General features: G+C 36.1%; 39 protein-coding genes and 1 riboswitch. Of the genes, 30 read left to right on the plus strand and 9 right to left on the minus strand.

Annotated elements, in window-relative coordinates:
- Positions 1-190: 190 nt before the first annotated feature.
- The 4 genes from HMPREF3270_RS02000 (at position 191) to HMPREF3270_RS02015 (ending at position 4,358) form a co-directional block, all read left to right on the plus strand.
- Positions 191-1,099: an aldo/keto reductase gene (locus tag HMPREF3270_RS02000; protein ID WP_002481479.1), complete on the plus strand. Its 909-nt coding sequence runs from the start codon at positions 191-193 to the stop codon at positions 1,097-1,099.
- 25 nt (positions 1,100-1,124) lie between these two features.
- Positions 1,125-1,412 (plus strand): hypothetical protein, encoded by a 288-nt coding sequence (locus tag HMPREF3270_RS02005; RefSeq protein WP_002481480.1) that lies wholly within the window; start codon positions 1,125-1,127, stop codon positions 1,410-1,412.
- 190 nt (positions 1,413-1,602) lie between these two features.
- A complete protein-coding gene (gene mdh / locus HMPREF3270_RS02010; protein WP_002481481.1) occupies positions 1,603-2,541 on the plus strand; it encodes a malate dehydrogenase in 939 nt (312 codons plus the stop codon).
- A gap of 281 nt (positions 2,542-2,822) precedes the next feature.
- A complete protein-coding gene (locus tag HMPREF3270_RS02015) occupies positions 2,823-4,358 on the plus strand; it encodes an SLC13 family permease (RefSeq protein WP_002481482.1) in 1,536 nt (511 codons plus the stop codon).
- 70 nt (positions 4,359-4,428) lie between these two features.
- Here the strand turns inward: HMPREF3270_RS02015 and HMPREF3270_RS02020 are convergent, their stop codons facing one another.
- Together HMPREF3270_RS02020 and HMPREF3270_RS02025 are read right to left on the minus strand one after the other, a co-directional pair.
- Positions 4,429-4,710 (minus strand): hypothetical protein, encoded by a 282-nt coding sequence (locus tag HMPREF3270_RS02020; RefSeq protein WP_002481483.1) that lies wholly within the window; start codon positions 4,708-4,710, stop codon positions 4,429-4,431.
- The gene (locus HMPREF3270_RS02025) at positions 4,707-5,324 is read right to left on the minus strand and encodes a DUF1361 domain-containing protein (RefSeq protein WP_002481484.1); all 618 of its coding nucleotides are present in this window, start codon (positions 5,322-5,324) and stop codon (positions 4,707-4,709) included. Before HMPREF3270_RS02025 ends, HMPREF3270_RS02020 begins: the two co-directional genes overlap by 4 nt.
- Before the next feature lie 286 nt (positions 5,325-5,610).
- Here HMPREF3270_RS02025 and norA point away from each other — a divergent pair, with 286 nt between their 5' ends.
- From norA to HMPREF3270_RS02090, 13 genes are all read left to right on the plus strand, one after another.
- On the plus strand, positions 5,611-6,780 hold the full coding sequence (norA, locus tag HMPREF3270_RS02030) for a multidrug efflux MFS transporter NorA (protein WP_023015415.1): 1,170 nt from the start codon (positions 5,611-5,613) through the stop codon (positions 6,778-6,780).
- Positions 6,781-6,913: 133 nt separating this feature from the next.
- A riboswitch (SAM riboswitch) is annotated at positions 6,914-7,019 on the plus strand.
- Between the two features lie 94 nt (positions 7,020-7,113).
- Entirely contained in the window at positions 7,114-7,926 is an 813-nt protein-coding gene (locus HMPREF3270_RS02035) for a MetQ/NlpA family ABC transporter substrate-binding protein (RefSeq protein ID WP_070848294.1), read from the plus strand.
- Positions 7,927-7,941: 15 nt separating this feature from the next.
- Entirely contained in the window at positions 7,942-8,895 is a 954-nt protein-coding gene (locus HMPREF3270_RS02040; RefSeq protein ID WP_070848293.1) for a lactate/malate family dehydrogenase, read from the plus strand.
- A gap of 343 nt (positions 8,896-9,238) precedes the next feature.
- Entirely contained in the window at positions 9,239-9,580 is a 342-nt protein-coding gene (locus HMPREF3270_RS02045) for a hypothetical protein (protein ID WP_002481488.1), read from the plus strand.
- 93 nt (positions 9,581-9,673) lie between these two features.
- Complete coding sequence (gene ybaK / locus HMPREF3270_RS02050; protein ID WP_002481489.1) at positions 9,674-10,162, plus strand: Cys-tRNA(Pro) deacylase; 489 nt, start codon at positions 9,674-9,676, stop codon at positions 10,160-10,162.
- A 130-nt stretch (positions 10,163-10,292) separates the two neighbouring features.
- Positions 10,293-11,051, plus strand: a complete 759-nt coding sequence (locus HMPREF3270_RS02055) for a DeoR/GlpR family DNA-binding transcription regulator (RefSeq protein WP_023015413.1) — start codon at positions 10,293-10,295, stop codon at positions 11,049-11,051.
- 4 nt (positions 11,052-11,055) lie between these two features.
- The gene (gene pfkB / locus HMPREF3270_RS02060) at positions 11,056-11,970 is read left to right on the plus strand and encodes a 1-phosphofructokinase (protein WP_070848292.1); all 915 of its coding nucleotides are present in this window, start codon (positions 11,056-11,058) and stop codon (positions 11,968-11,970) included.
- A 13-nt stretch (positions 11,971-11,983) separates the two neighbouring features.
- Positions 11,984-13,927: a PTS fructose transporter subunit IIABC gene (locus tag HMPREF3270_RS02065; RefSeq protein ID WP_070848291.1), complete on the plus strand. Its 1,944-nt coding sequence runs from the start codon at positions 11,984-11,986 to the stop codon at positions 13,925-13,927.
- Positions 13,928-14,341: 414 nt separating this feature from the next.
- Positions 14,342-15,730 carry a hemolysin family protein gene (locus tag HMPREF3270_RS02070; protein ID WP_002481493.1) on the plus strand — a complete coding sequence of 463 codons (1,389 nt, stop codon included), beginning with the start codon at positions 14,342-14,344 and terminating at the stop codon, positions 15,728-15,730.
- Positions 15,731-15,923: 193 nt separating this feature from the next.
- On the plus strand, positions 15,924-16,352 hold the full coding sequence (locus HMPREF3270_RS02075) for a DM13 domain-containing protein (RefSeq protein ID WP_060804106.1): 429 nt from the start codon (positions 15,924-15,926) through the stop codon (positions 16,350-16,352).
- Between the two features lie 40 nt (positions 16,353-16,392).
- A complete protein-coding gene (locus HMPREF3270_RS02080) occupies positions 16,393-16,866 on the plus strand; it encodes a DoxX family membrane protein (protein ID WP_002481495.1) in 474 nt (157 codons plus the stop codon).
- 13 nt (positions 16,867-16,879) lie between these two features.
- Positions 16,880-17,530, plus strand: a complete 651-nt coding sequence (locus HMPREF3270_RS02085; protein ID WP_070848348.1) for a response regulator transcription factor — start codon at positions 16,880-16,882, stop codon at positions 17,528-17,530.
- Positions 17,531-18,565, plus strand: a complete 1,035-nt coding sequence (locus HMPREF3270_RS02090; RefSeq protein WP_070848290.1) for a HAMP domain-containing sensor histidine kinase — start codon at positions 17,531-17,533, stop codon at positions 18,563-18,565. It abuts the gene before it with no gap.
- A gap of 171 nt (positions 18,566-18,736) precedes the next feature.
- Here the strand turns inward: HMPREF3270_RS02090 and scdA are convergent, their stop codons facing one another.
- A complete protein-coding gene (gene scdA, locus HMPREF3270_RS02095) occupies positions 18,737-19,432 on the minus strand; it encodes an iron-sulfur cluster repair di-iron protein ScdA (protein ID WP_060804108.1) in 696 nt (231 codons plus the stop codon).
- A gap of 512 nt (positions 19,433-19,944) precedes the next feature.
- On the opposite strand from scdA, the gene HMPREF3270_RS02100 reads away from it, so the two are divergent.
- Entirely contained in the window at positions 19,945-22,248 is a 2,304-nt protein-coding gene (locus HMPREF3270_RS02100) for a nitric-oxide reductase large subunit (RefSeq protein WP_176746707.1), read from the plus strand.
- 103 nt (positions 22,249-22,351) lie between these two features.
- Here the strand turns inward: HMPREF3270_RS02100 and HMPREF3270_RS02105 are convergent, their stop codons facing one another.
- The 6 genes from HMPREF3270_RS02105 to queC form a co-directional block, all read right to left on the minus strand.
- Positions 22,352-23,191 (minus strand): aldo/keto reductase, encoded by an 840-nt coding sequence (locus tag HMPREF3270_RS02105; protein WP_057510228.1) that lies wholly within the window; start codon positions 23,189-23,191, stop codon positions 22,352-22,354.
- A gap of 179 nt (positions 23,192-23,370) precedes the next feature.
- Positions 23,371-23,634, minus strand: a complete 264-nt coding sequence (locus HMPREF3270_RS02110; protein ID WP_103363965.1) for a GlsB/YeaQ/YmgE family stress response membrane protein — start codon at positions 23,632-23,634, stop codon at positions 23,371-23,373.
- Positions 23,635-23,730: 96 nt separating this feature from the next.
- The gene (locus HMPREF3270_RS02115; protein WP_070848287.1) at positions 23,731-24,318 is read right to left on the minus strand and encodes a hypothetical protein; all 588 of its coding nucleotides are present in this window, start codon (positions 24,316-24,318) and stop codon (positions 23,731-23,733) included.
- Positions 24,319-24,433: 115 nt separating this feature from the next.
- On the minus strand, positions 24,434-25,147 hold the full coding sequence (gene queE, locus HMPREF3270_RS02120; protein ID WP_070848286.1) for a 7-carboxy-7-deazaguanine synthase QueE: 714 nt from the start codon (positions 25,145-25,147) through the stop codon (positions 24,434-24,436).
- Entirely contained in the window at positions 25,140-25,565 is a 426-nt protein-coding gene (gene queD, locus HMPREF3270_RS02125) for a 6-carboxytetrahydropterin synthase QueD (protein ID WP_023015404.1), read from the minus strand. The genes queE and queD overlap by 8 nt, the downstream gene beginning before the upstream one ends.
- Before the next feature lie 2 nt (positions 25,566-25,567).
- Positions 25,568-26,239 (minus strand): 7-cyano-7-deazaguanine synthase QueC, encoded by a 672-nt coding sequence (gene queC / locus HMPREF3270_RS02130; protein WP_002481505.1) that lies wholly within the window; start codon positions 26,237-26,239, stop codon positions 25,568-25,570.
- 364 nt (positions 26,240-26,603) lie between these two features.
- Here queC and HMPREF3270_RS02135 point away from each other — a divergent pair, with 364 nt between their 5' ends.
- The 12 genes from HMPREF3270_RS02135 (at position 26,604) to HMPREF3270_RS02195 (ending at position 41,777) form a co-directional block, all read left to right on the plus strand.
- Positions 26,604-27,197: an anthranilate synthase component II gene (locus tag HMPREF3270_RS02135; protein WP_023015402.1), complete on the plus strand. Its 594-nt coding sequence runs from the start codon at positions 26,604-26,606 to the stop codon at positions 27,195-27,197.
- Positions 27,181-28,317 carry a chorismate-binding protein gene (locus HMPREF3270_RS02140; RefSeq protein ID WP_070848285.1) on the plus strand — a complete coding sequence of 379 codons (1,137 nt, stop codon included), beginning with the start codon at positions 27,181-27,183 and terminating at the stop codon, positions 28,315-28,317. The genes HMPREF3270_RS02135 and HMPREF3270_RS02140 overlap by 17 nt, the downstream gene beginning before the upstream one ends.
- A 5-nt stretch (positions 28,318-28,322) precedes the next feature.
- Positions 28,323-28,931: an aminotransferase class IV gene (locus tag HMPREF3270_RS02145; RefSeq protein WP_023015400.1), complete on the plus strand. Its 609-nt coding sequence runs from the start codon at positions 28,323-28,325 to the stop codon at positions 28,929-28,931.
- A gap of 276 nt (positions 28,932-29,207) precedes the next feature.
- Entirely contained in the window at positions 29,208-29,915 is a 708-nt protein-coding gene (gene pxpB / locus HMPREF3270_RS02155; RefSeq protein ID WP_002481509.1) for a 5-oxoprolinase subunit PxpB, read from the plus strand.
- The gene (locus tag HMPREF3270_RS02160; protein WP_002481510.1) at positions 29,903-30,907 is read left to right on the plus strand and encodes a 5-oxoprolinase subunit C family protein; all 1,005 of its coding nucleotides are present in this window, start codon (positions 29,903-29,905) and stop codon (positions 30,905-30,907) included. The genes pxpB and HMPREF3270_RS02160 overlap by 13 nt, the downstream gene beginning before the upstream one ends.
- A 566-nt stretch (positions 30,908-31,473) precedes the next feature.
- On the plus strand, positions 31,474-33,420 hold the full coding sequence (gene ltaS / locus HMPREF3270_RS02165; protein ID WP_002481511.1) for a polyglycerol-phosphate lipoteichoic acid synthase LtaS: 1,947 nt from the start codon (positions 31,474-31,476) through the stop codon (positions 33,418-33,420).
- A 224-nt stretch (positions 33,421-33,644) separates the two neighbouring features.
- On the plus strand, positions 33,645-35,516 hold the full coding sequence (locus HMPREF3270_RS02170) for an ABC-F family ATP-binding cassette domain-containing protein (RefSeq protein ID WP_070848284.1): 1,872 nt from the start codon (positions 33,645-33,647) through the stop codon (positions 35,514-35,516).
- 12 nt (positions 35,517-35,528) lie between these two features.
- The gene (gene recQ / locus HMPREF3270_RS02175) at positions 35,529-37,307 is read left to right on the plus strand and encodes a DNA helicase RecQ (protein WP_070848283.1); all 1,779 of its coding nucleotides are present in this window, start codon (positions 35,529-35,531) and stop codon (positions 37,305-37,307) included.
- A 97-nt stretch (positions 37,308-37,404) separates the two neighbouring features.
- Positions 37,405-38,361: an ABC transporter ATP-binding protein gene (locus HMPREF3270_RS02180; protein WP_070848282.1), complete on the plus strand. Its 957-nt coding sequence runs from the start codon at positions 37,405-37,407 to the stop codon at positions 38,359-38,361.
- The gene (locus HMPREF3270_RS02185; RefSeq protein ID WP_070848281.1) at positions 38,358-39,872 is read left to right on the plus strand and encodes an ABC transporter permease/substrate-binding protein; all 1,515 of its coding nucleotides are present in this window, start codon (positions 38,358-38,360) and stop codon (positions 39,870-39,872) included. Before HMPREF3270_RS02180 ends, HMPREF3270_RS02185 begins: the two co-directional genes overlap by 4 nt.
- A 162-nt stretch (positions 39,873-40,034) precedes the next feature.
- Positions 40,035-41,099: a histidinol-phosphate transaminase gene (gene hisC, locus HMPREF3270_RS02190; protein WP_057510200.1), complete on the plus strand. Its 1,065-nt coding sequence runs from the start codon at positions 40,035-40,037 to the stop codon at positions 41,097-41,099.
- Positions 41,100-41,240: 141 nt separating this feature from the next.
- Entirely contained in the window at positions 41,241-41,777 is a 537-nt protein-coding gene (locus HMPREF3270_RS02195) for a 5' nucleotidase, NT5C type (RefSeq protein ID WP_002481517.1), read from the plus strand.
- Positions 41,778-41,840: the final 63 nt, after the last annotated feature.

The raw sequence follows: 41,840 nt of genomic DNA on the forward strand, positions 1-41,840 counted from the left end.
ACGTGCATATCAAGGTAACACTATAATGAATACAACGTTTAATAGTACAAGGAATTTGTAGGGAATACAATACTAAAATATTTTAATCCATTATGCATCCCTACTACACTATAGTGAACCTCATTTTTAAATTTAGCAAGCGCTAACATAAGTTGTAATAAAAATGAAATGAGTGAGAGGGGTAAACGCAATGGATCGTGTTAAAATCAATCGTAACGTAACTTATTCAAAAATGATTCAAGGTTTTTGGAGATTAAATGATTGGCAGATGACAACCCAAGACTTAAACCGTTATTTGCACCAGTTAGTCGAATTAGGTGTAACGACAATGGACCATGCAGATATTTATGGTGATTATCGTTGTGAACAGTTATTCGGAGAAGCATTGGCTTTGTCACCTGAACTCAGAGACCAAATTGAATTAGTTTCGAAATGCGGTATTATCTTGCCGACCGATCAATTCGCACAATTTGATGGCCATCGTTACGATTTAAGCAAACAACATATTGTAGAAGCGGTGAACCGTTCATTGCAGAATCTACAAACAGACACACTTGATACGTTGTTGATTCATCGTCCATCTCCGCTCATGGATCCAAATGAAGTCAGAGATGCACTTGATGTTTTAGTAGAAGCAGGTAAAATTAAATCATTCGGTGTTTCTAACTTTAATAACACACAGTATGATTTGCTGAACCAAGGTATTAAATCACATAAACTGCATATCGCAGTGAATCAACTAGAAGTTTCACCGTATCATGCAGCACCTATTTATGATGGAACAATTGATCATATGTATCGAGATGACGTTAAGATTATGGCATGGAGTCCGCTTGCAGGCGGTAAATTACTGAATGTAGAAGATGCTAAATCTAAACGTGTCATGTCTATCATCAGCCCACTTGCTTATAAATATAATGTGGCTCCAGCCAGTATTGTCACAGCGTGGTTGGTGAAACATCCAGCTACGATAATGCCAATCATGGGTACAAGTCAAATTGAACGTATGCACGATGCGGTAAAAGGGTTAGAACTGACTTTAACAGATCAAGAATGGTTTGATATTTATGTTGCAGTCTTAGGTCAAGACATCCCTTGATAAGTGAAATAAAGGAGAATAAGAAATGAATTCAGAAGAACAATCACGTGCGCGCATGCGCTTTGAACGTAACCTTATCGTCTTTCCATATATTATTTTTGCGATTATCGTCTTTTTCTTTACAACGATTTTTTCAGCACCAACTGTTGTACTGACATTATTCGGTATTTTCTTTATCTATAACGCAGTGTTATTATTCGTTGCGTTTATTAAGCATTACACACGTACGATGATTTTATTATTAGTGTTAACAATCTTCGTCGGTCTCATGTTTACCATCTCAGCAACTGCGCAATTTGCGGGCAGATACTAAGCAATTAAATAAGTAAAATAACTCCCTCTATAAGTGTTTTTCAACACTCTATATAGAGGGAGTTTTATATTGTCATAAAGAATTCAAAAGAAATGAAAACGTTTTCTTTATTAATAGGACTAGCTTTGATATTCTTAAAGTAAATAAGAATGTATAAAGAAAAATAAATTCGTATTGAGGGGGATTCAAGATGGGGAAAAGAAAAGTCGCAATTATTGGTGCAGGTCATACAGGTGCAACCTTAGCATTTATGTTAGCTGAAAAAACTTTAGCAGATGTGGTGTTATTAGATAAACCTGAAAATGAAAAGCCAGCACGCGGCAAAGCGTTGGATATTTCGGAAAGCGGACCGATTTTCAATTTCAACAACAAAATTAAAGGGACATCTGATTATCAAGATATTACTGGTTCAGATATTGTGGTGATCACTGCAGGTGTCGCACGTAAACCTGGGATGAGTCGTGATGATTTGATTCAAATTAATGAATCGGTAATGGCACAAGTGACAGAGGGTATTAAAACTTATGCGCCGGACAGCACGATTATCGTGTTGACGAATCCTGTGGATGCGATGACATATGCAGTATATAAATTGTCAGGTTTCCCTAAAAATCGTGTGTTAGGGCAATCAGGTATTTTAGATACAGCACGTTATCGTACATTTATCGCAGAAGCATTAGATGTTGCGCGTACGGACGTTTCAGGATTAGTACTAGGTGGCCACGGAGATACAATGGTACCGTTATTAAGTACGACTACAGTAGGTGGTGTGCCAATCACTGAACTATTGGAACAAGATAAAATCGATGCGATTGTGGACCGTACGCGTAAAGGCGGAGCTGAAATTGTCGGCTTGCTTGGCAACGGTTCAGCTTATTATGCGCCAGCCGCTGCGATTTTTGAAATGGCTGCAGCGATACTTAAAGACGAAAGACGTGTATTACCTGCAATTACGTATTTAGAAGGCGAATATGGCTTTAATGATATTTGTTTAGGTGTTCCGACATTAATCGGTGAAAATGGTGTCGAACAAGTCATTGAAACAAAACTTTCTGATGATGAAAAAGCACAGTTAAAAGCTTCAGCAGATGCGGTAGAAGAAGTAAAAAGTGCTTTAAAATATTCATAAACTATGTGGTAAAGTAAATTATTATATATTGGAACAGGAGACGGACGATTCTAAAGCGTTCGTCTCTTTTTTGTACTTTCTCGTTTTATTGTGAAAAAATCTACAAATTTTCGAATAACCCTCTTTTTGTAACCGCATTCTTGTTATAATGGACTTGAAAATGATTAAATATTTCGAAAAATGGTGAACGCATGTATGGGACTGGATAAGCGTACCGTCTTTTCAAATATTTAAAATACGTACTTCTTGAGTACACTAAGCAAATAAGGGAGGAAATCAATATGGCAAGAAAGGAAGCATCAGTGAAATCTGACAAGAAGCAAAAGGGTGTGAAGCCGCTATGGATTATCATCAGTTTTATCGTATTGATAGCGATTGTGTTGATACCAGTGAGCGGTATTCCGGTAATGGCTAAAATGTCACTTGCGATTTTAGCCTTTGCGGTCATTATGTGGGTGACGGAAGCGGTCTCTTATCCAGTATCCTCAACGATGATTGTAGCTTTGATCATACTATTATTAGGATTTAGTCCTGTACAAGATTTAGCAGAAAAACTAGGGAACCCTAAAGCAAATGGTGCCGCTTTACATGGTGCGGATTTATTCGGAACAGGCAATGCTTTGAAGTTAGCATTCAGTGGTTTCTCAACTTCAGCAGTTGCTTTAGTAGCAGCAGCACTATTCTTAGCAGCTGCCATGCAGATTACTAATTTGCATAAACGTTTAGCATTATTGGTCTTATCGATTGTGGGTAATAAGACCAACCGCATTGTGGCGGGTGCAATTATAGTATCTATTATTTTAGCGTTCTTCGTACCATCTGCGACAGCGCGTGCCGGTGCAGTTGTTCCTATTTTGTTAGGGATGATTGCGGCGTTTAAAGCTTCTAAAGAAAGTAAGCTTGCAGGTTTATTAATTATCACTGCAGTACAAGCAGTATCTATTTGGAATATCGGTATTAAGACAGCAGCTGCTCAAAATATCGTTGCAGTCAATTTTATCAACCAAAGTTTTGGTCATGATATTTCATGGGGACAATGGTTCTTATATGCAGCACCTTGGTCTATTTTAATGTCGATTGCACTTTACTTCATTATGTTGAAAGTTATGCCGCCAGAACAAAAAGAAGTGAAGGGCGGTAAAGAATTAATTCAGAAAGAATTAAATAAATTAGGCCCAGTGTCACCACGTGAGTGGCGTTTGATTGTGATTTCTGTTTTATTATTATTATTCTGGTCAACTGAGAAAATATTACATCCGATTGATTCATCTTCAATCACTTTAGTTGCGATGGCAATTATGTTAACACCTAAAATTGGTGTGATGAGTTGGAAAGAAGCGGAGAAACATATTCCATGGGGAACAATTATTGTCTTTGGTATTGGTATCTCACTCGGAAACGTATTATTAAATACTGGCGGTGCGCAGTGGTTAAGTGATAAGACGTTCGGTTTAATGGGCTTACAACATTTACCATTGATTGCGACAATCGCATTGATTACTTTATTTAATATCTTAATTCATTTAGGTTTCGCAAGTGCAACAAGTTTATCTTCTGCTTTGATTCCAGTCTTTATTTCTTTAACGGCAACATTACATTTAGGCGATCAAAGCATCGGCTTTGTGTTGATCCAACAATTTGTAATTAGTTTCGGTTTCTTATTACCAGTAAGTGCACCACAAAACATGTTAGCTTATGGTTCAGGTACATTTACAGTTAAAGACTTCTTGAAAGCAGGTATTCCATTAACAGTAGTAGGTTATATCTTGATTCTGATCTTCAGTTTCACATACTGGAAATGGTTAGGTTTAATATAAAATCATAATGAATTCAAAAAGACGATGGCATCAAGTCCATCGTCTTTTCTTTAGAAATAACATGTAGGTTTTAGTATTGCCATACAAAGAAACACACATAAAGTGCTATATATTCTACGAACGTTAAAAGATACATATATTTCAAACGTAGCTTTACATTGAATGGTACTTCCCAATTCGGATACTTTTGTTCAAAATAAGCAATTTGAAGCAAGTAGATACCGATACCTAATGGCAGTAGCATTAAACCGATACTGACAAGAAATGAAAAACCAATTTCATGGATAAAGTGTCCGATAATCAATTGGATAACTATCAGTACCGCAATAAATACAAGAAGTTGCATTGTCATTTTGCCATGCGCACTCCTTTCACCATGATCAATATCATTGCTTGTAGCAAGGTCATAACGAATAAGAAGAAAAGACCTTTCGCGTCTAAGAATTGAACAACATCTCTGATAATAGAAAGTGGTTGAGTGACTAAGTAGACACTATGGAATCTCAAGAATCGTCCCATCGCAATTCCTAAACTATTCGCAAACATTAAGCCAATGACGATAATGTAATTGAATAAAGGTTTATTGGTTAAATGGAATAACTCAATGTTAATCAAAATATAACAATAAACTGCAAAACAGACGCCACCGACTAAGAAGGTAAAGTACAACCATTCTATAGGTCTGACCCCTTCCATAATCGTAAATGCAAATTGGTTAAGATGGATAAGGTCTGTCACCATATAAAAGGTATTCGGGAAGATTAAGACAAAGATTGCTGCGAAAACAATAAATAGCGGCCATTCGAAACGTCGCTTCGGTATAAATAGCTTAAGTAACCAAACGAGTTCGAAAGGAATATATGCTAAGAATAAGTTTAATGCCATGAATTGGTAAAATTGATTTAAAGGCAATGTCAGCAGCATTAATATCACAAATAATATGCGTGCAATATAACGTGATTGCATTTCAAAGTCCTCTCTTTAAACATCCCTGTTAACGGATTGATTATCTGAAAACAACAATACTCGTGTTTCAGACGTATTTAGATGAATATATTACAGGTTTTCAACCTAGATATCAATTAAAAGTATAGCATTTAAAAGACACGTTAAGCATAGAAAAAAGAAATGAGGGAAGAATTAGACTAAAATAATTCAATATTATTTGATTGAGCCGCAGAATAACTATGGTGTATAATAGGTAGTCACGAAAAATTTAACTGAATCAAACAACGCAATAAAGGAGGAAATCATGAGTAAGCAATTAATCACCTTATATTTTAATATTTTTCTAGTCTTCTTAGGTATCGGATTAGTTGTACCGGTGTTACCCGTCTATTTAAAGGACTTAGGTTTAAATGGAAGTGATTTAGGTATTCTTGTTGCGGCCTTTGCGTTAGCGCAAATGGTAATTTCGCCATTCGGAGGCAACTTAGCTGATAAATTAGGGAAGAAATTAATTATTTGTATCGGTTTAGTATTATTCGCTGTTTCTGAGTTCATCTTTGCGATGAGCAGCAACTATCCACTTTTGATTGTTTCAAGAATTATCGGTGGTTTCAGTGCAGGTATGGTAATGCCTGGGGTTACAGGTATGATCGCAGATATCTCACGTCCTGAAGATAAAGCGAAAAACTTCGGCTATATGTCAGCAATTATTAACTCCGGCTTCATTTTAGGACCTGGCTTTGGCGGCTTTATGGCAGAGTTCTCTCACCGTTTGCCATTCTACTTCGCTGGGAGCCTAGGTGTCGTAGCATTCTTTTGTTCTTTATTCTTTATCCAAGGTGCAAAACGCGAAACGACAGATGGTTTCCATACAGTTATCGAACCGCAAGATTTAGCTAAAATTAATATCAAAGCTTTTATTACCCCGGTAATCATTACGTTCGTTTTAGCATTCGGACTTGCAGCATTTGAAACACTTTATCCATTATATACTGCAGATAAAGCACATTACGCGCCAAAAGATATTTCTATCGCGATCACAGGCGGTGGCTTAGCAGGTGCGATCTTCCAAATCTTCTTGTTCGATAAATTTATGAAGTACTTTAAAGAATTAACATTTATACAATTATCACTGCTTTATTCAGCAATTATGTTGTTTTTATTGATTGTTGCACATCATTACTGGTCAATTATGATTATCAGTTTTATAGTATTTATCGGTTTTGATATGATACGTCCAGCTATAACGAATTACTTCTCGAATATTGCGGGTAATCGTCAAGGGTTAGCAGGAGGCTTGAACTCTACCTTCACAAGTATGGGGAACTTCGCAGGCCCGCTCGTTGCAGGTACATTATATGATGTGAACTTAGAATTTCCATTGTATATGTCCGTGACAGTCATGTTATTAGGGATTGTGATTATTATGGTTGAGAAGACCATTAGAAAAAGCAGAAAGTTGAAACAAAGTTAGAGTATGATATAGAAAGTGTGCTGTTGTGTTTGCAACAGCATGCTTTTAATATTTATTTATCTGAAAAATTTGAAAATGACATTGACGAAATGTGTCACTGGTGGTAACCTTAATACAATTCAATCAAATAGAACTCTTATCAAGAGAGGCGGAGGGATGTGCCCGACGAAGCCCAGCAACCATCGTGTAAACGAAGTGGTGCTAATTCACAAAAAGTCATAGACTTTTGAAGATGAGAGAAAGAATGAAAGCTTTCTCTTATTTTAATGAGAAGGCTTTTTTCTTTTGGTAAAGGTGATTTGATAAATATTACATAGGGATGGTGCAGTGGAAATGAAGAAAGTAAGTAGTTTAATCGGGTTATTGGTATTACTGGTCGTACTCGCAGCGTGCGGCAAAGGTGGAGACAAGGAGAAAATCACAGTAGCAGCTTCTCCAGCTCCGCATGGTGAGGTATTAGAACATGCGAAAAAAGCTATGAAAGATAAAGGGTATGATTTAGAAGTTAAAGTCGTTAATGATTATAAAGTACCTAATAAATTATTAGATAAAGGAGACGTGGATGCGAATCTTTTCCAACACATTCCTTATTTAAAGGCTGAAAGAAAGTCACATGGTTATAAAATTGAAGAAGTCGGTAAAGTCTTCACAACACCAATGGGTGTTTACAGTAAAAAATATAAAAACATCAAAGATATTCCAAAAGGTTCAACAATCTATGTTTCAAACAACCCCGCTGAAGAAGGACGTTTCTTATCTTTCTTCGTTAATGAAGGCTTAGTTAAAATCAAAGATGGCGTGAAAATTGAAGATGCGAAATTCGATGACATTGTTGAAAATAAAAAAGATTTAAAATTCAATAATCAACAAGGTGCAGAATTCTTACCAAAAACATATAAAAGCGGTGAAGGTGCTGCTGTTATTATGAACTCAAACTATGCGATTGATAATGGTTTAACACCTTCGAAAGATGCGATTGTGATGGAAAATGAATCATCACCATTTGCGAATATTTTAGCAGTTAAAGAAGGTCATAAAGACGATAAAAAATTCCAAGAACTCATCAAAGTATTACAGTCTAAAGACATGAAAGAATTCATTAAGAAAGAATACGGTAAAGACGTAATACCATATGAAGCGAAGTAAAGGAGTCGAATGAATATGGCTAAATTAGGAATTATTGGTGTAGGACGTGTAGGCAGCCAAGTCTTAACAGATGCACAATATTTAGGACATTTTTCAGAAATTGTCGTGATTGATACGAATGAAAACTTAGCACAAGGTGAAGTGTTGGATCATCATCATATACAAGGTTTGAATCATACACATCGCACAAAAATTCATGTAGGTAGTTATCAAGATATAGTGGATGCGGATGTGGTGATTGTGTCAGCGAGTGCGGCTTCGACACCAGACATGAAAGATCGTACCTTACTCACTAAAGCGAATAGCGTTATTGTGAATGATGTGTTTAGACAATTATCAGCTGTGACGAAAGAAGCTATCGTCATTTTAATTTCAAATCCAGTGGATGCGATAACGTATCTTGCACATCAAGCAGGCTACCCATCTGATAAAGTGATCGGTACAGGTACCATTTTAGAGTCAGCACGTTTTCGTACTTTAATTGCTGATCACTACAATGTGGATCCTAAAGATGTAGATGGTTTTGTATTAGGAGAACACGGTTCACATTGTGTACCAATCTGGAGTCGCGTGCGTATTCATGGGATTGAATTACCAGAATTTGAACAATTGACAGGCCATGCGCCAATTGATCGTGGAGCGATTTCTACGGCAATTGACGAAGTCGCGTTTGATGTCTTTAAGAAAAAAGGTTGGACAAACTCAGCGATTTCAAGAGCGGCTGTTCAACTTGCACAATCAATTTTATTTGATGAACATAGTATTGAACCCGTCAGCGGATTAGTTCAAGGTGCTTATGGATTGGTCGATGGTGCATTAAGTTTATTGACACTGGTTGATAGAAACGGTGTGAAACAGCGTTTGCCGATTGAGTTGTCTAATGAAGAACAAAAACAATTGGAAGCGGCACATAACTTCATTCAAACTGCGATTGAACAGGGCGAAGCGGCAATTCAAGCACAAGTATAACCGTCATATAAACGAGCAATCTAACATCAGGTTGCTCGTTTTATTTTTGTAATAATTCTTTGATAATCATACTCAATCGTAATATATTGTCATACAAGACGCTGCTTTGTCATTTTATGAGTATGATAAAAAGAGAATATAATTTAATTTAACTTCTGAAAGACAGTTAAAACACTATTGAAAGCTCTTACACAACTCAACTTTATCTCACTACATTTCGTGTCGGTTCTGTTACATATGTTACGTATATTACATTTGTTTTAAATAGCTTACTACCTACCAAAATGTCATGTTTTTTATGTTAATATTGAAATCACGAAATAGAGGTTAAGAGGTATTAGGAATGAGAGCGTTTATTTTATGGGTGTCCGCTGCCATTCTTTCATGTTGTTTGATTTTCTTATTAGTATTAGTCACAAATGAAAATGAACTCGCGAAATTCCAAAATGGAGTATCTACATTTATGCAAAGTGACAAACAGGTCTCATCTGATCATTCAGCCTCAGACGCACCGCCAACATATCGTAAAGCGGCAGGGGGACCATCAACACAACATGCAGACGCAGCGCATAAGAGTGAAGCTGAATCTAGTTCATTATTTGTGATTTCATTAACGTCCATCACAAATGAATTAAGCCATCAATGGCTTCAGCATTTTCCAAAACAAGGCAGTTATGACAACTGAACTCACTTATAGAGTTGAAGTTATGTCAGAACGCCTTGTTTTTTTATGTCATGATTTGTGTTCGCATGCTATATTAAGAGTGAGGTGAACGCAATGAAACAGAAGAAAACAAATGCGATGCGTATTTTAGATCGCGAAGGCATCGATTATGAAATGCGTACATTTAAAATGGGTAAAGATCATATTGAAGGACAAGAAGTCGCAAAACTAATTGATGCTAATCCGGATCAAGTGTTTAAAACACTCTTATTTATTAACAATAATCACGACCCGTATGTGTTTGTGATTCCAGTAGAACATCATTTAGATATGAAACATGCGGCACAAGCAGTAGATGAAAAGAAACTGCATTTGCTTCCGCTAGATGAGTTGACGAAAGTAACAGGTTATATTCGTGGCGGTTGTTCCCCAATTGGTATGAAACATCTATTTCCAACAGTGATTGACCAATCTGCGCAACAACATGAGAAAATATTTGTAAGCGGAGGTCTGCCTGGTGTCCAAATGGGTGTGAATGTTTCAGAATTAATTCAAGCAACGAAAGCAAAAGTAGCGGATGTTGCGACACATGAAGCAAATTAAGATGAGCAGTGTTGATGAGCATTTGCTCATCTTTTTTAATAGTTTATGATTGTTTTTGAATGATTTTGAAAGTTTTTGATTGAAAACGATTAAGAAAGCGCTTATAATAAAGAAGAAATGAGGTGGCGATATGATAACGCAGAAACGGTTTGAACTAATCATACAACTATTAAAAGAAAAAGAATTTTTAACACTACAAGAAATAATTGATTTAACAGGATGCAGCGCTTCGACAATTCGCCGAGATTTATCTAAGTTACAAAAAATGGGTAAATTACAACGCGTTCATGGCGGTGCCACGCTCAAAACAACAGCCTTGAGTGAACCGAAAATGTCAGAGAAGAAAGAACGTAATTTACAAGAAAAACGTGAAATCGCAAAAATCGCAGCTGCACAAATTGAAGACCGTGATTGTATTTATATTGATGCAGGGACATCGACTTATGAAATGATAGAACACATTACAGCACAAGAAATTGTCGCAGTTACTAACGGATTAACCCATGTCGAAGCATTATTACAGCGTGGAATTAAAACGTTGATTATTGGCGGAGATGTAAAAGCAAGCACATTAGCTTCTGTCGGACCGCGAGCGATTGAAACTTTGAAACATTATCATTTTGATAAAGTTTTCATCGGCATGAATGGGATGAATACAGAAGGTAAATTGACAACACCAGATGAACAAGAAGCTTATGTGAAAGAAACTGCAATGAAAGTGGGACATCATATTTTCGTCTTGCTTGATAGTTCTAAATTCGGACCTACGTATTTTGCATGTGTCAATGTACCGAAAGATGTACCGTTTGAAATTTTGACTTCAACAAAAGCGCTAAAACGTTCAGATATGAAAGCATATCGCAACCATTATTCGATAAGAGGAGTGTAATAAAGTGATCTATACAGTAACTTTCAATCCATCGATTGATTACATTATGAAAGTAGACACGTTTCAAGAAGGCGGACTTAACCGTGCGAAAGAAACGTATAAATTTGCAGGAGGCAAAGGGATTAACGTTTCGCGTGTGCTGAACACTTTAGAAACACCTTCGACTGCATTGGGATTTGTTGGTGGATTTCCTGGGAAATTTATCCAAGATGCTTTACAACAAGCTGGTATTAAAAATGATTTTATTGAAGTAGAAGAAGATACACGTATCAATGTGAAATTAAAATCAGGTCAAGAAACAGAAATCAATGCAGGTGGACCTACTATTTCAAATCAAGCGTTTGAAGCGTTATTAACACAAATTAAAAACACGAATGCTGATGACACTGTTGTTGTGGCAGGAAGTGTACCGAAAAGTATTCCTGATAATGCCTATGAACAAATTGCGAAAATCACACAAAAAACTGGCGCAAAATTAGTTGTAGATGCAGAAAAAGACTTAGTTGAGACTGTATTGCCATATAACCCGTTCTTTATTAAACCGAATAAAGATGAATTAGAAGTCATGTTTGATACAAAAATCACTTCTGATAATGATGTAGTGACACACGGAAAAGCTATTCTTGATAAAGGCGCACAAGCAGTGATTGTTTCACTTGGCGGTGAGGGTGCAATTTATATTGATGCTGAACATTGTATTAAAGCTTCTGTACCAAAAGGCAATGTATTAAATACAGTGGGTTCTGGAGATAGTACTGTTGCAGGTATGTTAGCAGGTTTAGCACAAGGTTTTGATGTACATGAAGCATTTCGTAATGCTGTAGCCTCTGGAACAGCAACAGCATTCAGTCAAGATTTAGCAAACAAAGAAATGATAGAAAAAGTACGTTCTGAAATTGAATTAACGGACTTGAAATAGGAGTGAGAAAAATATGAGAATCACTGAATTATTAACGCGAGAGACAATCGCGATGGATTTAGATGCGACATCAAAAGAAGGTGTCATTGATGCTTTAGTGGATCAATTAGACCATGCAGGTATTTTAAGCGATGTCAAAGCGTTCAAAGAAGCGATTATGGCACGTGAAGGGCAAAGTACAACAGGTATCGGTGAAGGGATTGCGATTCCCCATGCGAAAGTTGATGCAGTGAAAAAGCCGGCTATTGCCTTCGGTAAATCAAAAGCCGGCGTAGATTATCAAAGTTTAGACGGACAACCTGCACACTTATTCTTTATGATTGCAGCACCTGAAGGCGGTGCACAAACACATTTAGACGCGTTAGCTAAATTATCTGGTGTCTTAATGGATGACGAGGTCAGAAAATCATTATTAAACGCAGAAACACCAGATGAAGTTTTGGCAATTATTGATCGTGCAGACGATGAAGCACCAGATGAAGAAGAGGAAACAGCGCCAGTTGAAGCGAATAAAGACGCTGAATCTGAAGAGCCATATGTTATCGGTGTGACAGCTTGCCCGACGGGTATTGCACATACGTATATGGCAAAAGATGCTTTATTGAAACAAGCGAAAAAAATGGGCGTCAAAATGAAAGTTGAAACAAACGGGTCAAGTGGTATTAAAAACCGTTTAACTACTGAAGATATTGATAAAGCACAAGGTGTTATTGTTGCAGCGGACGTGCATGTAGAAACAGATCGTTTCGATGGCAAAAACGTCGTAGAAGTTCCTGTTGCTGATGGCATCAAACGTCCAGAAGAATTAATCGACCTTGCTTTAGCAACTGACCGTACACCATTTAAAGCAAGAGAAGGCAGAGGTAAAGGTCAAGCAAGCGGTAAACAAGAAAAACAAAGTGTCGGCAAAACAATTTATAAGCACTTAATGAACGGTGTTTCTAACATGTTGCCACTTGTAATTGCCGGTGGTATTTTAATGGCAATTGTATTCTTGTTCGGACCAAACTCATTCGATCCGAAATCTTCAGAGTATAATGCATTTGCTGAACAATTGTGGAACATTGGTAAGAACAGTGCGTTCTACTTAATTATTCCAATTTTATCAGCATTCATCGCACGCAGCATTGCTGAAAAACCAGGTATGGCAGCTGGTTTAGTCGGCGGTATGTTAGCAATGAGCGGTGACTCTGGATTTATCGGCGGTATTATTGCCGGTTTCTTAGCAGGTTATTTAACAGAAGGCATCAAAGTGATGACGCGTCGTATGCCACAATCACTTGAAGGTTTAAAACCAACATTAATTTATCCGATTTTATCTGTCACTATTACAGGTCTGTTAATGGTTTATGTATTTAACCCACCAGCAGCTTGGGTGAACCATTTATTATTAAACGGTTTAAACAGTTTATCAGGAGCAAACATTATGTTACTTGGTTTAGTGATTGGTGCCATGATGGCCATTGATATGGGTGGTCCATTCAACAAAGCAGCTTACGTATTCGCAACAGCGGCATTAACAGAAGGTAACGCTGCACCAATTACAGCAGCTATGGTCGGCGGTATGATTCCACCGATTGCATTAGCACTTTCAATGTTGTTCTTTAAACGTAAGTTTACAAAAACACAACGTGGTTCAATTGTACCTAACTTTGTGATGGGTGCATCATTCATTACAGAAGGTGCTATTCCATTTGCGGCAGCTGACCCAATTCGCGTAATTCCGTCAATGATGATCGGCTCAGGTATCGGCGGTGCCATTGCACTTGGCTTAGGTTCATCTATCGGAGCACCGCATGGTGGTATCTTTGTTATCTTAGGTACTGACTTCTCCCATTCATTACAAACAATTCTAGCGATTTTAGTCGGCGCAGCCATCTCTGCAGTGATTTACGGTTTCATCAAACGTAAACCGACAGCAGACGAAATTGCCGCATCTGAATCAATGGATGAATAATGAGTTGAATTTTACGAGAATTTAGCGCATTATAGTAAAGGCGTGCTATTAGAAATGACACGCATCACGAATCTAATTTACTGTGGTAGGTAAATGTATATTCGAATAAACAGTTAAGAGAGAGACAGCCTGTTTATCGGGCTGACTCGCTTCTTAGCTGTTTATTTTTATTTGTAAAGAGGTATCATAAAATACCAAAAAAATAACTTGAATTCAGTCTGAAAAAATTACTATTTGAATGGTGATTATGATATGATAATCTTGTTAGATTTTACGCTAGTTGGGAGGTGTCGCTGTGGAAATGGGAAGGATGAACTAGGCATTTGTCACTTTGCTCAAAACGATGCGCTAAACATCATTGCCGTACATAGCGGCATATAACTTGGAGGTGAATCCCTAGCAATAGGGAACTAATTGGATAGTACGACCATAATAAACTTGTTAATATTTATATTTTTAATCGCACTGACTACTGTGTTTGTTGGATCAGAATTTGCTTTGGTGAAAGTCAGAGCTACTAAAATTGAAGAAATGGTTGCAGAAGGCAACGGCAGTGCGGCTGTCGTCAAGAAAATGATTTCAAATCTTGACTACTACTTATCAGCATGTCAGCTCGGTATCACTGTTACATCTTTAGGACTAGGTTGGTTAGGTGAACCTGTCTTTTCTAAATTATTACATCCTATTTTTGAACTGATACCGTTACCTGATGCTTTGAATACAACCATTTCAATCGTTATTTCATTCTTAGTTGTGACATATCTGCATGTAGTATTAGGTGAATTGGCACCTAAAACATTTGCGATTCAGCACACTGAGAAAGTTGCGTTACTTTATGCACGTCCGCTTTATTATTTCGGCTTAATCATGAAACCATTAATTTGGTTAATGAATGGTTCTGCACGAATGATTATCCGTCTATTTGGTATTGATCCAGATGAAAACAATGACGCGATGTCAGAAGAAGAAATTAAAATGATTATCAACAACAGCTATAACAGCGGTGAGATTAACCAGACAGAACTTGCTTATATGCAAAACATCTTCTCATTTGATGAGAGACAAGCGAAAGATGTCATGGTCCCAAGAACACAAATGGTCACTTTAAATGAACCTTTTACTGTAGACGAACTATTAGAGACACTTAAAGAATACCAATTCACTCGTTACCCAATTACAGAAGACGGCGACAAAGACCATATCAAAGGTTTTATTAATGTGAAAGAATTCTTGACAGAGTATGCTTCAGGCAAACCTATCAAGATTGCAAATTATATTCATGAATTACCATTGATTTCAGAAACAACACGCATCAGTGATGCATTAATCAGAATGCAACGCGAACGTGTACACATCAGTTTAGTTATTGATGAATACGGCGGAACTGCTGGTATCTTAACAATGGAAGATATTTTAGAAGAAATCGTGGGTGAAATCCGTGATGAATTCGATGATAATGAAGTGAATGATGTGATTAAATTAAATGATGACACATACCAAATCAATGGTCGTGTGTTGTTAGAAGATTTAACAGATCAATTAGGTATCGAGTTTGATGACTCTGAAGATATCGATACAATCGGCGGATGGTTACAAGCACATAATACAAACTTACAGAAAAATGATTACGTCGATACGTATTTTGATCGCTGGATTATTTCAGATATTGAAAATCACCAAATCATCACAGTCATTTTAAAATATGAATATAACGCTGAACGTCAGTCTCTTTCAGAAGAAGATGAAGACGATGACAACAATAATAAAAGAAACAAAAGAGATAAAAAAGATAACGATGAATAATCGTAATACTGTCAAATCCCTTTTAGACCGTACTTAAAGTACTAGGTTTAAAAGGGATTTTTTAATGTTTAGACACAAATCCGACATGAATTGAAGTTATAACTTAGTTAATAAATAGTTAATGGTATGATATAAATCGCTCATTTATAATAAGCTTAATCATTACAAAAATAAAATGAAATGAGGGTTTATGATGAATAGTAAAACATATTTATTAGCTACTACACTTTTAGCAACAAGTATCGCTTTAGCAGGTTGTAATAATGAAAAAGATGAACAGCCAAAAGAAAAAACAGAACAGACATCACATGAACATAAACACGATCACCATAAAGTGCTGACAGGTGAATTTAAATCAGGTGAAGAGGAAGTGTCTGGTCACGTTAAAATCGAAAATCACCAAATTAAGTTAACAGATTTTAAATCTGCGAAAGGTCCAGATTTGTACGTCTATTTGACAAAGGACGGCAATATTAAAGAGGGCAAACAACTAGAAATGGTCGACTACAATAAACCAAAACAAACTTTCGACATCAAAGACGCTGACTTAGATCAATATAATGAAGTGACGATTTATTGTAAGAAAGCGCACGTTATCTTCGGTGCCGCAAAAGTAAAATAGAAGGTTAAAGTAATAATTCAACGAGAAGAGAAGTGATTTCATGAAACATTATCTACGTACGATTGAACTCGTAATTTTATTTTTAATTCGTATTATAGCCGGCGGCTACATTTTAGCTCAAGGTTGGGAGAAGTTAACAGGTGGTTTTAAAATAGAACCGCTGATCCCAGTTGTGATTAAGAATGAAGATTCTCCAGTGTGGTTCAAACTCTTTTTTGAACACATCGTCGCGCACAGTGCTCCCGTCTTTAATGTAATTGTACCTTTAGGGGAAATTGCGATTGGTTTAGGGTTAATATTAGGAATTCTGTCACATATTGCAAGTTTCTTTGGCGCCTTTGTTATGCTAAATTATATTTTATCAGATATGATATTTACGTATCCTGTTCAATTAGCACTCTTTATTATATTGTTAATGAATAAAAACTTATTAAAACAAATTTCATTGAGTGCTGTAATCGCATATATTAAAGAAAAAGGTGATACAAGACGTGAACACAATCTTAATCGTTGATGATGAACAAGACATGGTCGACATCTGCCAAACGTACTTCGAATATGAAGGTTATAAAGTATTAACTGCACATAATGGGGAAGATGCTTTGAACCAACTTGACCCATCAATTGATTTAATTATTTTAGACATCATGATGCCGAATGTAGATGGGTATGAAGTGATTAAGGAAATGAAACAACGACAACTGGACATTCCATTTATTTATATGTCAGCAAAAACAAAAGAACATGACACCATTTATGCTTTGACTCTCGGCGCAGATGACTATTTAAAGAAGCCTTTCAGTCCAAGAGAACTCGTGTTACGTGCGAATAATTTGTTGAACCGCGTTAAGCGCAGTCAGTCAGCACAAACAGCTTTAACTTTTGATACTTTAAAGTTGAATGATCAACAAAAAAGTGTGGAAATTAATGGTGCTGTGGTGAACTTGAGAATTAAAGAATTTGAATTGTTGTGGTATTTAGCAACGCATGAAAATCAAGCGATATCTAAATCGCAATTGTTAGAAGAAGTATGGGGTTATGATTATTACGAAGATGCAAGTACAGTCAATGTACATATTCATCGCATCAGAGAAAAGTTCGAACAATTTCATTTCGACGCTTACACGATTACCACAGTATGGGGTCTTGGTTATAAGTTTGAAAGGAAAGCAGACTAAATGTTTTCAATCAGAACACAAGTGATTATCGGAGTGTTATCTAGTGTATTATTGGCCTCTACCATCCTCGGTATTGCTTATAAACTGATGTTGTTCAATGGTCATACCACAGTGTTATTGACGATTAGCGCTATAGTATCGAGTTGTTTAACCTTATTCATCTGCAGTTTCTTTTTAACACCGCTCGTTCAAAAGATTAAACATTTCAATGTCAGAACGAAACAATTCGCAGATGGTAATTACGAGATGGAACCTACGCAATTTACTTCACCGAGAGAAATTAAAGAACTGAGTCATTCCTTTAATAAAATGGCGCATGAGATTACTAAACAAATGGCACAAATCAAGTCAGAACAACAAGAGAAGTATGAATTGATTCAAAATTTAGCACATGATTTAAAAACACCGCTCGCTTGTATTATTTCGTATTCAGAAGCATTAAAAGACGGTGTCGTTCACTCACAAATAGATCGTCAGGAAGCCTATGACACCTTAATCAAACAATCTAATCGCCTATCCAAAATGTTTGACGAGTTAACGCATGTCGCAACATTAGATGCTCCGAATACTTATGTAGTAGAAACAATTCAAATTGATCAATTGTTATTGAATATACTCAATGGTTATGAACAACGTATGAAAATAGACAACAGACATTTAGAAGTGAAGTTTTGTGATAAGTTGGCACCTTTCAAACAATATCCGCAACCGTTAGAACGTATCATTACGAACTTAATTGATAATGCGATGAACTTTTCGCCATCAGGTAGTCCAATTTATATTTGTCTTGCTGAAAGCGAAAAACATATCCAAATTTACATCAAAGATAAAGGCATCGGAATTGCGAAAGCAGATATTAAACGTATTTTTGAGCGTACTTTCAGAGTAGAAGATTCTAGAAATTACCATACAGGCGGTTCTGGTTTAGGGTTATACATCACACAAGAACTGGTAAAACAAATCGGCGGTACGATTCAAGTTGAAAGTGAAACTGAAGTAGGAACTACAATGATCGTATCTTTGCCAAAATTATAAAGCAGTAGAAAAGAAAAGCGTAGAAAGTAAAAGTAAGTATTACAGATAAAAGATAAGAACTAATCCCTAATGAATTAGAAAAGAAAAAACAGACAAGGTTGAAGATATAATCACATCTTCAACCTTGTCTGTTTAGTTTTATAAGATATTCACGCTAAATATAAAGTTAAATTAGCCTTGTTGTAATTGTTCGCGACATTTTTCGAATAAAACGTGGTTTTCTAAATGTACATGTTGTAATGTCGCATTTTCTAACGCAGCTAAACGAGTGTACACTAAACGCCATGTACCGCAAGCTTCGATAGGTGGTTGGAAATCATTCGTAATTTCATCCATTCTACGTAACAAGTTACCTGTACTGTCATGATCTGCAGTTAAATCTTCGATAATAGCTTCTACGTTATCAACATTCTCACCATTCGCAAATGCGATAAGTTGAGGGAAGTCTTTTTCATCCTCTTTTTGCGTATGTTCTAACATGTTGTTTTTAAATGTTGTATATAAATCTTTTAATTCTAACAAGTACTCATGACTTGGACCGTGAACTTTTGCGAGTTTAGTCACATAAGGTGTTAAGTTTTTGAATTCTTCTTTCATTGGTTCGTGGTATGCATCTTGGATGTATTGAATTAAAGAAGGGATGCTTAAATATTTAGGATTTAAGCCTTGTCCTCCGGCATTTTGTTTACTTGCTTCATCAAGTTCAGCTAATAAATCTTCTAAAACAACTCTTTTTTTATCTTTCGCAGCTTCTTCAATAGAAACTTGGCCGCCACAACAAAAATCTATACCAGAACGTTTGAAGATATCAGCAGTTTTCGGATAATCTGTCACAACGTTCGCTACAATATCAGTTTTAGTAATCATAATATACGCTCCTTTTCGACTCATCTCTATTATAAGAAGAATAGTGATAAATAAAAACAAAAAGTGTTCTAAATTAAAAGTATTATTGTAATCTTCATAAAAACTTCAAGGAAATTTATTATAAATTTACCCAGATAGAAACTAAAGTAACTTACAAAAGGAGTGTTAATATTAAAATAAACGTCATAAAAATTACTTTAAACACCATAAGTGTAAATGAACTTTAAATCAATCGTTTGTGACAAATTTCTGAATAATTGAAAATGATTCCCAATATCAGTAGATTAATGAAAAATATTAAGAAGGAGAGACCATACCGCTTATTAAAATATTTGTAGAACACAAAGTTTGCTTAACAATAAACATATTAAAATAAAACTAAAATCGAAGAAAACAACAATTTATGTATAAATACATTTATGACAAAATTAAGAACTAATTGAGAATGATATTTACTATCAATTACAGTAGGCGTATTCTGAAGTTGAGAGTCGAAGTTACTGAGGAGAGAAATCGGGATGAAAAATCCATACAGTAGATTGTCGAAGGTCTTAGTAACAATTTTAGTCGTCGTATTCGGTATTTTGCTAGCTGGTGGTTGGTTGATATTTAAAAATGAAGCGCCTCGTCCAACAAAAGTGGTGAACGAAAGTGGACAGACGGTCATTTCTAAATCCGAACTAATCAGTGGTCAAGCCATTTATGAAAAATATGGATTGACGGATTATGGTTCATATTTAGGAAACGGATCTTATTTAGGTCCTGATTATACTGCAGAAACATTGCATCATTATTTAAAAGGGATGCATTACTATTATGCTGAACATCTTTATGATAAACCTTTTAAACAATTAAACCAAATGCAAAAAGCAGGCATTGAAGACAAAGTTAAAAAAGAAATACGGGTGAATCGCTATTCAAAAGCTAAAGATGAACTTGTATTAACAGATGCACAAGTTGCAGGCTTGAATTATGTCAGAGATTATTATCATAAAGAGTTTGTGAATAATCCCAAGCAAGCAGGGTTACCACAAAATATGATTGATCAAATCAAGACAGATGATTATATGGTCAAAGGGAATAAAATTGAGCATTTGAGTGATTTCTTCTTCTGGGGTGCATGGTTATCTTCAACAGATCGTCCAGATAGAGATTTCTCATATACAAACAACTGGCCATTTGATGAACAAGCAGGTAATACAATGCCAAGTGAAGCATTGATATGGTCAGCAATTTCCGTTGCGATATTAGTCGCTGGTGTTGCGATTATTATTTACTTCCAAAGACGTTATCAATTCGACATGGAATCAACATATGATAGTGAACGTCGTTTACCTGAAATTAAAATTCAAGATACAATTTCATCAAGTCAGGCCAAAACAGCCAAATACTTTGTGATTGTGATGGTGCTGTTTTTAATTCAAATCTTATTAGGTGAATTAATGGCCCATTATTATGTGGAAAATGAATTCTTTGGTATTCCGCTTCAAAAACTATTCCCATTCAACATCGCGAAGACATGGCACTTGCAGTTGGTGATCTTCTGGGTGGCTACAACATGGCTTGCGACAGGGATCTATATTGTGCCGAGGGTGCTTGGTAAAGAGCCAAAACATCAAGGTAAATTAGTCGATATCTTATTCGTCGCATTATTGATTGTTGCTGGCGGTAGTATGATAGGTGAATGGGGCAATATTCTTGGCTGGATTAACGATAAATGGTGGTTATTCGGTCATTTCGGTTGGGAATATATTGAGCTTGGTAAATTCTGGCAAATTCTATTTATCATCGGTATGGTGCTATGGATGATTATTTTAGCCAGAGGCTTCATCCCAGCGATTAAAGATGGCAGTGAACAACATCGTAAGCGTTTAATCTTACTCTTGTTTATTGGCGCAATCGCAATTCCAATGTTCTACTTAGCATCACTCTTTATTATGCCTAACTCACATGTCACTTTCGCAGATTATTGGCGTTGGTGGATTGTACACTTATGGGTAGAAGGCATCTTTGAAGCTTTTGCGGTTATTTTAATTGGTTTCTTAATGGTAGATATGAAATTAACGACAATACATTCTACAATTCGTGCATTGTACTTCCAAATCATATTATTACTTGGTACAGGTATTGTAGGAATGGGGCACCATTATTACTGGCAAGGCGACCATTCAATTTGGTTAGCATTAGGTTCAAGCTTCTCTGCTTTAGAAGTTGTACCGTTATGTTTATTAATTTGGGAAGCTTACACCCATTATCGTGTTTATAAATTCAGTAAAATTGAATTCCCATACAAAGGTACATTCATCTTCTTAGCTTCTACAGGATTATGGAACGCAATTGGTGCGGGTGCACTAGGATTCTTGATTAATGCGCCAGCCATTAACTACTTTGAACACGGAACACAGTGGACATCTGCGCACGCACATGGCTCAATGGCCGGTGTGTATGGTATGTTCTCAATTGCGATTATGTTATATGTATTAAGAAGTATTACTAAACCTGAATTCTGGACGAAGAAAGTTGAAAAATGGATTTCTATTTCATGTTGGTTATTAAATATTGGTTTAGCTGGCATGGTCTTTGTGACATTGCTTCCAGTAGGTTATATTCAACTTACAGATGCATTGAAACATGGTTACTGGCATGCAAGATTGACGGAGTTCTATCAAAAAGACTCAGTCTTTTGGTTATTATGGGGCAGATTGCCTTGGGACTTAATCTTCACAGCCGGTGTAATTATTTTACTTGTAATCACAGTTCGTGCAGTCATGCATCTTAAAAAAGTTAAAAATAATGAATATCAAAATAAAATCTGATAGACAGTAAATAGCTTTCACATAAGCGGAAAAGTAAAAATAAGGACAGTACAGAGTTTCGCGCTCTGCACTGTCCTTTCGTTATATATGAACTTGAATTAAGTTATTTTAACGTACCGATTTTAACGTCATCAGGGTGCTTACCTTGGCGTAAGTCCTGATTTAACTGATCGATTTTTTTAACGTCTTTATCTCGTAATTCAAAGTCAATTGCTTCAAAGTTTTCGCTGATTCTTGAAGGAGTTTGAGACTTAGGAATCACAATTCTATCATGCATTAAATGCCAATTTAAGATGATTTGCGCAGGTGTTTTTTCATATTTTTCAGCTAGCTTTGCGATAACCGGATCTTCAAATAAACCACGTCCACGCATTAAAGGCATCCAAGCGGTAACTTTTATACCATGTTTATCACAGAAGTCTTGTAAGTCTTGTTGGTTTAAGTATGGGTGGAATTCGATTTGGTTAACCGCCGGCACAATTTCAGTATGTTCCATTAATTTTTCTAAGTGATGTTGTTGGAAGTTGCAGACACCGATTGCTTTAACGCGTCCTTCTTTATAAAGTTCTTCCATTGCTTGATATGTTTCAATGAATAAGCCGTCTGCTTCACATGGCCAGTGAATTAAAAACATATCTAAATAATCTACACCAAGATTCTCTAATGATTTTTCAAAGTAAGCTTTTGTGCTGTCATAACCTTGATAATCATTCCATAGCTTAGTCGTAATAAAGAGATCTTCACGGGGTACTTTACTTTTTTTAATTGCTTCACCTAATTCTTTTTCGTTGAAATAGAAATAAGCGGTATCAAAAGCACGATAGCCTGAATCTTCAGCAGCTTTGACTGCAGATTCCATATGCTTTTCGTCAATTTTGTAGACTCCTAAACCTATACGAGGAATTTTCACATCGTTATTCAACTTTACTTTCTTTTTCAAGATGATTCGCACTCCTTCTACTTTTTCTTCATTATATCAAACCAAAGATATGTAATACTATTAAAGAGAAAATGATGCGCAATTTAATTAAAGGTTATTTAATCAAATGAAATAAAAAAACAGCAACACCATTGAATGATGTTGCTGCAAGTCGTATGTTAATACACATTAAGTATTAAGACTTATTTTCTTTTGTTTTTGTGGATTGCACCCAAGATTAATGAAAGGATTACAATTAATAAAATTGTACCGATTAATGCTGGGAAAATCGCAATGCCGCCTAGTGATGGACCCCAATCACCAAGGATTGCTGAGCCAAGCCAAGCGCCGACAATACCAGCAATAATGTTACCTAAGATTCCTCCTGGAATATCTTTACCTAAAATTGCGCCGGCTAACCAACCGATTAGGCCTCCGACGATAATCATTAATATTAATCCCATAATAGTAGCCTCCTAATTCAATACTGACAATACTTTTTTATTGTGCTTGTTAATGTTTACCACTAATACATGATAAGTAATCATCTTAAATCAATTTTTTTAAAAAGGTTTTGTCCACAAGATAAATAAAATTAATATTAAGTAAATAATTAGGTAAACATACCAGAAAGGAGTTAATAAATTCATTACAAGAAATGAAATAATAATTAATAATGTGCCGATTGTCAGTGATTTAGGCTTATTCTTCATGAAATGACTACGAAAGCTTGTATCTTCAGAGCTTTCAAAAATGGTTAAGAAGATGAAAGATGCTCCGATTAAGAAGAAAACAGGTGCTAAATATGGAACGGACATATAATAAGATTTTTCACTCGTATTGAATACGATGAACAAAGAAAGACTCAATAAAGTAAAGACAATAAAAGCCATGAATTTCTGTGTCGTAAAGACAATGGGCTTAAATTTTCGATCAGTCAACAGTGCGAGTAATGTCCAAATTAATATAAACGCAACCATCGCATGCGAAATAAAATCATACTTTCCGATGACGATAAGATTAATCACACTGTTTATTGAAACTGCAATAAGAATCGTACTTAATTTGACTTGATTGTTAGATTGTAAATACATATCAATCAAAATGGAAGCTGATATAATCGCAATGTTGATAATTATGTAGATGAGCATAGGGTGCGTCTCCTGACTTCTAATATTCACTGGAATATTATACCAATTTCAGTACATTTAAGCATTTGAAAACACTTTAAAATTAAAAAAGCTCGGGCATTCTGCAGCCCGAAACTTATACACCTTTCATATTACTCCAAAGTAATGTATGCAATTGTGGTAAAACATAGACTTGATTCATATCATTGCTTTGCATAACCTTATCTACAAGATTTTCGTAACGTTCAAGCAAACGTGCTGTATGATTTTCTACTTCATCATCTAAGTAAGGATTGCCGACTTGTAAATAAAATGGGAGATCTGGATAACGATGGTGCATTTGTTTAGCGAATTCATAATCTTCATCATCAAAGACAACAACTTTAAGATTTAATGTTTCTTTAACACATTGATCAATTACTTCATCAAGTATTTGTATGTTTGGTTTCATACCTGAACTCGGTGGTTTAGGACTGATTGTTAAATCATTGATTTGGCGCATCCACGGTTGGAAACGACTTCCTTGTGTTTCTAATGCACTTTCAATGTTCTTTTCTTCAAAGAGATCCACTAAATCTTGAATACCTTTAATTAATGCAGGATTACCGCCTGAAATTGTGACATGATTAAAGTAATCGCCGCCGATTTCATAAAGTCGGTCATAAATTTCTTCTGCAGTCATCATTTGAATTTCATCTTTCATACTGCCATCCCAAGTGAAACTGGAATCACACCAGCTGCATCGATAATCACAGCCAGCAGTTCGTACGAACATTGTTTTACGTCCGATGACACGGCCTTCACCTTGAATGGTCGGTCCGAAAATTTCTAATACAGGAATTTTACCCATGACGGAACTCCTTAGGACGATAAACCACATAGCTAGATGGAGTTTCACGTAAATAGACTTGTGCACATTTAGGACGGTTCGGCTGTTTCTCTAAAATTTCTTCTGTAAGTTGGCAAATAGTTTGTGCGACTACTTCAGTAGATGGCATTTTATCTTTGAACTGCGGTAAATCATTTAATAAATAATGATCGAACTGCTCATGAATTTGTTTTTTTAATGCTGCAAAGTTGATTAAGAAACCGCTATGATCAAGTTCGTCACCAACGATAGTTAAATTAACGAAATAAGTGTGACCATGCGTACGTACACATTTACCTGCATCTTCGCAAGGGATGTAGTGTGCAGCTGCAAAATGGAAATCTTTATTTAATTCGAAAGCATAGGGATGGGCAACTGTTGGATAAATTTGTTGTAACAAAATCAGTTCACTCCTTTTTCTGCTAAATAAGCATTTAAACCACGTGCGCGTAATTGACAAGCCGGACATTCACCGCAGCCATCTGCGATAATCCCGTTATAGCAAGTCAATGTGTTATATCTTACATAATCTAAGACACCAAGTTCGTCACTTAATGCCCAAGTTTCTTTTTTGTCTAACCACATTAACGGTGTATGAATGACAAAGTTTTTATCCATAGATAAATTCAATGTGACATTCATGGATTTCACAAAATCATCGCGACAATCCGGATAACCAGAGAAGTCTGTTTCACAGACACCTGTAATAATGTGACGTGCTTTAATCTGATAAGCTAACGCGCCCGCAAACGATAAAAATAATAAGTTACGTGCTGGAACGAAGGTGTTTGGTACACCATCATCAGTATCTTCAATTTGTAAATCATGTTGGGTTAACGCATTCGGTGTGAGTTGAGATAATAAAGACATGTCTAAAATGTGGTGCTTTAATCCTTGTTCTTGTGCGATTTGTTTTGCGACTTCAATTTCAGTATCGTGACGTTGACCGTATTGGAAAGTCACAAGTTCTACTTCTTTGAATTTTGCTTTCGCATAAAAGAGACAAGTCGTACTGTCTTGTCCGCCGCTGAAAACGACGAGTGCTTTATCATCATCAAGTTTATGGGGTGCCATAAGTCAATCTCTCCTTTAAAGTGATGACCTAGCTCGATCAATAAAAAACTCGAACGCTAAAGTGCGTGTATCTTGATGATTCAAAATAACGCTTTTAGGTTCGAGTTGATATAGACAATGACGTAGTATATTGACTATCTCTATAAAAGATAGACGATTGAAAGTAAAAGTCTAGTTTTTTATAGAGGGTATCAGCTAGGAACCTCTGTGTTTCTATGTCGATAGATAGAATAATATATTTCCTAAGTAAAATCAAGGTGTCTCTGCTTCTGCTATTACAAAATCGTGTGACATCTTGTAAAATGAAGTTAAAAGCATTGTTCGACGAAACAAATAGAATGTTGAGTAAGGGGACAAGTTGAGTATGATTATAATGATAGATAACAAAGACTCATTTACATATAACTTAGTAGATTATCTGAAGACAGAAAGTAATGAACGTGTGACAGTTATCGATGTAGATGACGTAGATATAGAAACATTAAAAACGATGCAGCCGCATGCGATTGTGATTTCCCCAGGCCCAGGAAGTCCAAGTGATTATCCGATTTTACATGAAGTCCTTAGCACGTTTGAAGATAGTGTACCTATTTTAGGTGTGTGCTTAGGATTTCAACTCATTGTTGAACATTACGGTGGTGCTATTATTCATAGTTCACGTCCTGTACATGGCCACACTACGTTGATTACCACAAATGAGCAAGGTATTTTTGCGGGGTTACCTAAACAATTTCATGTGATGCGTTATCATTCCTTATGTGCAGATGCATTGCGCATGCCAAGTGCGCTAGAAGTCACAGCATATAATGAAGAGCAAATTGTGATGGCAGTGGCGCATAGAAGTTATCCGATTTATGGTGTGCAATATCATCCTGAATCTATATTGAGTGAATATGGCCATGCGCAAATTCGACTATTTCTTCAACAGGCAGGTGAAAACATTGCGCGCGCACTTTAATTATCGATATTACACAGATGAAACAGACTATAAGCAATACCAATATTGTTTCAAGACAATTCTTGATCAAAAGATTGCTTATGATTTAAATGAGGTACATGAAGTCATTGATTTTGCTGAACAAGCACATCAGGCAGGTCATTTTGTTTGTCTGTATTTACCTTACGAAGCGGCACCTGCCTTTAATTCTGAAATGGCAGTACATCTACCAGAAACTTCCAATTATGTTTATGCGGCAGCCTATATATTTGAAGCACCTGAAACAAGGGAAGAAGTAAAAGATAAGGCTGTATCAGCACGTCCGCACTTTCATTTTCGTTTGTCGAAGCCAACTATGATTCAACATATCCAACAAGTTCAAGATGCGATTGTAGAAGGGAATACATATCAAGTGAACTATACAACACGTATGTATGATCGTATCCGTATGCCTATCAGTGAAATGTATGATTATTTAACACGAAGCAGTCACGGTAATTATACAGCGTTGCTTGATACCGATGAACTACAAATCGCCTCGATTTCACCTGAATTGTTCTTTCAAAGAGGTTCTTTTAAAACGATGGAGGACGTGGTATTAAGTAAACCGATGAAAGGCACTATGCCAAGAGGGAAAGATAAAGCAGAGGATGACTATTATTATCAACAACTCGCACAATCTAAAAAAGATCAAGCGGAAAATGTGATGATAGTAGATTTATTACGTAATGATATTGCACGTATTTCAAAACCAGGCAGTGTGAAAGTGTATCAACCGTTTCATATTGAACATTATCAAACTGTCTTTCAAATGACGAGTATGGTCACAGGACAATTACCGCAAGCAACGTCATTACAACGTATTTTGACTGCACTCTTTCCATGCGGTTCGATTACTGGTGCACCTAAATTAAATACGATGCGCTATATTAAAGCATTAGAAGGCACACCGCGACATGTATATTGTGGTACCATCGGGTTAATGATTCCAAACGGTCCCTCAATATTTAATGTACCGATACGTACGGTGCAATATATTGAAGACGAAGCAGTCTATGGTGTAGGTGCAGGTATTACGATTGATTCAGATCCAGAAGCAGAAGTCGCAGAGTTTGAAGCGAAAACTAAAATATTGGAGTGATAATGATGTACTTATTTGAGACAATGCGTTTATCAGAAGGTAAAATTCCACGTCGAGATTATCACAAAGCACGTATTTTACAGTCAGCTAAGGAGCTTTCTATTCCATTACCTGAAATTCAGTGGGAAGCATTTATCGCAGATATTAAAAAGGAATATCCAACAGGCACTTATCGTTTGAAAGTCATGGCAGATGAATCTGGCGAATTGACTTATCAATGTGTCGACTTACCTGAAAAAAGTAGTTTCACTGCTCAAGCGCAATTGATGCGTTCGGATTACCCAAAGTGGCAATACGTTAATAAAACGTCTCATCGTGAACATGTAGAACATCTTCATGAGACAGATGTTGTTCTTTTTTATAATCTGCAAGGTAAAATTTTAGAGTTTGATATCGGTAATGTGCTGATCAAAGAACAAGGTAAATACTACACACCTTGTTTTAATAATGACTTCTTAAAAGGGTGCATGCGTGCACAGTTATTAGATGAAGGTAAAGCAGAAGAAAGAGATTATACAATAGATGAGTTGAGAGAAAAATTGGAGGCACATGAAGCGGAGCTTTTCTTGATAAATAGCTTGCGAGAGGTTGCCGAGATACAGATTAATCTTTAAAATTAAGTATGATTAAACTTATAAGTAGCAGAAGGGTTTAAAAAGGTGGCAGCATGATTGGAATAGTCCTGATATTAATCATTGTGGTAATTTGGGTTGCGAAGCGGCTGGCACGCTATTTCCTACAACAGCAGAAACCTTTAGCAGCAAAAGCCGTCGTAGGTATAATGCTGCTTATCCAACTCGTGCTCGTATATTACTTTATGAAGATGATGATGACGTATATTTTAAGGTTACTAAATATCTTTTATAATCAATGAAGACCAGAGGTGCATTATGAAAATTTATAGTCAAGGTGACAAAGCAATTGTGGTTTCTGTGGAGAAAGAAGTCACGCAACATACAACAGAAGACCTGTTAGCATTACGTTCGTATTTATTAGAACAAAACTATCCATTTATTACAGAAATCGTGCCGACTGAATCTGATATGATGATTGTCTATAATGCGCGAGATATGATGAAACATCATCATATTACATCACCATTCCAATATATGACGGATTTACTGCACTCTATCAAAATCGAAGTCAGACATGGGGATGCTGTAAAAATGCCTGTAGAATTACCTGTCTACTATGGTGGCGAATACGGTCCGGATTTAGCAGAGTTGGTAGAATACTTCGGAATGAGTGAAGAAGAATTTATTTCATTGCATGCGAATAAAACATACTTCGTATCGATGATGGGCTATTCACCAGGATTCCCGTATCTAACAGGATTAAATGAACGTATTTATGTTAACCATACAGGAGATGAACAAAAATTTATTCCAGCAGGATCTGTCATCCTTGAAGGTAAGAAATGTGGTGTAGTCACAACTGATACATACGGTGACTGGCTTGTTATCGGTTATACACCTGTCCGTTTATTCAACCCAGAAAAAGAAGACTTCACTTTATTGAAGTTAGGTGATACTGTACGGTTCAAACCAGCTGAACCTGAAAATGAAAGTGAAGGAGGCAGTGAATCATGTCAATCATAATAGAAAATCCAGGACTTTTTTCAAGCTTCCAAGACTTTGGACGACAAGGTTACGAGCATGATGGCGTTATTCCTGGCGGTGCAATTGATTTCTTAGCACATGAAATTGCGAATCGCTTGGTTGCGAATGATAAAAATGAAGCAACGTTAGAGATGACGACAAAAATGGCGCGTATTCGCTTCACTGAGCCGACTTTAATTGCACTTTCTGGCGGCAACTTCAAAGCATGGACACAAAACATGCGCATTTTGCCGAACAAATTGTATTTAGTAGAAAAAGGAGATGTCCTACAGTTCTCTGAATCTAACCGTACATCTCGTGTTTACTTAGCAATCGGCGGCGGGGTAGAACTTGAAGAGTGGCTAGGTTCAACTTCAACAGACTTCCTATCTAAAATAGGTGGTTACGAAGGACGCGCATTGCAAGCAGGTGATGCGATTAATATGAAACGTAACTATACTAAACGTCATCTGAAATTATTTGATAACTTGAAGGTTACACATAAAACGGATTGGGGTATTGATGGTTATGCACTTTCTTTCAACTATATGTCTGATATGTTCCATGTAGTGTTAAATAAAGGAGCAGAGGACTTTGATGAAGAAACTTTAAATCGCTTTACATATGGTGAATACAAAGTAACCAGCAAAGCGAACCGTGCAGGGATGATTTTAGAAGGCGATCCAGTAAAGGCCTTTTATGAAGACATGCCGCCACATCAATCTGTAAAACGTGGTACGATTCAAGTGAAACGTGATGGTTCACCAATCATCTTATTAAATGACCACTATACATTAGGAAGCTATCCGCAATTAGGTACAATTGCGAGCTATCATTTAACAAAACTTGCGCAAAAACCACAAGGTGCGCGCTTAAAGTTCCAATATATTGATATTTATACTGCAGAAAATAACTTAATGAAATACAGCAGTTGGTTACAACAGCTATTCCATGGTATTGAATATCGTATGATGCAAGAAATGAATAAATAACATGACACATTAATTTAAATGAATTCAACTGAGAAAGCTGGTTACTTTCTCAGTTTTTTTAATGTGCAAAATGCACAATTACATTCTAAGGCTGGAGTCTGATTTAATCGTGTGTGATTTCCTGTATAATTTTATAATATTAACGCGAATTCAAAATAAAAGTGAACAAGCTTAACATGCATGATGAAAGCATTTTATCTTTTCTTAGCAATAAATTAACATAGAAAAAATATAGTGTAATATGTCAATTTTGGATAGGTTTCCGCTTGAAATGTCGTGTGAAATGTTCTATATTTAGTTACTGTACTACGTAATTTTTGTTACAATAGTGTTACAAAGAAGTAGGCAATGTAAATTTTTGATGAATATAAATTAGAGCAATTTAAATGAAAAATGACGCAATTATTGAAAATACAGAGATAAGAAGCAGCACGAGACTGCTTCGCTTTTAATTGATTGGCCATTGAGCAGCAATCTTTTCTATAAGAAACATTAAAAAGTAGACGGGAAATGGTACTGTTTGATGATTGATTGAATACTAAATAACAATAACGGGGGAGACACACATGAGTCTGCAGAAAAAGAAAATAAGCATTTTTGTCTTTTTCTTACTCACTGTTTTAACAGTTAGTTTGAAGACCTATTTTGCTTATTATGTTGATTTTTCTTTAGGAGTTAAGGGATTAGTCCAAAATTTAATTTTGTTAATGAATCCATACAGCTTACTCGCATTAATACTTAGCGTATTCTTGTTCTTTAAAGGTAAGAAGGCGTTTTGGTTTATGCTCATCGGCGGATTCTTATTAACTTTCTTGCTTTATGCAAACGTTGTTTACTTTAGATTCTTCTCAGACTTTTTAACATTCAGTACTTTAAACCAAGTAGGTAACGTTGAGTCTATGGGAGGCGCAGTATCTGCGTCATTCAAATGGTATGATTTCGTGTATTTCTTAGATACAATTATCTATCTGTTTATTTTGATCTTTAAATCAAAATGGTTAGATACACGTACTTTCAGCAAGAAATTTGTTCCAGTCGTAATGGCAGTTTCAGTTGCTTTGTTCTTCTTGAACTTAGCATTTGCAGAAACAGATCGTCCTGAATTATTAACTCGTACATTCGACCATAAATACTTAGTTAAATATCTTGGACCATATAACTTCACAGTTTATGATGGTGTGAAATCAATTCAAAACCATCAAGAGAAAGCAATGGCTTCTGAAGATGATTTAACAAAAGTATTGAACTACACAAAACAAAGACAAGCAGAAGTAGAACCTAATCCGGAATACTACGGTGCAGGTAAAAAGAAAAATATTATTAAAATTCATTTAGAAAGTTTCCAAACTTTCTTGATTAACAAAAAAGTCAATGGTAAAGAAGTGACACCTTTCCTTAACAAATTGTCTTCAGGACAAGAAGGTTATAAATATTATCCAAACTTCTTCCACCAAACTGGACAAGGTAAAACATCAGATGCGGAATTCACAATGGATAACAGCTTGTATGGTTTACCACAAGGTTCAGCGTACTCATTGAAAGGTTCTAATACGTATCAATCATTACCAGCAATTCTTGATCAAAAACGCGGCTACACAAGCAACGTTATGCACGGTGACTACAAAACATTCTGGAACCGTGATCAAGTTTACAAACATTTCGGTATTGATAAATTCTACGATGCGACTTACTACGATATGAGTCCTGAAAACATTGAAAACTTAGGATTGAAAGATAAACCGTTCTTTAAAGAATCAGCAGAATATCAATCTAAAATGAAAAAACCATTCTATTCACACTTGATTACATTGACAAACCATTATCCATTCACATTATCACCAGATGAAGCGGGAATTGAAAAGCCTAACACTGGCGATGCGACAGTAGATGGCTATGTACAAACAGCGAACTACATGGATAGTGCTTTAGAAGAATATATCAACGAATTGAAGAAAAAAGGTATCTATGATGACTCAGTGATTGTCATCTACGGTGACCACTATGGTATTTCTGAAAACCATAATAAAGCAATGGAAAAATTATTAGGTGAAGAAATTACACCAGCGAAATTTATGGACTTGAACCGTACTGGTTTATGGATGAAAGTTCCTGGTAAAGAAGGCGGCGTTGACAACACTTATGGTGGACAAATCGACGTAATGCCGACATTACTTCACTTAGAAGGTATCGATACTAAGAACTTCTTAATGTTAGGTACAGATTTATTATCTAAGGATCATAAACAAGTCGTACCATTCAGAAACGGTGACTTTATCACACCTGAATATAAATATGTGAATGGTAGAGCATTTGATAATAAAACAAATGAACCATTAGAAAAAGAACCTGCTGACTTAGAGAAAAATAAACAACAAGTTGAAAAAGACTTAGAAATGAGCGACAGTGTTCTTAATGGTGACTTATTCAGATTCTACAAAAATCCGGATTTCGATAAAGTAAATCCATCTAAATATCAATATAAAACAGGACCTAAAGGTTCTCAGAAAAAATAAACAATGACTTAGTCGTTTCAACAGCGGGTGAATCCTCTTATGGATTTGCCCGCTGTATTTTTTTGGTGCGAACCTTTACAAAACTTACACAATTATCCGCTTAAGATGAACCTGTAACAGTATCTTTTGACGTGCAAAGGGTGTATAATATATAGAACTGAAAATTGAGATAAAGGTTGAAAACTCAATTAAATGAACGGACTGAACATAAGTGGAGGCATGACATGGAAGCGTATAAAATTGAACATTTACATAAATCCTATGCAGATAAAGTGATTTTTGATGACTTGCACTTATCTGTTTCAGCACATGAACGTATCGGACTTGTAGGGATTAACGGTACAGGTAAAAGTACATTACTAAAAGTCATCGCAGGGCTGGATGATGACTTTGAAGCAGAAGTGAATTGTCCGAATGATTATCGCATTCGTTATTCTTCTCAAAAGCAAGATTTAACGAAAGACAGAACAGTGCTGGAAGAAGTTTTGAGTGCAGATACAGATACGGTGAAGTTAATCAGAGACTATGAAAAAGCAGTACAAGAGTATAGCCAAACGCAAAATGACCAAAACTTAAACCACATGATGAAAATGCAAGAGGCGATGGACCAAGCAGAAGCATGGGACTATAGTGCAGAAGTTAAAACGATTTTATCTAAACTCGGTATTCATGATACATCTGTATCGGTTAAATCGTTATCAGGCGGCCAACAAAAACGTGTCATTTTAGCAAAAACATTAATTGAACAGCCAGACTTATTATTACTAGATGAACCGACTAACCATTTAGATTTCGATTCAATAAAATGGTTGATCAACTACGTAAAACAATATCCACATACTGTGTTGTTTGTAACGCATGATCGTTATTTCTTAAATGAAGTTTCAACACGCATTATTGAATTGGATAGAGGCAAATTAACGACTTATCCAGGTAACTATGAAGACTATATTGCGATGCGTGCGGAAAACGAACAAATAGAGCAGCAACAAAACCAAAAAGCACGTGCTTTATATAAACAAGAACTTGCTTGGATGCGTGCAGGTGCAAAAGCAAGAACAACAAAACAACAAGCACGTATTAATCGCTTTAGTGATTTAGAAACACAAGTAAAAAATCAAACGACACGTGAAAGCGGACAATTGAATCTAGCGCATTCTCGTTTAGGTAAACAGGTCTTTGAATTAGATGATGTATCTAAAAGTATTGCGGATAAAACGTTATTTGAACATGTGACGCAAATTATACAAAACGGCCAACAAATCGGGATTGTCGGACCTAACGGTGCAGGCAAAACGACGTTGTTAAATATCCTTGCTGGTGAAGATACTGACTTCAGCGGAGAACTGAAAATCGGCCAAACAGTCAAAACAGCTTACTTTAAACAAACGGATGAACGTTTAGACAGAGATGTCCGTGTAATAGATTTCTTAAGAGAAGAAAGTGAAGTTGCGAAAGAAAAAGATGGTACGACGGTGTCAGTAACACAATTGTTAGAGCGTTTTTTATTCCCAAGTGCTACACACGGTAAAAAAGTGTATAAACTTTCTGGTGGCGAACAAAAACGCTTGTATTTACTAAGATTATTGGTTCATCAACCGAATGTATTGTTGCTTGATGAGCCGACAAATGACTTAGATACTGAAACGCTAACTATTCTTGAGGACTATATCGCAACTTTCGGTGGCACAGTTATTACTGTCAGCCATGATCGCTATTTCTTAAATAAAGTTGCACAGGAATATTGGTATGTGCATGACGGTCAAATTGAGCGTGTTATTGGAAGCTTTGAAGACTATGAAGCTTATAAGCAAGAACAAGAGAAACAACAAGCAGTTGCTAAAGCTCAACCAAAAGTTCAAAAAGAAAGACAACGTAAGGGATTGTCTTATAAAGAAAAACGTGAATACGATACGATTATGGAACGTATTGAAGAGACTGAAGCGCGTCTAGAAGTGATTGAACAAGAGATGGTAGACGCAAGTGATGATTATGCGAAAATTCAAGAACTGAATACTGAAAAAGAAGCATTAGAATCACAATATGAAGAAGACATGACACGATGGAGCGAATTAGAAGAATTAAAAGAACAATAAGGGGTCAATTTTATGGAAACGACATTATCGCATTATTTTGGATATAAAGATTTCCGTCCAGGACAAAGGGAGATTATTTCCAAAATACTAGACAAAAAGAATGTGCTAGGGGTATTACCTACTGGCGGCGGTAAATCATTATGTTATCAAGTGCCTGGATTGATAATGGGCGGCGTGACAATTGTGATCAGCCCATTAATTTCATTAATGAAAGACCAAGTCGATCAATTAAAAGCGATGGGCGTTAACGCTGCATTTTTAAACAGCAGCTTATCGCAAAAAGAACAACGAGCGATTGAAGAAGATTTACGTCAAGGTAAGATTCAATTCTTATACGCGGCGCCTGAACGTTTTGAGAATCGTCAATTTATGCAGTTGCTATTCGGATTAGATATTCACTTAGTTGCTTTTGATGAAGCACACTGTATTTCTAAGTGGGGACATGATTTCAGACCAAGTTACCAACAAGTCATTGATAAAGTCCTTTGCTTGCCGCAAGACTTTGCGATTGCTGCTTTAACCGCAACAGCTACTGTTGAAGTACAAAAAGATATTATGGAACGCCTGCATATCTCAGGCGCGAACCGAGTAAAAACAAGTATCAAACGTCCTAATTTAGTCTTTAAAGTCAATCCGACATATCAGAGGCAAAAATTTGTGATGGATTATGTAAAGGCACACAAACAACAAGCAGGGATTATTTATTGTTCAACAAGAAAACAAGTTGAAGAACTTCAACAAGTATTTGAAGATCAAAATATCAGCAGTGCCATTTATCATGCAGGTTTAACGAATAAAGAGCGTGATGAAGCACAAAATGATTTTGTCTTTGATCGCATTAAAGTTGTAATTGCGACGAATGCGTTTGGTATGGGGATTGATAAATCTAACGTGAGATATGTCATTCATTACAATATGCCAGGAGATTTAGAATCTTATTATCAAGAAGCTGGGCGTGCAGGACGTGATGGCTTAACAAGTGAATGTATCTTACTGTTTAGTGAACGTGATATTAATCTGCATCAATTCTTTATTTCATCTTCTAAGGGTGATGATGACTATAAAGAAAAAATGGGCGAGAAGCTCAATAAGATGATTCAATATACCAAAACAAAGAAGTGTCTAGAAGCTACATTGGTTCATTATTTCGAGCCAAATGAAAAATTAGAAGAATGTGGCCGCTGCAGTAATTGTCGTAATGAAAATAAAACGTATGATATGACGAATGAAGCGAAGAAAATCATCAGTTGTGTGGTGCGTATGGGTCAACAAGAGACTTATGGTGTGATTATTCAAGTGCTGAGAGGCGAGTTGTCTGATTACATCAAGTATAACCAATATGACAAATTACCAACTTTCGGTATTATGAAAGAGTATACGACATCAGAATGTAGTCATTTAATTGATGAATTGCGCTTCAAAGGCTTCTTAAACGAAAATGATGAGGTTTTAACTTGTGATAAAAAGGTTAAGCAAATACTAAGTGAGGATTTAAAAATTTATACTGTACCATTCAAGAAAAAATCTCGTGAAAAAGTCAATATCAATACTATTGAAGGTGTCGATAGAGCATTGTTTGATGCATTAGTACAAGTCAGACAAGAACTCAGCGAGAAATTAAATGTAGCACCGATTAGCATTTTTACTGATTTTACACTTGAAGAATTCGCCAAACGTAAACCTGAATCTAAACAGGAAATGATTGCGATTGACGGTGTCGGTAGTTATAAATTGAAACATTACTGTCCTCAATTTATTGAAACGATTCATAATTATAAAGCGCAAGTTTAATAGATTTAAATACAGAACAGCAAGTTTCACTGTGCTAACGATAGTGTGAGCTTGCTGTTCTTTTTTAAAATAGAAATAGAATGTGGGTGACCTATGCATGATTGAGTTAAAAAACGTTTCGAAGCAATACGGTAATAAAATGGCTGTCGAAGATGTCAGTTTTAACATTGAAGAAGGTGAGTTCTTCGTTTTAATTGGTCCTTCCGGCAGTGGTAAAACAACAACATTAAAGATGATTAACAGATTGATTCCTTTAACGAAAGGCTATATTTATTTCAAAGGTAAACCAATCAGTGATTTTCCTGTTTATGAAATGCGATGGGATATGGGTTATGTCCTTCAACAAATCGCGTTATTTCCGCATATGAAGGTTAAGGAAAATATTGCGCAAGTACCGCAAATGAAAGGTTGGGACAAAGCTAAGATAGACAAGCGTATTGATGAGTTGCTTGAGATGGTGAATCTAGATCCTGATACATATCGCGATCGCAAACCAGATGAATTATCAGGCGGACAACGTCAACGTGTCGGTGTTGTACGTGCATTAGCTGCAGATCCGCCAGTGATTTTAATGGACGAACCATTTAGTGCCTTAGATCCAATCAGTCGTACGAATTTACAAGAAGATTTGATTGAGCTGCAAGCTAAAATCAGAAAAACCATTGTCTTTGTGACACATGATATTAATGAAGCGATGAAATTAGCAGATCGCATTTGTTTATTTAATGATGGACGTGTAGAACAAATCGATACACCTGATGGTTTTATGCAACATCCTAAGAATGATTTTGTGAGACAGTTTATTAATCAATATGACCATGCGGATACGTCTCACTTAACGCTTGAAAAACTTCTGCAAGGCAAACAACTTAAAACAGTTGATACACCAAACGATTTACCGGTGTTGTTGCCAGATACACCTTTAAACAAGGTATATGAAGATTTAACACACTATCCTAGTGTCGTAATTAAACAACATGATCAACACCATCTCTTAACACGAGAAGATGTCTTTAAGTTTTTAGCTCAAAGTAAGAGAGGTGACGTATCATGAATGCATTCTTTCAAACATTCTCAGAGCGAAAAGGGGAATTGCTGAGCACGCTGTTAGAACATATGCAAATTTCCTTTATCGCATTGTTAATTGCTTGTTTAATCGGAGTACCGCTTGGTATCTTACTGACGAAAACAAAACATTTTTCTGAAGCGGTCATCAACGTTGCCGCTGTGATGCAGACGATTCCTTCACTAGCTTTATTAGGACTAATGATTCCATTGTTTGGTATTGGAACAGTGCCAGCGATTATTGCATTAGTTGTATATGCGTTACTGCCAATTCTACGCAATACATATACTGGTATTAAGGAAGTTGATCCGTCTCTTGTTGAAGCAGCGAAAGGTATCGGAATGAAACCTGGACGTCGTTTGACGAAAGTTGAGTTGCCGATTGCGATGCCGATTATTATGGCAGGTATTCGTACTGCAATGGTGTTAATCATTGGTACTGCAACACTTGCAGCATTAATCGGTGCAGGCGGCCTTGGTGATTTAATCCTATTAGGTATCGACCGTAACAACAGTTCGTTAATTTTATTAGGTGCGATTCCAGCTGCTATTTTGGCGATTGTCTTTGACTTAGCCTTACGTTTCATGCAGAAACTATCATATAAGAAATTGTTGATTACTTTAGGCACTATCGTGTTAGTTGTAGCACTTGTTATTGTTATCCCAATGTTAGGCGGCAAAGGCGATAAAATCACGATTGCCGGCAAGCTTGGTTCAGAACCATCAATCATTACGAATATGTATAAGATTTTAATCGAAGAAGAAACAGACAACACAGTGGATGTTAAAGATGGCATGGGTAAAACATCATTCTTATTCAATGCTTTAAAATCTGGCGATATTGATGGCTATTTAGAATTTACAGGAACAGTTTTAGGTGAATTAACTAAAGAACCACTGAAATCCAAAGAAGAAGCTAAAGTGTACGAACAGGCAAAACAAAGTCTAGAGAAAAAAGAAAACATGACGATGTTGAAACCGATGAAATACAACAACACTTACACATTAGCTGTGAAGCGTGACTTTGCGAAGAAACACGGATTGAAAACAATTGGTGATTTACAAAAAGTTGAAGATGATATCAAACCTGGTTTCACTTTAGAATTTAACGACCGTCCTGACGGTTATAAAGCCATTTCTAAAGCATATGATTTAAACTTTAATAAAGTTCGTACAATGGAACCGAAATTACGTTATCAAGCTGTTGAAAAAGGTGACATCAATTTAATTGATGCTTATTCAACAGATGCAGAGTTGAAACAATACGATATGGTCATTTTAGAAGATGACAAACACGTCTTCCCACCATATCAAGGTGCACCGATGTTTAAAGAGAAATATCTCAAAGAACATCCTGAAATCATCAAACCGCTCAATAAATTAGCAGGTAATATCACTGATGAAGAAATGCAAGAAATGAACTACAAAGTCACAGTGAAAGACGAAGATCCGTATCATGTGGCGAAAGAGTATTTAGAGAAACACAATTTAGTTAAGTAATATGAATAAGAAAGTCTGGGTGTTTTAACTCAGGCTTTCTTTTTAGTTTTAACATAATCGAGGTACAATAAATTTGTCGTTGCCAAAGGGTTGCTTAAAGGTATATAATTATCAGTAAATTCAAAATTATTAGAAGGCAAAATATGGGAGGCAGATGTATCTATGAAAGAACAAATTAAACAGCTCTCAGCGTATCAACCAGGCTTATCACCAAGAGCGTTAAAAGAAGAATTCGGTTTAGACATTGAATTACATAAACTAGCATCAAATGAAAACTTATATGGTCCTTCACCTAAAGCGAAAGAAGCGATTAAAGCGCATGTAGATGAAGTGTTGTATTATCCTGAAACAGGTGCACCGACATTACGCAAGGAAATTGCGAAAGGGTTAGGCATTGATGAAAATCGTATTTTATTTGGAGCTGGCTTAGATGAGGTTATCTTAATGATTTCTCGTGCGGTATTAACGCCCGGAGACAAGATTGTGACAAGCCAAGCGACATTTGGTCAGTATTATCATAATGCGATTGTGGAAGCGGCAGAGGTCGTACAAGTACCTTTAAAATCTAATGGTCAATTCGATTTAGATGGTATTTTAGAAGCGATTGATGAAGACACTGCATTAGTATGGATTTGTAATCCAAATAACCCGACAGGCACATATGTGACACATGATGATTTAGAAGCGTTCTTAGAAAAAGTGCCAAGTCATATTCCAGTTTTAGTTGATGAAGCATACTTTGAATTTGTGACTGCGGAAGATTTCCCAGATACATTAAAGTTACAAGAACGTTTTCCAAATGCGTTCTTAATGCGTACGTTCTCTAAAGCATATGGTCTAGCAGGTCTAAGAGTCGGTTATATCATTGCGACTGAAGAAGCAATTCATAACTATAATATTATTCGTCCACCGTTTAACGTAGGGCGCTTATCAGAATATGCGGCAGTCGCAGCATATCAAGATCAAGATTACTTAAAAGACATTCAACAAAAAAATGCTGAGGAACGTGCAAAATTCTTTGAAATTCCAGAAAGCAAATATTTCTTTGACAGCCAAACGAACTTTGTCTTTGTGAATACGAAACGTCCGCATGACTTATACAAAGCGTTATTAAAAGTCGGATGTATTACGCGTGAGTTCCCGATTGGTGTACGTATTACCATTGGCTTCCCAGAACAAAATGATAAAATGATCGAAGTGCTTAAAGACTTTGATTTTGAAGCATAACCGATAACAAAACAAGTATCAACATAATTTCGTGTTGATACTTGTTTTTACTTTACATATTTTCAAATCAGACTTCACAACTCTATAAAATAAATATGCTATACTCGAAGAGAAGAAAAGGAAAGGAAGTTGCTATCAGTAATGAAGAGAGAATCAATAGCGATTGATATGGATGAAGTTCTAGCGGATACAATCAAAGCATTGATTGAAGAAGTGAATAAACGCACAGATTTAGGTATTAAAGAGGCATTATTAGATGGGAATAAACTACGTCACTTTATGCCTGAACATGAAGGGGTACTTGATGAAGTATTAAAACAACCAGGATTCTTTAAGAATTTAGAAGTTATTAAAGATTCACAAGAAGTGGTGAAGAAGTTAGCTGAACACTATGATATTTATATTGCGACAGCCGCAATGGATGTGCCGACTTCATTCCATGAAAAATATGAATGGTTAAGAGTACACTTCCCATTCTTAGATCCGCAACAATTTGTCTTCTGCGGTAGAAAGAATATTGTCAAAGCAGATTATTTAATCGATGACAATCCAAGACAACTTGCACGCTTTACAGGGAAACCAGTGATGTATACAGCACAACATAACATCCACAATAAAGACTTCGATCGTGTCAATAACTGGAAAGAAGTTGAACAATATTTCTTAGGAAATAAATAAGTTAGAGTTAATAGAGACGGCTATAGCCGTCTCAGACCGTAGACAAACTACCGTTATAACTTG

Source organism: Staphylococcus sp. HMSC65H10 (genome assembly GCF_001839185.1).
In the GTDB taxonomy this organism is placed as follows: domain Bacteria; phylum Bacillota; class Bacilli; order Staphylococcales; family Staphylococcaceae; genus Staphylococcus; species Staphylococcus simulans.

Coding starts and splice junctions, on each gene's coding strand:
- HMPREF3270_RS02000 (WP_002481479.1), top strand. CDS start 191: ATGGATCGTGTTAAAATCAATCGTAACGTAACTTATTCAAAAATGATT.
- HMPREF3270_RS02005 (WP_002481480.1), top strand. CDS start 1,125: ATGAATTCAGAAGAACAATCACGTGCGCGCATGCGCTTTGAACGTAAC.
- mdh (WP_002481481.1), top strand. CDS start 1,603: ATGGGGAAAAGAAAAGTCGCAATTATTGGTGCAGGTCATACAGGTGCA.
- HMPREF3270_RS02015 (WP_002481482.1), top strand. CDS start 2,823: ATGGCAAGAAAGGAAGCATCAGTGAAATCTGACAAGAAGCAAAAGGGT.
- HMPREF3270_RS02020 (WP_002481483.1), bottom strand. CDS start 4,710: ATGACAATGCAACTTCTTGTATTTATTGCGGTACTGATAGTTATCCAA.
- HMPREF3270_RS02025 (WP_002481484.1), bottom strand. CDS start 5,324: ATGCAATCACGTTATATTGCACGCATATTATTTGTGATATTAATGCTG.
- norA (WP_023015415.1), top strand. CDS start 5,611: ATGAGTAAGCAATTAATCACCTTATATTTTAATATTTTTCTAGTCTTC.
- HMPREF3270_RS02035 (WP_070848294.1), top strand. CDS start 7,114: ATGAAGAAAGTAAGTAGTTTAATCGGGTTATTGGTATTACTGGTCGTA.
- HMPREF3270_RS02040 (WP_070848293.1), top strand. CDS start 7,942: ATGGCTAAATTAGGAATTATTGGTGTAGGACGTGTAGGCAGCCAAGTC.
- HMPREF3270_RS02045 (WP_002481488.1), top strand. CDS start 9,239: ATGAGAGCGTTTATTTTATGGGTGTCCGCTGCCATTCTTTCATGTTGT.
- ybaK (WP_002481489.1), top strand. CDS start 9,674: ATGAAACAGAAGAAAACAAATGCGATGCGTATTTTAGATCGCGAAGGC.
- HMPREF3270_RS02055 (WP_023015413.1), top strand. CDS start 10,293: ATGATAACGCAGAAACGGTTTGAACTAATCATACAACTATTAAAAGAA.
- HMPREF3270_RS02065 (WP_070848291.1), top strand. CDS start 11,984: ATGAGAATCACTGAATTATTAACGCGAGAGACAATCGCGATGGATTTA.
- HMPREF3270_RS02075 (WP_060804106.1), top strand. CDS start 15,924: ATGAATAGTAAAACATATTTATTAGCTACTACACTTTTAGCAACAAGT.
- HMPREF3270_RS02080 (WP_002481495.1), top strand. CDS start 16,393: ATGAAACATTATCTACGTACGATTGAACTCGTAATTTTATTTTTAATT.
- HMPREF3270_RS02085 (WP_070848348.1), top strand. CDS start 16,880: ATGGTCGACATCTGCCAAACGTACTTCGAATATGAAGGTTATAAAGTA.
- HMPREF3270_RS02090 (WP_070848290.1), top strand. CDS start 17,531: ATGTTTTCAATCAGAACACAAGTGATTATCGGAGTGTTATCTAGTGTA.
- scdA (WP_060804108.1), bottom strand. CDS start 19,432: ATGATTACTAAAACTGATATTGTAGCGAACGTTGTGACAGATTATCCG.
- HMPREF3270_RS02115 (WP_070848287.1), bottom strand. CDS start 24,318: ATGCTCATCTACATAATTATCAACATTGCGATTATATCAGCTTCCATT.
- queE (WP_070848286.1), bottom strand. CDS start 25,147: ATGGGTAAAATTCCTGTATTAGAAATTTTCGGACCGACCATTCAAGGT.
- queC (WP_002481505.1), bottom strand. CDS start 26,239: ATGGCACCCCATAAACTTGATGATGATAAAGCACTCGTCGTTTTCAGC.
- HMPREF3270_RS02135 (WP_023015402.1), top strand. CDS start 26,604: ATGATTATAATGATAGATAACAAAGACTCATTTACATATAACTTAGTA.
- HMPREF3270_RS02145 (WP_023015400.1), top strand. CDS start 28,323: ATGTACTTATTTGAGACAATGCGTTTATCAGAAGGTAAAATTCCACGT.
- pxpB (WP_002481509.1), top strand. CDS start 29,208: ATGAAAATTTATAGTCAAGGTGACAAAGCAATTGTGGTTTCTGTGGAG.
- HMPREF3270_RS02160 (WP_002481510.1), top strand. CDS start 29,903: ATGTCAATCATAATAGAAAATCCAGGACTTTTTTCAAGCTTCCAAGAC.
- ltaS (WP_002481511.1), top strand. CDS start 31,474: ATGAGTCTGCAGAAAAAGAAAATAAGCATTTTTGTCTTTTTCTTACTC.
- HMPREF3270_RS02170 (WP_070848284.1), top strand. CDS start 33,645: ATGGAAGCGTATAAAATTGAACATTTACATAAATCCTATGCAGATAAA.
- recQ (WP_070848283.1), top strand. CDS start 35,529: ATGGAAACGACATTATCGCATTATTTTGGATATAAAGATTTCCGTCCA.
- HMPREF3270_RS02180 (WP_070848282.1), top strand. CDS start 37,405: ATGATTGAGTTAAAAAACGTTTCGAAGCAATACGGTAATAAAATGGCT.
- HMPREF3270_RS02185 (WP_070848281.1), top strand. CDS start 38,358: ATGAATGCATTCTTTCAAACATTCTCAGAGCGAAAAGGGGAATTGCTG.
- hisC (WP_057510200.1), top strand. CDS start 40,035: ATGAAAGAACAAATTAAACAGCTCTCAGCGTATCAACCAGGCTTATCA.
- HMPREF3270_RS02195 (WP_002481517.1), top strand. CDS start 41,241: ATGAAGAGAGAATCAATAGCGATTGATATGGATGAAGTTCTAGCGGAT.